Origin of the sequence: Propionivibrio sp. (assembly GCF_029255185.1) — a bacterium.
Classification (GTDB): Bacteria; Pseudomonadota; Gammaproteobacteria; order Burkholderiales; family Rhodocyclaceae; genus Propionivibrio.
The window spans coordinates 1-57,263 of sequence record NZ_JAPUVO010000119.1 but is presented as its reverse complement, the minus strand read 5'-3'; the positions used below and the strand labels follow the sequence as shown (position 1 = coordinate 57,263).

Sequence of the window (57,263 nt, the reverse complement as noted above, 5' to 3'; positions counted from 1 at the left end):
GTCATTCATGATGACCGCAGCGCCTTGCAGGCCGAAGTTCTGAACCGCGCCTTTCGCGGCGCCGAATTTCTCTACACCTTGCGGCTGGACAGCGGCGCCGAACTGCTCTCGCTCGTCCCTTCGCACCACAACCATGCCATCGGCGAACACATCGGCATCCGGCTCGACGTCGACCATGTCGTCGCCTTTCTCACGCCGACAAGCGCTACACCGCAGCAGATCAATATCCGGCGATGATTCCCTGGCTTGACAGCACCGATGCGTTTCCGCCGTTAGCACTCGCCCTCGGCGAACCAAACGGCCTGCTCTGCGCTGGCGGCGACCTTTCGCCGCAACGCATCGTACAAGCTTATCGGAATGGCATCTTTCCCTGGTATTCGCCAGGCGAACCCATCCTCTGGTGGAGCCCCGACCCGCGCATGGTGCTCGTTCCGGCCGAGTTGAAACTGTCGCGCTCGCTGCGCCGAACACTGCGCGCCGGCAGGTACCAGATCAGACTCGACAGCAGTTTCCCAACGGTCATCCGTGCCTGCGCCAGAACACGGCGCAAAGGCCAGGCGGGAACCTGGATCAGCACCGCAATGCAGGCCGCCTACTGCACATTGCATGAACTTGGCTTCGCCCACTCGGTCGAAACGTGGCTTGATGACAAACTGGTCGGCGGTCTTTATGGCCTGGCCATCGGCAAGATGTTTTACGGAGAATCGATGTTCTCGCATGTCACCGACGCCTCGAAGATCGCCCTCGCGCACCTGGCCTGCTTTCTCGAGACCCAGGGCTTCGGCCTAATCGACTGCCAGATGACAACGTCGCACCTGGCCTCGCTCGGCGCCCGCGAAATTCCGCGCAGCGAGTTCATTGCCCGACTGTACGAACTGACCACCATCCCGCCCGTTAGCGACCGCTGGGCGATCGATGGCGCCATCCGGAACTGGAGCTGAAATGTCACGCATGGGCGACTCCGAACTGCCCTTTTCGCTGTTGCAGTACTACAGCACGGCAGCCTATCCGTGCAGCTACCTGCCGGGTGAGCGGGCCATCTCGCAAGTCGCCACGCCGCCGCATCTGATCACCAGCGAAATTTACGGCGACCTGATGCGCCAAGGCTTTCGCCGCAGCGGCGTATTTACCTACCGCCCCAACTGCGAAGCCTGCCAGGCCTGCATACCAGTGCGTCTGCCAATCGCCCGCTTTGCGCCCAACCGTAGCCAGCGGCGCTGCCTGAAAAACCATGACGGCGTACAAGCCCGTGAACTGCCGCTTATATACTTCGCCGAACATTACCAGCTCTACCTGCGTTATCAGGAAGCGCGACACGCCGGCGGCGGCATGGATCAGGACGACCATGAACAATATGCCAACTTCCTACTGCAAAGCCGCGTCGACAGCCGGCTAATCGAATTTACCGAGAACGGCCTGCTGCGCATGGTGAGCATCATCGACATACTGAATGATGGCCTGTCCTCGGTTTACACCTTCTACGACCCCGATATCGATGGCGCCAGCCTGGGCACCTACAATATCCTTTGGCAGATCGCTCAATGCGCTGCCAACAGCCTGCCCTACCTGTACCTTGGCTACTGGATTCGCGACAGCCGGAAAATGGCCTACAAAGCCAACTTCCGGCCGATCGAAGGGCTGATCGACGGGCTATGGCGCGAGTTCGATGCTGCCGACCCCAGCATCGGAAAACGCTAGCCGTGGGTTTTCGTACCGATGGCTCCGTAGTTTCCGCCGTTTGCTGCACAAACTACGGATGCACAAATAGTGCCGACTCTGGGAGCATGTCATCCCAATAGGTAATCCTTGGTAACCCCTGAGGGTTTGTGAAAAAATCATTACTGTCTGATTCCCACGCTCGTCACCCCGGCGGAAGCCGGGGTCTAGCTCGTTTATCTGATTGTTTTATGGATATCAGAGGAAGGCACTGGATTCCGGCTTGCGCCGGAATGACGGCTTGGGAGGCGTTTATCCATTAATTCACAGCCTCTGAGCACAAAAAGGATCTTGGCATGAACGAAACGCACACGCCACCGCCTTCCGGCGGGCTCACCCTGCCCGGGGTGCATACCCGGGAAGCACTCGCCCGCTTTGCTGGAGATGAGGCACGTTACCGGCACTGGCTTGTCGAGTTCGTTACTCACGGGCCGACCGCCACCAGCCAGATTCGTGCGGCGATCAGCGCTGGCGCAACGGATACGGCAACCAAGCTAACCCATGCCTTCAAGGGGCGAAGCGGAATGCTAGGCATGGTCGAACTGCACTCAATCGCGCTGTCGCTAGAAATGGCTCTGAAAAGTGGAGAACCCACCAACCTCTGGCTTGAAGAGCTTGAGCGCACGGTCGACGAGATGAGCCGGGCGATTTCAGCGTCACTGGGGGAAAGCGGGCAATAGACCGCGACTGAATCATCTAACGTACATAACAGGAGGCAAGCAATGGATCAGTCTTTCACGGTATTTGTTGTCGACGATGACCCACTCGTTCTTGAAATCATTAGCACCACCCTCGAACCCGACTACCAGGTACAGACTTTTGCCAGCGCCGAAGACTGCCTGGCGCGGCTGGCAACGGAAAAACCCGACTTCTTTCTGCTCGATGTCAGCCTGCCCGGCATGGACGGCTACACCCTCTGTCGCCAAATCAAAGATGATTCCGCGCTGCGCCTGACGCCGGTAACTTTCCTCTCCGGCCACGACGGGATCGAGGATCGCGTGCAGGGCTACGAGGCCGGTGGCGCAGATTTCATCGTCAAGCCCTTCGAACCCGAAGAACTCTTGCGCAAGCTCATGGTGGCGCAAAACCTGATGCTCAATCAGCGCTCTCTGGCCGCCAGGCTTGAAGATGCCGAACTACTGTCCTCAATGGTCATAGCCAGCATGGACGAGACCGGCATTTTGCTCCAGTTCATGAGCAAGCTGATCGCCATGGACAGCGCCGAAGAGATCGCCATCGGCCTGCTCGAACTGATGCAACGCTTCAAGCTCGACGGTGTCGTGCAGACACGGCTTAGCAGCGCTACGCAAACACTTAGCGCAGCTGGACAAAATCTGCCACTTGAGGTCTCCATCATTGAACACCTTCGTGACCAGGGGCGCATTTTCGAGTTCCACAAGCGTAGCGTGCACAACTTCGAGCGCGTAACAGTAATGGTTAATAACCTGCCGAAGGACGATCCAGACTTTTGCGGACGCTTGCGTGATCACCTATCTGTTGCCGCACAGGGAGTCGACTCGCGACTAAAAGCGCTGCAGATGGAAGAGGACAACCGCCTCGCCCAGATGGGCATCCAGACCGCACTGAAAGACATTGGCGACACGCTCATGTCACTGCGCGAGGTGCAGCAGGGCAATACCACCGCCAGTTCCAAACTCATCGACGAGCTCCAGAAAACGCTATTAAACTCCTTCTACCGCCTTGGGCTGACCGACATTCAGGAAAAATTCTTGCAAGACCTGGTCGGCAATTTCATGGACCAGATGGTCAAGTTGCTCAATCGCGACAACGAAACGCAGGTGGTGCTGCAACGCCTGAACGACAATCTCGCTCAGTTGCGCAGCAACTAACCGTCAGCGAGCCTGCCCGAGATAATTACCCTGGATTACGCCAGCCTGCCGGTAAAGGATATCGAGCGTTACGCCCGCGTCGTACAGCCGGGAGCCTGGCTGATCGACAGCGAGAAGCCCCTGTCCACCCTGCTCGGCTCCTGCGTCGCCGTCTGCCTTTTCGATCCGCAATTGAAGATCGGCGGGATCAACCACTTCATGCTGCCCGACATGGGCCGCAGCAAACACGGCGACGTCGACTCCATGCTGTCCGGCGATTTCGCCATGGAGGCTCTGCTCAACGCCTTGCTGGGCAAGGGGGCAAAGAAGGCGCGCCTACAAGCTAAGGCGTTTGGCGGCGGCACCATCATCGATACCGACGCAGGCTCCCTGAGTATCGGTTTGCGTAACGCAAATTTCGCCAAAGATTGGCTTGTGCGCGAGGGCATCCCGCTGCGCTCCTCCGACTTCCTCGGCCCTTGGTCGCGAAAAATAATTTTTCTCCCTTTTAACGGTGAAGCCTTCTGCAAGCGCCTGGTGACCAATATGGTTAATGCCGAAGTAATTGCCCGTGAAGAGCGCGCCTACGCCGAAATGCTGTTGCAGAAACCGAAAGCTGCCGACCACAAGATCGAGCTCTTCTGATGATCAATGCCACCATTACCGACCAGGAATTCGGGCTGTTCCAGCGCCTGATCTACAAAATTGCCGGGATCAGTCTGAGCGACGCAAAAAAAATCCTGCTCGTCGGCCGTCTTACCCGACGACTGAAGCAGTACGAGCTATCGAGCTTTGGCGACTACTACCGGATGCTGGCCACCGGCAACTTTCCGGAAGAAATCCAGACCATGGTCGACCTGCTGACCACCAACGAGACCTACTTCTTCCGCGAGCCCAAGCATTTCGATTTCCTGCGCAACGAAATTCTTGCCACGCACACCAGCCCGTCGACCTTTCGCGTCTGGAGCGCGGCCAGTTCGAGCGGCGAAGAAGCCTATTCAATCGCCATGACATTGGCTGAGGCACTCCCCAACACCCCGTGGGAAATCGTCGGCTCGGACATCAGCAGCAAGGTCCTGGCCAAAGCCGCTGCCGGTCATTATTCGCTGGCGCGCACCGAAGGCATCCCGCCGGGACACATGCGCAAATACTGCCTGAAAGGCGTTCGCTCGAATTCCGGAACCTTTCTCATCACGCCGGAACTGCGCAAGAAAACCAGCTTCCACCAGATTAACCTGATGCATCCAGTCGACGCCGACATTGGCGAGTTCGAAGTCATCTTTCTGCGCAACGTGATGATCTACTTCGACGCACAGACCAAGACCCGGGTCGTGCACAACCTGCTACCCCGGCTACAGCCCGGCGGCCACCTGATCATCGGCCATTCCGAAACACTCAACGGCATCACCGACCACGTCACCGCCATCCGTCCGACGATCTACCGCAAACCATGAACCTCATGATTTCACCGCGAAGGCGCAAAGGCGCGAAGATCGCAAAGAAGAACGGATTTAGGGTCTTTTTATTTTCCACTTGTGGTGATAGGACTATCAATGGCGGCCAGCAAGGACAAGTCCTTGATTCCCTTTGCGGCACTCCGCGTCCTTTGCGGCTTTGCGGTGAATAAGAGAATCATCCAGAATGACCCACATACCACACACCACCGAAGCCGCTCACACCGTCGTCCTGCGGCCCGGTGACTTCCATTTCGGCAGTGGCCAGACGCGCATCTCGACCCTGCTTGGCTCCTGCGTGTCGATCACCCTCTGGCACCCGCGCCAACGCATCGGCGGCATGTGCCACTACATGATGACCGAACGCCCGCGCACGCCGGATAGCGCGCTCGATGGCCGTTACGCCAGCGAAGCCTTCGATCTTTTTCTGCAGCATGTCGAAGCGGCCGGAACACGCCCCAGCGAGTACCAGGCCAAGCTGTTCGGTGGCGCCAACATGTTCACGGGTGGCAAAGGCAAGGGCATGGACATCGGCGCCCGCAACATCGACTACGCGCACCGTCTTCTAGCCTCCCGGCATATCGCCCTGATCGCTGAACATGTGGCTGGCAGCGGGCGGCGCAAGCTGCACTTCGACCTCTGGAGCGGCGAGGTCTGGCTAGCTTTCCCGGAAGGCGCCGGCGCCAAAATCAGGAGCGGCCATGGTGGATAAAATCAAGGTGATGATCGTTGATGAATCGGCGGTGGTACGCCAGTTCGTCACCCAGGCGCTAGTTAGCGACCCCGGCATCGAAGTCATTGCCGCCACCTCCGACCCCATTCTCGCACTTGAGAAAATGCGTTTGATATGGCCGGATGTACTGATCATCGACATCGAAACACCGCGCATGGACGGCATCACCTTCCTCAAGAAAATCATGGCCGAGCACCCGACGCCGGTGGTCGTTTGTTCCTCGCTCGCCGAACAGGGCACGCAAGCGACCTTCAAAGCCCTGGCGGCTGGCGCCGTGGCGATCATCACCAAACCCAAGTTCGGTCTCAAAAGCTTTCTTGAAGACGCCTCCGGCGACATCGTGCAGGCCGTACTTAGCGCAGCAAAAGCCAACGTGCGCACCCTCGGCATGACCAGCAACCGCCCCAAACTGTCGGCCGACGCCGTACTCAGCGCCAACTACACCCCGGCGCTCAAACGCACCACTGACCAGGTCATCGCCATCGGCACCTCGACCGGCGGCACACATGCACTCGAAGCCGTCCTCACGCGCCTGCCGGCCACCAGCCTGGGGATAGTCATCGTCCAGCACATGCCGGCTGTATTCACCGCGATGTTCGCCGAACGCCTGCATACCCTCTCCCAGATCGAGGTACGTGAAGCTCAGAACGGTGACCAGGTGATACCCGGCCGTGCGCTCATCGCCCCCGGCGGAAAGCACATGATGCTCAGGCGCAACGGTACGCAGTACATCGTCGACGTCATCGACGGACCGCTGGTCAATCGTCACAAACCGTCGGTGGACGTCCTGTTCCGCTCGGTCGCCAAGTTCGCTGGCGCCAATGCGCTGGGCATTATCATGACCGGAATGGGTGATGACGGCGCACGCGGCCTCAAAGAAATGCATGACGCCGGGGCCCGGACCATCGCCCAGGACGAAGCCAGTTGTGTTGTTTTCGGCATGCCAAAGGAAGCCATCAAGCTGGGGGCCGTTGATTTGACCCTGCCCCTCGATCAGATCCCGGCGGCCATTGTCAGCCACGGCGCCAACCTCACCAAGGAAGTTCAATGATGGACGTTCGCTCAGCTCTCGACGCCATAGCGGCCGACGCCGCACGCGGCGACATCGTCTTCCCCACGCATACTGAAATCGCCTTGCGTGTGCAACGCATGCTTGACGATCCCGACTGTGCCATCGACGCGCTTGGCAAGCTGGTCTGCGCCGAACCGATCCTTGTCACACGTGTTCTTGCCATCGCCAATTCGGTCGCCTACAACCCCGGCGGCCGCGCCATCACCGAGCTTAAGAGCGCCATCGCGCGGCTCGGTTTCGCCACCCTGCGCGCGCTCGCCGCCGCCGTCATCGTGCGCCAGATGAAAGAAATGTCGAAAGTGGAAGAGCACCGTGCACTGGCCGCCAAGCTCTGGGAACACACCGCCAGCGTCGCCTCACTGGCACGCGTCATCGCCCGCCGCGTCACCCGGCAAAACCCGGATGCCGCCTTCTTCGCTGGCATCGTGCATGAAGTTGGCAGCTTCTACCTGATCGCCCGCGCCAGCACCTTTCCCGGCCTGCTGACCCGCGATCTCGAACTCTGGCACGGCGAAGGCGAAGCCAGTGTCGGGCGTGCCGTGCTACAGGCTCTGGAAGTGCCGACACACATTCTCGACGCCATGGAGACCCTGTGGTCAGGCTTCCTGGCTATGCCGCCATCCTCGCTCGGCGACACGCTATTGCTGGCCAACCAACTATCGCCAATCGAATCGCCAATCGACGCCCTGGCCGGGATGAGTCGCAAGGGAATGGACGTCGAACTGGACGTGCTGATCGACGACGAAACGCTGACCAGCATCCTTGCCGAATCGGCTGCGGAGGTCGCCTCGCTGAGCGCCGCATTGAAAGGCTAAGCTGGACCAAAATCGACTCCGTAGTTCCCGCAGTTTTATGCGGTTTCCACGGATGCACAAGGTAAAGGATTTTTGAGACCATGTACTTTGGGTAAAGGAAGAAGGGGTATCTGACCTTCGTCACATTGGAACATCGGCTGCGTACAACGCCGGGAATAGTCAAAAGAGGGGCACCATGAGCACGATCATGCTAGTTGATGATTCAGCCACAATCTTGTTGAGTATCTCTAGCATACTGAACAAGGCTGGCTACACAGTCGAAAGGGCCGCCAACTCGGAGGAGGCACTCAAAAAATTCAACGCCGGGGTCAAAATCAACCTGCTCATCACCGACCTCAACATGCCCGGAATGGACGGGATTGAGCTGATCAAAGAAGTACGCAAACTGCCGGACTACAAGTTTGTTCCGATTCTTTTCCTGACCACTGAATCGCAGCAATCGAGAAAGCTTGAGGCCAAGGCTGCCGGCGCCTCGGGCTGGATCGTCAAACCGGCGACTGCCGACGAGTTGCTCAACACCATCAAGCTGGTCATCAAGTAAGGCTGGCGCACGCCGCCAAGGCCAGCTCAATCGAGTTGCTTCAGTTTGCCCCAGAGAGTTCATCATGTCCACGACCCAACTCCTTTCACTCACCCAGGATTTGACTATCTACCACGCGCTTGAGCAAAAAAACAAATTGCTCGACGCCCTGGACAGCACCGATGACCTTGAACTTGACCTGCTCCAGGTCAACCAGATCGACACCGCCGGACTGCAACTGCTAATCCTGCTCAAAAAAGAGGCGCAACGCACCGGCAAGCGGCTTTCCATCGTCGCGCACAGCCAGTCGGTGCGCTCGGTGATCGACTTTTGCAAGCTCGCCGCAGAGCTCGGCGACCCGCTGGTCATCCCGGCAGCCGAAGCGTCCTGAGCGGAGAATGAACGGAGAGTGAACGGAGAAGCGCATGGACGAACTGACCAACGTATATGTTCAGGAAAGCCGCGAGCAGCTCGCCGAAATGGAAGCGCGCCTGTTGCGACTCGAACAGACCCCGGACGATCACGACAACATTAACGGCATTTTCCGCGCCGCACATACCATCAAGGGCGGCGCTGGGGTGGTCGAATGCCACTTCATCGTCACCTTCACGCACTTTGTTGAAAACCTGCTCGACTCACTGCGCAATTCCGAGATTGCCGTTAGCCCGCCGTTGACCACCCTGCTGCTTGAATGCTGCGACCACATGGGCAACCTGATCGGCGTACTCGCTGCGCAACAAGCCGAACCCGCCGCCGACCTGCTCGCGCGCGGCACGGCCCTGACCCTGCGCCTGAAAGAGATTCTCGACGCCGTGCAGCCCTCCACCACCGGCCAATCCGGCATTGCGCTACACGACGATTTGGTCGAAGTTGAAAGCTATGGCGGCGGCGTCGTCAACACCGACAGTTGGCACATCTCGGTGCGTTTCGGTCGCAACGTCCTGCGCGGTGGCATGGACCCGCTCTCCTTCATCCGCTACCTTGGCAGCCTGGGTGAAATCATCGGCATCGAGACCATCGCCGACGCCATACCGGCTGCCGCTGACATGGATCCCGAATCCTGCTACCTGGGTTTTGAGATCCGCCTCCAGACCAAGGCGACCAAAGCCGATATCGAAAACGTCTTCAATTTCGTCAGCGAAGAATGCGATCTGCGTATCCTGCCACCGCACAGTAATGTGGCCGACTACATTCGCCTGCTCAAGGAACTGCCGGAAGACCCGATGCGCATCGGCGAAATGCTGGTGCGCTGCGGCGCCTTGACACAGGGCGAAATCGACCAGGGGCTGCAGGCTCAGAAAACCGGTTCGGCGGCCACCGCCCGGGAATGCGATCAGCCGCCACTGGGCGAAATCCTGGTCGAGAGCAAGGTAGTACACAAGGAGATCGTCGACGCCGCCATCGTCAAGCAAACCCAGATCATCGAGAAAAAAGCGCACGAAGCGCAACTGGTTCGTGTCCATGCCGACAAGCTTGATGAACTCATCGACCTGGTCGGCGAACTGGTGATCGCCGGCGCCTCGGCCAATTTGCTGGCGCTCAAAAGTCGCCAGAGCGAACTCGTTGAAGCTACCTCGGTACTTTCACGCCTTGTTGAAAGCATCCGTGATTCGGCGCTGCAACTGCGCATGGTGCAGATCGGCGACACTTTCACGCGCTTTAATCGCGTCGTGCGCGACGTGGCCAAGGAACTGGGCAAGGAAATCGAGCTCTCGATCAGCGGCGCTGAAACCGAGCTCGACAAGACGGTTGTCGAAAAGATCGGCGACCCGCTCATGCACCTGGTACGCAATTCGCTCGATCACGGTATCGAATCGGCTGCTGTCCGCCTTGAGCGCGGCAAGCCGGCCTGCGGCCGCGTTTCGCTTAACGCCTACCACGACTCGGGAATTATCGTCATTCAGGTATCGGACGACGGTGGCGGGCTCAACCGCGAAAGAATCCGCGCCAAAGCGATTGAACGCGAACTAATCCAGCCCGGCGATACGCTCTCCGACAACGAATTGGTCAACCTTATTTTCGAACCCGGTTTCTCGACCGTCGAAAAAGTATCCAAGCTCTCTGGGCGCGGCGTCGGCATGGACGTTGTTCGGCGCAACATCTTGTCGCTGCGCGGCACCGTCGAAGTGAGCTCGGTCGAAGGCGAGGGATCGACCTTCACCATCCGCCTGCCGCTGACGTTGGCGATTATCGACGGCTTCCTGGTCGGCATCGAAAAGGCCTCTTACGTCATTCCGCTTGATTCGGTCGTCGAGTGCATTGAGCACAAAAATCTCACCGGTGACCGCAACTTCCTCAATCTGCGCGGTGAAGCGCTGCCTTTTGTCCGCCTGCGCGAATTGTTCGAGACGGAAGGTCAGGCACCAGCGCGCGAAAGCATTGTCGTCGTCCAGTTTTCCGGGCAGCGCGCCGGCATCGTGGTCGACCAGTTGATGGGCGAATTCCAGACCGTCATCAAACCGCTCGGTCGCATGTTCGCCCATTTGCGCGGCATCGGCGGTTCGACCATTCTTGGCAGCGGCGAAGTGGCGCTCATCCTTGATGTCGCGGCGCTGGTGAATATCGTCACCCGCTCTGAAGAGGAGCGTTTGCTGCCGCACCGGAACAACCCATCGTTTTCTGCACTCACCAGTAATTCACCAGCAGTCCAATCCGGGAGGTAAATCATGTTCAAGAATCTGAAAATCGGCGTCCGCCTAGGCATCGGCTTCGCCGTCACGCTCATCCTGATGATTGTGCTCGCCGCCATCAGCATTACCCGCGTCAGCGAGTTGCAAACCGAAATCTCTTCTCTGGTCAATGACAAGAACGTCAAGACCAAACTGGCCAACGACATTGTCGACGCAATCAACACGGTTGGCCGCGCTCACCGCAACATTCTGATTTATAAAAACGATGAGACAACGCGCGTTGAAAGTGATCGCCGTCTTGAAATGAGCAAGAGGGTAAACACAATCATGGAGTCCCTGAACAAACTCAGTTATGGCGACAAAGGCAAGGCCGCTCTCTCCGCGGTTGTTGAAGCACGCCATGCCTATGCTATTGTAATGGTCAAGTTTGAAGAACAAGTCAAGGCAAAACAGTGGGACGAGGCTGCCAAATATTTTGCTACCGAATACCGACCGCTTTTTAACGAGTATCTCAAACAGACCAACGCGTTCGCAGATTACCAGTTCGAACTTTCCGAAAAAGTGGGCGCCGAAGCTGAAAGCCTTGCTCAATCAACACGGACACTGGCTATCGGCTTAACCTTAGGGGCAGTGCTGATCACTTTGCTTCTCGCCTTCCTGATCGTCCGTTCGATAACCGGACCGACGGCCAAGCTGGTCGATGCTTTAAACAAAATGGCTGTTGGCGACCTCAACTTTAAACTGGACTTTCGCAGCAGGGATGAAGTCGGCCTGTTGGCCAAGGCCATCGAAGCCATTCAGGCGGCGATTCAGCGCATGGTCGCCGACGCCGACTCACTGTCCGCTGCTGCCGTCGAAGGCCGCCTGGCCACCCGTGCTGATGCCTCCAAGCACCAGGGCGATTTCCAGAAAGTTGTCACTGGGGTGAACAACACCCTGGATGCCGTGATCGGCCCGCTCAACGTCACCGCCAGGTATGTCGACGACATTTCAAAAGGCGTTATTCCACCCATCATCACCGACAGCTACAACGGTGACTTCAACATCATCAAGGGCAACCTCAACAACCTGGTCAAGATGATGAGCGACCTTCTGGCTCAGACCGACATCATCATCAAGGGTGCCGCCGACGGCGAGCTCGACAAGCGTGCCAACGCCGACATGTTTGTCGGCGGCTGGAACCAGCTCGTCACGGGCGTCAATGAAGCGATCACCAACATCGTCAATCCGATGAACGTCACCGCCGACTACGTCGACAAGGTCGCCAAGGGCATCATCCCGCCTGTCATCACCACCGAATACAAGGGTCAGTACAACATCATCAAAAATAACCTCAATAACATGGTCAAGATGATGAGCGACCTGCTTGCTCAGACCGACATTATCATCAAGGGTGCCGCCGACGGCGAACTCGACAAGCGCGCCAACGCCGACATGTTTGTCGGCGGTTGGAACCAGCTTGTCAAGGGTGTCAATGAAGCGATCACCAACATCGTCAATCCGATGAACGTCACCGCCGACTACGTCGACAAGGTCGCCAAGGGCATCATCCCGCCGGCCATCACCACCGAATACAAGGGCCAGTACAACATCATCAAGAACAACCTCAATAACATGGTCAAAATGATGAGCGACCTGCTTGCCCAGACCGACATTCTGATCAAAGGCGCTGCTGCGGGCGAACTTGAAAAGCGTGCCAATGCCGACCTCTTCGTCGGTGGTTGGAACCAGTTGGTGAATGGGGTCAATGACATTCTCAACAATGTCGTTCCACCGATTCAGGAGGTACAGCGCGTGTTGGCGGCAATGGAACATGGCGACATGACGCAGACCATCACCAAGGCCTATCAGGGTGACTTCGCCACCCTCAAGGACGCCATCAACAATACTATCGCCAAACTCAGCGAAACGATCACCCAGATCAACACCGCCGCCGACGCGCTGACCAATGCCGCAGCCCAGGTCTCGGCCACCGCACAGTCGCTCTCCCAGTCGTCATCCGAGCAAGCCGCCTCGGTCGAGGAAACCACCTCGTCGATGGAACAGATGACCGCCTCGATCTCGCAAAACACCGAGAATGCCAAAATAACCGACGGCATGGCGTCCAAATCCGCCAAGGAGGCCGCCGAGGGTGGTGACGCAGTGAGCAAGACGGTCGAAGATATGAAGAGCATCGCCGGCAAGATCGGCATCATCGACGACATCGCTTACCAGACCAACCTGCTGGCCTTGAATGCGGCGATTGAAGCAGCGCGTGCCGGCGATCACGGCAAGGGCTTCGCCGTCGTCGCCGCCGAAGTGCGAAAACTGGCTGAACGCTCACAAATTGCTGCCCAGGAAATCGGCAACCTCGCCAGCTCGTCGGTCAAACAGGCCGAACGTGCCGGGGCCTTGCTCACCGAAATGGTGCCGTCGATCCGCAAGACCTCCGACCTCGTCCAGGAAATCGCCTCAGCCAGCCAGGAACAAAGCTCCGGTGTCGCCCAGATCAACGGCGCCATGGGTCAGCTCAACCAAACCACGCAGCAGAATGCGTCGGCCTCCGAGGAACTCGCCGCCACTGCCGAAGAACTCGGTGCCCAGGCCAGCGAACTTCAACAGACCATGACCTTCTTTAAGCTCGATCATGGCGCGCGTACTACACGCAGCACACATAAGCCTGCGCCACCCGCCCGCAGCATGGCGGCGGGAAGTTCGCGGATGGGGACTGTGCAAATCCACGACGGTGACTTCGAGCGCTTTTAAGGAACCATCATGGGACAACTCGTGCACACCAAGGGAGAGGCCGTCGCCGTCAAGGTAGTCGAAGCGCCTTCCCAGTACCTGACCTTCGCACTCGGCGGCGAAATGTTCGCCGTCGGCATTCTCAACGTCAAGGAGATCATCGAATACGGCAATCTGACCGAGATTCCGATGATGCCGGACTTCATTCGTGGTGTCATCAACCTGCGCGGCAGCGTCGTACCGGTCATTGACCTCTCGGCACGCTTCGGCGGCAAGTCGGCCGAATTGGGCCGGCGGACCTGCATCGTTATCGTTGAGGTCACGGATGAGGAGATGCGTCACGACATCGGCATCATGGTCGATGCGGTTTCGGAGGTGCTCGACATTCCGGGCAGCGAGATCGAACCGCCGCCGACCTTCGGCGCCCGCATCCGCGCCGACTTCATCTTCGGCATGGGCAAGGTCGCCGGCAAGTTCGTCATCATTCTCAATATCAACATGGTCCTGTCAATTGAGGAAATCGCCCAGCTCACTGGAACGGAGGATGGCGTGGCTGCCGCAAATATTGCTACGTCATAAAGGTTGGCGAGTGAATTCACTTAAGCAACATATCCTTAGCCGGATCATGCCGGGAGCGTCGGCGAGCATTGCCCTGCTTTATGTTCTTCTGGCCACGATCCTGGTCATGGGCACTGACCTGCTGGCTCACAATTTTTCCCCTGACACAAGACATCTCATCGCGCTTATCCCGCAACTACTCTTTGTCTTTGTCTCTGGCGGACTGCTGTATCTCGTGCTAAACCGTAATTTGGTGACCTCCGTCAGTAACACCACCGCAAGCGAAAACTCTTCTGTCACCCCCTACAAAAACCGCTATCTACTCCTGGGCTTTCTTGCCCTCTCGCTCTGTGTACCACTACTCGGAACGATGTACGTCAGACTGCGCACTGCACAGATTGAACAGGAAACTTTCGCCAACCTGAATGCCATTGCCCGGCTGCAGGCAGATCAGATCGAGAACTGGCTGCACGAGCGCAAAGCTGATCTCGAAGTGATCATGAGCATAAGCGACTTACCGGAACAGGTTATGGCGCTGCAAAAGAGTGGGAATCCGAGGTTGCGCCAGATGCTTAGTAGTAATTTCTCCGCCATCCGCAGGGCCAATCACTACACGTCGGTGACCTTGCTCGACTCGCGCGGCGAAGTCGTTGTCAACTCTGGTGATCCATTACGCATCACCAGCGAAACAAAAGCGCTATTGGCCAAGGTTGCCGCTGGCGCCCGGATAGAACACGACGAACTGTCGATCGACAAGGAAGGCACAACAATCATCAGCTTTGTCGCCCCCCTGTTTCAGTCGGAGAAGGAAGTGCGTGTGCTGACCGGCTTTGTCGTGACCTGCGCCGACCTCAATCAGCAGGTCTTCCCCTATCTTGAGCAATGGCCAAGCCTCAGTCCGAGCGGAGAAACCCTGCTGGTGCAGAATAAGGACGACAATATCACCTACCTTAGCCCACGGCGCCACGCCGATAATTCGCCAGCCGGACAGCACAGCCCGCTAGCCCGTAACGACATTCCCGTAGTCCGCACGATGCTAGGCAATACGACCGGCGTCGTGTCCGGCATCGATTATCGCCAGGTTCAGGTGCTCGCCGCCCACCGAACGATCGCTGGAACCTCTTGGCATCTGCTCGCCAAAATCGACCGCGATGAAGTGCTAACGCCGATGAGGCGAAACCTGCTGTGGATCGGAGCCATCGTACTCGCCGCTATTCTGAGCATCATGGCTGCCCTACTCATGCTTTGGCGTCAGCGCGACCACACCAAATACCTATCCCTGCTGGCAGAAAAAGCTGAGGCCGACCAGTTGCTCAATAATTTTTTCACATTGCCTTTCGTCAGCATGATGATCGCCTCTCCAAAATCTCAACGATTACTCAGATTTAACGACCAGTGCTGTACGCTCACCGGCTACACGCGTGAAGAGTTGAGTGCCAAAACTTTTATGGATGTTACGTATCCCGATGACTACGAGCACAGTTTCGCTCAGCTCCTGAAGCTTAGTCGTGGCGAAACCGACAACGTTAGCTTTGAACAACGCCTGGTCCGCAAGAACGGCTCGGTCATTTTCATCATTGCCGACGTCAAGGGGGTGCGCCGGCCCAACGGTCATCTCGACTACCTGATCGGCACGGCACAGGACATCACGCCGCGCAAAATGCATGAAATGGCGCTCAATGTCGCCAACGTCCAACTCAAGAGCAAGCAGGACGAATTGACACGGCAGAACGAGGCCCTGCGCCAAGCCGAAGCCGCCCTGCGTAGCAGCGTCGCGCGCCACGAAGCCGTCACCCAGTCGTCCAACGACGCGCTGGTCAACGCTGATAGCACAGGAATCATCGTCGCCTGGAATCCAAGCGCTGAAAAGATTTTCGGTTATAGCAGCGCAGAGATTGTCGGCCAGCGGCTAGATAAATTGATTCCGCAACGCTACCGCCAGACCCATCGTACCGCTCTTAATTTCCTTTCGAACGATGGCGAGCTTCTGGCGAGCGGAAAAGTAGTCGAGCTCACCGCGTTGCGCAAAGACGGCAGCGAAATTGATATCGAACTTTCGCTGACCCGCTGGGAGGTTACTGATGGCATATTTTTCACCGCCACCCTGCGCGACATCACGCAACGCAAAAAAACCGAACAACACCTGCGGCTGCTATCGGAAGCGATCCGACAAAGCCCCGAGGCCGTCGTCATCACCGATCCGCAGGCGCGCATCGAGTTTGTCAATGAAGCTTTTGTTGCCCACACCGGTTACAGCCCGGAAGAGGCGATCGGGCAGAACCCGCGCTTCCTCAGTTCGGGCATGACACCGCCCGAGTCCTTCACGGCGATGTGGGCAGCACTTACGAATGGCGAACACTGGAAGGGAAAAATTTACAATCAGCGCAAGGACGGCAGCCAGTTCATCGAATTTTCAAATGTTGCCCCGATCCGACAGGCCGACGGTAGCATCTCGCACTATGTGGCGGTCCAGGAAGACATCACCGAGAAGACACGTCTAGGCAAAGAGCTCGACAACTACCGCTTCCATCTCGAAGACGTGGTCAAGGAGCGCACGGCGCAACTGGCCGAGGCCACCATCAAGGCGGAAGCCGCCAACATCGCCAAGAGTTCATTCCTGGCCAATATGAGCCATGAAATTCGCACACCGATGAATGCCATCGTCGGCCTGACGCACTTACTGCGTAACAGCGAGCCAACGTCCAAGCAACTCGACCGGTTGCTCAAGATCGATAGCGCCGCCGTTCATCTGCTCGGACTGATCAACAACATTCTCGACCTCTCAAAGATCGAGGCCAACAAGATGACGCTTGAGGAGACCGACTTCAGCCTCTCTTCCGTCTTTGATAGTGTGCGTTCGATGATCGCCAACCAGGCGAGTGAAAAACGCCTGCAGGTCATTCTGGAACTGGGCAGCACGCCGCTATGGTTACGCGGCGACCCGAGCCGCCTGCGTCAAGCGCTACTCAACTACGCCGGCAACGCCGTCAAATTCACCGAGCACGGAAAAATTACTCTGCGCGCCATTCTGCTTGCAGAAAATGACGAAGGGCTTCTCGTCCGCCTTGAGGCACAAGATAGCGGCGTTGGGATCGCCGCCGAGAAACTGCCCAGCCTGTTTCAAGCCTTCGAACAGGCTGACTCGTCGACCACACGAAAATACGGCGGCACCGGCCTGGGGCTAGCCATCACTCGCCGGCTGGCACAACTCATGGGCGGTGACGTCGGCGTCACCAGCGAATGCCAGCGTGGCAGCACTTTCTGGTTCACTGCCCGACTCAAGCGTGCTGTCGGCTTCATGCCGCAGGCGGACGTTCAGAATATAGGTCGCAATGATGATATCTTGCGGCGCAATTTCGCTGGCTCAAAAGTCCTGCTTGTTGATGATGTCGAGGTCAATCTCGAGGTCGCGCAGTTACTGCTGCATGGCGTCGGTCTGCAGGTGGATACCGCCCAGAACGGTCAGGAAGCCATCGAAAAAATACGTATCACCGCCTACGACCTGGTCCTGATGGACGTGCAAATGCCGGTAATGAACGGCCTTGAAGCGACTCAAGCGATCCGCCAGATGCCCGGCAGATCGGCGATACCCATTCTGGCGATGACGGCCAATGCCTTCGACGAAGACAAGCGCAACTGCCTGGCGGCTGGAATGAATGATTTCATCACCAAGCCGGTTGACCCGGATACGCTCTACGCCATCCTGTGCAAGTGGCTGCCGCGCACCGACAGCGCCGCAAGCCCCGCTCCTGCCGACACCGGAGAAAGCTCGCCGACGCAACACAATGCATTGAAACAGCGGCTGGCGACAGTGGCCGGCCTTGATTTTGAAAAAGGGCTAGGACGGCTACGCGGCAACGAAGATAAATACGCCCATGTCATTAGTCTATTTGTGCGCAACCATGAACGTGATGGAGAGAAAATTGCCGCTGCGCTGGCCGTCGGTGAAATGGACAGTGCCGAGCAACTGGCCCATTCACTAAAAGGCTCCACCGGCCTCATCGGTGCGACTCAGGTAGCCGAATTGACCACCGCGCTGCTCACCTCGATTCGCCACAAAAACGGGCGGGAAGTGATTGAACAGTGTTACACCACGCTGGCACCTCGATTGCAAGGGCTGATCGATGATCTGAAGACGATCCAGGTAGATAAGGATCGCTGCTAGACGGTGCAGCGGTTCGACAACAGTAACCCAATTACTGAGCGACGACGCTTCGCTTCGGCATGGCCTCGACAACGATGCGCACGAGCTCAGCGATCGAGCCAGCTTCCAGCTTGCGCATAATCAAATGACGATAGGTTTCGGCCGTGCGGACGCCAATCCCAAGCTCGTCGGCAATCACCTTGGTCAGCTTGCCTTCGAAGATGCCTTGCAGAACGTCTTTCTCGCGCGGCGTCAAAAGTGCCATGCGTTCGCCGATCTTGCGATTTCGTGCCAGCAGTTCCGAGCGCTCACGGTCGATACGAAGGCCATCTTGAATGCGCTCGATCAGATCCTGCGAAGAGAAGGGTTTCTGAAAAAAGTCGAGGGCGCCACCACGCATGGCACGCACCACTGAAAGCACCTCGGCGTAGGCCGAAATGAAAATGATCGGCAGGTTGACGCCGCGTCGGCGCAGTTCGTCCTGAAGTTCCAGACCGCTCAATTCGGGCATGCGCACATCGCTGACAATGCAGCCCTGGAGGCCGTCCAGATCCTGCTCGAGAAACTTAAGCGCACTGTTGAAAGCGACGTACGGCAGACTGACGGATTCTACAATATCACCAAGCAGGAACGTGACCACCGGATCATCATCAATCAGATAGACTGTTGGCACCGTTCGCCCGGATTGTTTTGTAGTCATCGACGTCAAGAAAATCATGAACGTCCGAAAGATAATACAAATTCGGGATTATTGCTAATTCCACAGTTCCACGCTTGATTCGAGATCCGAAGCATGGTCAAGGAAAACCCAGCAAGCCTTTCGGCGTCTGGGTTTTTGATCTGCGGTGATTTTTTGAAATGGTGGGTGCTGACGGGCTCGAACCGCCGACATCCAGCTTGTAAGGCTAGCGCTCTACCAACTGAGCTAAGCACCCGTGTCGCGAAACACGAAGCCCGCTAGCTTACAGCATCCTTGAGCCCTTTGCCAGGGCGAAACTTGGGCACTTTGGCCGCCTTGATCTTGATCGCGCTGCCTGTGCGTGGATTGCGACCGGTACGGGCAGCGCGTTTGCTAACATAAAAGGTTCCAAATCCGACCAGCGTTACCATCCCACCTTTTTTCAGTGAGGTCTTCACAGCGGCAATCGTTGCATCAAGCGCACGCCCGGCGGCAGCCTTGGACAGATCAGCAGACTTGGCGATTTGATCAATCATTTCAGATTTGTTCACGATGTCCCCTTAAATAGTGGAAGAACTGGAAGCACTGCAAGAACCTTATAACAAGGCTGAAAAGCTTGTGTCAAGGGGGTTCTGGAGAATTTTATGAGCTAAAGAAAAATAACGAATATGCCAAAAGACTTGCTCCCGGCATACTTCGATTTTGAATCAATGAGTAACGAGGGATTGTGCAGACACGTTCTCGGCTCCGGCAACGACGGGCGCCAGCTCTGGTTCCGGCAGTGCTTGTGGCAGACGTTCCAGCGCTAACTCAAACACCTGATCAATCCATTTGACCGGAATGATTTCCAGCTTGTTCTTGATGTTGTCCGGAATTTCGGCCAGGTCCCGGACATTTTCTTCGGGAATCAGCACGCGCCCCAGACCACCGCGAACCGCAGCCAGGAGTTTCTCCTTGAGCCCGCCAATCGGCAACACTTCACCGCGCAGGGTGATCTCACCGGTCATCGCCACATCGCAATACACCGGAATCCCGGTCAGCACAGAAACCAGCGCCGTGCAAATGCCGACACCGGCCGAAGGACCATCCTTGGGAATAGCGCCTTCGGGCAAATGGATGTGGATGTCGCTCTTCTGGTAGAAATCGTCGGCAATGCCCAATGAGCGGGAGCGTTTTCTGACCACCGACAGGGCGGCCTGAATCGACTCCTGCATCACCTCACCGAGCTTGCCGGTACAGATCGTTTTGCCCTTGCCAGGCAGCACGACCGATTCGATGGTCAGCAACTCGCCGCCCACTTCCGTCCACGCCAGACCAGTCACTTGTCCGACCTGATTTTCGCGCTCGGCCATGCCGAAGTTGTAACGACGAACACCTAGGAATTTGTCGAGATTGCGCGTGCTCACCGCCAGCTTGGTCTGGCTCTTCTTGAGCAACAAGGTCTTCACCACCTTGCGGCAGATCTTCGAAATATCGCGCTCAAGCGAACGCACGCCGGCTTCGCGTGTGTAGTAGCGGACGATGTCACGCAAGGCGCTCTCGGCGACGGTCAGTTCGGTCTTCTTCAGGCCGTTGCTTTTCATCTGTTTGGGCAGCAGATAACGACGGGCGATGTTGATCTTTTCGTCCTCGGTGTAGCCCGAGAGGCGAATCACTTCCATGCGATCAAGCAACGGCGCCGGGATGTTCATCGTATTGGCGGTGGCCACAAACATCACTTCCGAGAGGTCATATTCGACTTCAACGTAGTGATCGACAAAGGTCGAATTCTGCTCGGGGTCGAGCACCTCAAGCAGCGCCGAACTCGGATCGCCACGGAAGTCCTGCCCCATTTTGTCGACTTCATCGAGCAGGAAGAGCGGGTTCTTGACCCCAACCTTGGTCATGTTCTGTAGTATTTTTCCCGGCATCGAACCGATGTAGGTACGGCGATGGCCGCGAATCTCGGCTTCGTCGCGCACGCCGCCCAGGCTCATGCGAACGAACTTGCGGCCGGTGGCGCTGGCGATCGACTGGCCAAGCGAGGTCTTGCCAACACCAGGAGGCCCGACCAGACATAGGATGGGCGCCTTGAGCTTGTCTACACGCTGTTGCACGGCAAGATACTCGATGATGCGTTCCTTGACCTTCTCCAGCCCCCAGTGATCCCGGTCGAGAACCTTTCCCGCCTCGGCCAGATCCTTGCTGATGCGCGTTTTCTTGCGCCATGGCAGGTTGATCAGCGTTTCGATGAAATTGCGCACAACCGAGGCCTCCGCCGACATCGGCGACATCAGCTTGAGCTTCTTGAGTTCGGACTGCGCCTTGGCCAGCCCTTCCTTGCTCATGCCAGCGGCCTTGACCTTTTTCTCGAGCTCGTCAAAATCGGCACCGTCTTCGCCCTCACCAAGTTCTTTCTGGATCGCCTTGACTTGCTCGTTGAGATAATACTCACGCTGGCTCTTCTCCATCTGACGCTTGACGCGACCACGGATGCGCTTCTCGACCTGCAGGATATCGATTTCAGTTTCAAGCTGTGAAAGCAGGCGCTCGATACGCGGCCGAATCTCGAACATTTCGAGTACTTCCTGCTTCTGCTCAAGTTTGAGTGGCAGGTGTGCGGCGATGGTATCGGCCAGGCGACCGGCTTCTTCGATACCGGCAATCGAGGTCAGGATTTCCGGAGGAATTTTCTTGTTGAGCTTGACGTACTGGTCAAATTGCGAGATGACGGCGCGGCGCAGGCCTTCGACTTCGTGATCAACGCCGTCCTCTTCGGCGAGCGGTCGCGCGATGGCGACAAACATTTGCTCGCGCGATTCAATCGAATCGATGTAGGCACGCCGCGTTCCCTCGACCAGAACCTTGACGGTACCGTCAGGCAACTTCAGCATTTGCAGAATATTGGCCACGCAACCGATGCTATAGAGATCCTCGGCTTCGGGTTCGTCCTTGACGGCCAGCTTCTGCGCAATGAGCATAATGGACTTGCCGGCGGCCATGGCCACTTCAAGCGCCTTGATCGATTTTGGCCGCCCGACAAAGAGCGGAATCACCATGTGCGGGAAAACCACCACGTCGCGCAGGGGCAGCAGGGGCAGTTCAACAGACTCGGCAGAAAGGAGAAGATTGGTGGACATCAATTGTGCTCGATAGGAGTTGGATCAGCCTCGGAGGTTGGGGCATGAGGCCGTATTTCAAGCCGCACGCTGCGGCAACAGATCAGTTGGAACCGGAAACTTTTGGCTGATCAGCGTAGATCAAGATCGGCTTGACATCACTGCTGATCATGTTTTCGTCAATGACTACCTTTGAGACATTCTCCATCCCCGGAAGTTCGTACATGGTGTCGAGCAGAACGGATTCCAGAATCGAACGTAGGCCGCGCGCACCGGTCTTGCGCTCAAGCGCACGCCTGGCAATGGCGGTCATCGCTGCCGGACGGATTTCGAGTTCGACACCCTCCATCGAGAACAGCTTTTGATATTGTTTGACCAGGGCATTTTTCGGCTCAATGAGAATTTTCACCAGGGCCTCGCTGGATAGCTCCTCAAGGGTTGCAATCACCGGCAGACGGCCGATCAGTTCGGGAATCAGGCCGAACTTGATGAGGTCTTCAGGTTCGACCGTGCGCAACACTTCGCCGATGGCCTTCTTGTCTTCCTTGCTCTTGACTTCGGCGCCAAAGCCCATGCCACCGCGCTCTGAGCGATTGCGAATGACTTTTTCCAGGCCATCAAAAGCACCACCGCATAGAAAGAGAATATTGGTCGTATCGACCTGCACAAAGTCCTGATTCGGATGCTTGCGTCCGCCCTGCGGAGGAACCGAAGCCACGGTGCCTTCGATCAGTTTAAGCAGTGCCTGCTGCACGCCTTCACCTGAGACGTCGCGAGTGATCGAGGGGTTGTCGGACTTGCGTGAAATCTTGTCGATTTCATCAATATAAACGATACCCTGTTGCGCCTTCTCGGTATCGTAATCACATTTTTGCAGCAGTTTCTGGATGATGTTCTCGACATCCTCACCGACGTAGCCGGCTTCGGTCAACGTCGTTGCATCGGCCATCACGAAGGGCACATTGAGCATGCGCGCCAGTGTCTGGGCAAGCAGCGTCTTACCCGAACCGGTCGGCCCGATGAGCAGGATGTTACTTTTGGCCAGTTCGATGTCATCACTGAGCTGGCCGCGATGGCGCAGACGCTTGTAGTGGTTATAAACCGCCACCGACAGGATGCGCTTGGCCGTTTCCTGGCCAATCACGTACTGATCGAGCAATGCCGAAATCTCTTTTGGCGTCGGCAGGTCGCTCTTGGCGGCCTTGCCTCCCTGCTCGGCGGAGATCTCGTCGCGAACGATATCGTTGCACAACTCGATGCACTCGTCGCAGATAAACACGGACGGCCCGGCAATCAGCTTCTTCACTTCATGCTGGCTCTTGCCGCAGAACGAACAGTAGAGCAGTTTTTCGCTGCCGCTTTTCTTTTCAGCCATCTGCGCTTACCTCATGTCATGTGGCGATTGATTCAAACCGGATCAGGCTTTCGGCACAGCCGATTCGCGGCTGACCAATACCTTGTCGATCAAGCCGTAGTCTGCCGCTTCCTGAGCAGAAAGGAAATTATCACGATCGGTGTCGCGCTCAATACGCTCAATCGGCTGACCCGTGTGATGCGCCATGATCTCGTTGAGCTTGGCGCGCAGGGCCAGAATTTCCTTGGCATGGATGGCGATATCCGACGCCTGTCCCTGAAAACCACCCATCGGCTGGTGAATCATCACGCGCGAATTGGGCAGGGCAAAGCGCTTGCCCGTGGCGCCGGCGGTCAGGAGAAACGCGCCCATTGAACAGGCCTGCCCCATGCACAGTGTCGACACATCCGGCTTGATGAATTGCATGGTGTCATAAATCGACATTCCGGCCGACACTGAGCCGCCCGGCGAGTTGATGTAAAAATGGATGTCCTTGTCAGGATTCTCGGCCTCAAGGAAGAGCAGTTGCGCCACCACCAGATTGGCGGTTATGTCATTGACCGGCCCGACCAGGAAAATGACGCGCTCTTTGAGCAGGCGTGAATAAATGTCATAAGCCCGCTCGCCACGGCCGCTCTGCTCGATGACCATGGGCACCATGCCGAGCGCCTGCGGATTCCAGCGGCTTTCGGCTTCAAAACGATCAAGACTCATATTGTTCACTCCCTGTTCCGGTTTTGGGCTGTTCAAGACTTCTGCCCCATCAACTCGTCAAAAGCGACAGCTCTATCGACAACCTTGGCGGAAGATAGGGCCCAGGCAACAACATTATCCTCGATAGCCACGCCTTCGATTTCGGAAAGACGTTGCGGTTGGGCATAGTACCAGCGGATGAGCTCTTCAGGATGCTCGTAGCTCTGCGCCGTCTCATTGACAATGGTCTTGACCTGATCTGCCCTGGCATGCAGCTCGTACACCTTGACGAGCTCCGAGAGAATCAGGCCGAGGCTGACGCGACGCTTGGCCTGTTCGAAAAACCACTCACGTTGCATCGGAAAATCTTTCATCTTGCCACCACTTTGCTGCTCCATGTTCTGCCGAGCGACCTGCATCAAGCGCTGAATTTCCATCTCAACCAGTGCCTTCGGAACATCGATCGGATTAGCCTTGAGCAGCGCGTCCATGACCTGATCCTTGATCCTGCTCTGCAAGCGTTTTTTCACCTCACGCTTGAGGTTGGTCTCGATCTCGGCATTCATCTTGACGATGTCGCCGTCATCGACCCCGAGGGTCTTGGCAAAATCCGCATCAACCTCGGGCAGAATGGCCTCGCGCACTTCCTTGACGGTGATGTCGAAGGTGACGGCCTGGCCTGCCAGATCCTTGGATGAGTAATCCACCGGGAAAGTCATAGCGAAGGATTTGCTTTCGCCGGCCGTCAGGCCAAGCACGGCGTTTTCAAAGTCGGCCAGCATGGCGCCTTCACCGATGACGAAAGGATAATCATTGGCCTGACCGCCCTGGAACGCTTCGCCATTTTTCTTGCCAAGAAAATCAATCGTCACGCGATCACCCACGGCGGCGGCTCGATCAACCGGTTCGTAACGCACGCGCTGCTTGCGCAGCACAGCCAGGGTACTCTCCATTTCAGCGGTACCGACCTCAAGCACCGGCCGCTCGATTTCAACACCCGTGAGATCACCCAGTTTGATTTCGGGGTAAACCTCGAAAACGGCTGAAAACTCGATGTGCGTCGTGCTTTCGCTAGTCTTTGGCTCAATATTCGGGTGACCGGCAACGCGCAGTTGCCGAGCCTTGGCCGTTTCACCAAACGTTTTGTTAAGCGCCTCGTTCAGCGCATCGTGGCGCGCCTGCTGACCGTATTGCTGCTTGACCATGGTGATCGGCACCTTGCCCGGGCGAAAGCCAGGCATTTTCATGTTCTTGCCCATACGCTTCAAGCGCCGCTCGATGTCCTTGTCAAGATCGGCGATGGTCACCGCCAGATCCAGACGACGCTCAAGGGCGTTGGTCAGATGCGCAGCTTCGACAGGGGTGTTTGTGACCTTCGTTTCCATTATTACGCCATTCGGTTGATTAGTTAATGTGGTGCGAGAGAAGGGAGTCGAACCCCCACGCCTTGCGGCGCTGGAACCTAAATCCAGTGCGTCTACCAATTCCGCCACTCTCGCGCTCAATCGGTCATTTTACCCGAGATGACTCTATACTGTCAGCCGCTTGAACGCTTAAGCTTGGCAAACCTTGGCAAAAACCTCCACAGCCCGATTTGCGCAATGCCTGTAGACCATTACGAAAACTTCCCTGTCGCCTCGATCCTGCTGCCCGGAAGGCTACGCCGCCCGATCGAGGCCATCTACCGTTTTGCGCGCGGCGCTGACGATATTGCCGACGAAGGCCAGGCCAGCGATGCAGAGCGCCTGCAGGGGCTTGACACCTACCGCGCCGAACTTGACCGCATTGAACGCGGCGAACCTCCGGCCAGCGTGCCCTTTGCCGAACTTGCCGACGTCATCAGACACTGGCGCCTGCCGCTACAGCTCTTCCGCGACCTGCTCGACGCGTTTGCACAGGATATCGTCAAGAAGCGCTACGCCGATTACCCGGAACTGCTCGACTACTGCCGGCGCTCGGCCAACCCGATCGGTCGCCTGCTGGTCCACCTCGCAGGCCGCGCCAGCGATGAGAACCTGCGCCATTCAGACTGCATCTGCACGTCACTGCAGTTGATCAATTTCTGGCAGGACATCGCCATCGACTGGCAAAAGAATCGCATATACCTCCCGCAAATCGACCTGGCGCGCTTCGGCATCGACGAAGCGCAGTTGGATGACTTCCGCTGGAGTGCGCAATGGGCCGCCCTGCTCGATTTCCAGACCGACAGGACGCGCGCGCTGATGCTCGAAGGCGCCCCGCTGGTGCATCAACTGCCGGGGCGCATGGGCTGGGAAATCCGCCTGACGATCCAGGGTGGCCTGCGCATCCTCGAACAGATTCGCCGCGTGCGTGGCGACGTCTACCGCCACCGCCCGCTGCTGCGACCAGCGGATTGGCTGCGCATGGGCAGCCGGGCGCTGTTCATGTGAGAATATCTGCCTTTAGAAAAACCGCACCCAAATTCCGGAACTGCGAATGACTCCTGACGAGTACTGCCAACACAAGGCGGCCGATAGCGGCTCCAGCTTTTACTACAGCTTCCTGTTCCTGCCCGGCGACCGGCGGCGCGCAATCACTGCACTCTACGCCTTCTGCCGCGAGGTCGATGATGTGGTCGATGAATGCCAGGATGCGCAAATCGCCGCCACCAAGCTGGCGTGGTGGCGGCAGGAGCTGGGCAAGCTCTATGCCGGCCAGCCCGACCATCCCGTCACCCGGGCGCTCATGCCGGTGCTGACGCAATTCAATCTGCCGCAGGAGCAACTGCTCGAAATCATTGATGGCATGGAAATGGATTTGCAGCAGACGCGCTATCTCGATTTCAAGGCACTCTCGCTCTACTGCTACCGCGTCGCCAGCGTCGTCGGCCTGCTCGCCGCAGAAATTTTCGGTTATCAGGATCGAAAAACCCAGAAGTACGCGCACGACCTGGGAATGGCCTTCCAGCTCACCAATATCATTCGCGACGTCGGCGAAGACGCTCGCCGAGGGCGGGTCTACCTGCCGGTTGATGAACTGCAACGCTTCGCCGTCCCGGTATCCGATATCCTCAATGCCCGTCATAGCGACAACTTCCGTCGCCTGATGGAATTCCAGATCGAACGCGCCGAACACTACTACGCGCAGGCCATGAGCGAACTGCCGGCCATCGACCGCAAAGCGCAGCGCCCCGGCCTGGTCATGGCGGCGATCTACCGCACCCTGCTCGACGAGATCAAGCACGACGGCTGCCAGGTACTGAACCAGCGGACCTCGCTGACGCCGCTGCGCAAACTGTGGATCGCCTGGCGTACCTGGATCAAGGGTTGAACAAGCGCCTCAAAGTCGCCGTCGTCGGCGGTGGCTGGGCCGGACTCGCCGCCGCCGTTGAACTCGGCGCGAGTGGAGCGCAGGTGACCCTTTTTGAAGCGGCAAAACAGCTTGGCGGACGCGCGCGCAGCGTTAAGCTGCACGGCCAGCCGCACTTGCAAGCACTCGACAACGGTCAACACCTGCTGATTGGCGCTTATCGCGAAACCTTGCGTCTGATGACAACCGTCGGCGCCGACCCGACACGACTGCTCAAGCGGCTGGCGCTTGACCTGCGCTATCCCGGCACCGCTTTCCGCCTGCACCTGCCGCGCCTGCCAGTGCCACTGAATCTGGCCATCGGTCTCATTAGCGCACAGGGCGCTAGCCTGAGCGAAAAACTCGGCGCCGTCCGTTTCATGCGTTTCCTTCAGGGCTGCAACTATCGGCTCGACGCTGACTGCACGGTGACCGAACTACTCGACCGACATGTGCAGCATGGCAACCTGCGCCGCCACCTGTGGGAGCCGCTATGCCTTGCCGCACTCAACACCGCGCCCAAGCACGCCTCGGCGCAGATTTTCGTCAATGTGCTGCACGATAGCCTCGGCGACAGCCGCGCCGACACCGACCTGCTGGTGCCCACTGCCGATCTTGACCGCGTGTTCCCGCTGCCCGCAGCCGACTTCATTCGTGCACACCTGGGCGAAATCCGTCTGTCATCGCGCGTTAACCGCATCGAGCAGGACCTTCGCATCGAAGGTGAAAAATTCGACCGGGTCATTCTGGCGCTGGCCTCGCAACATGCGGCTCCCCTGCTTTTGCAACACGGCGAAACCGAAGCCATCGCCGCCCTGCTCGCCAACTACACCTTTGAGCCGATTGGCACCGTTTACGCGGCCTACCCGCCCGAACTTCGCCTACCCTTCCCGATGCTCGGACTCGGCGGCGATGGTACCGACGCGCTAGGGCAATGGGTTTTTGATCGCGGCCAACTCGGCGGCGCACCCGGGCTCATGAGCTTTGTCCTGAGCGCGCAAGGCGCCTGGGACGAACTCGACAGCGCTGTTCTGCTAGCCACGCTGCATGGCGAACTTGAGCAAGCGCTGGCCAGAAAACTGCCGCAAGCACTGTGGCACCAACTCATCCGCGAGCGCCGCGCGACGTTCTCCTGCCGTCCCGATTTGCCGCGCCCGACAGCCGCAACACCGCTAGCCGGCCTCTGGCTGGCTGGCGACTACACTTGCGCCAACTACCCGGCAACACTCGAAGGCGCCGTGCGCAGCGGCATTGCAGCGGCCCGGTGGGCGCTTCAAGACCGGCCGGAAAAACAATGAGCAAACCACACACCGAGGCTGGCATGGGGCGATTTTTCAGCGTCTCACACGTTTGCGCCGGCTTCATCGCAGTGCTGGTCGGTTACACCAGTTCGGCGGCGATTGTATTTCAAGCCGCCAGCGCGGCCGGCGCCAGTACGGCACACATCAGCTCCTGGCTACTGGCCCTGGGGTTGGGCATGGGCGCGACCTGCATTGGCCTGTCGCTGTATTTTCGCAGCCCGGTGCTGACCGCCTGGTCCACCCCGGGCGCGGCAATGCTTGCCACGGCACTGGCCGGCATCCCGATGAGCGAGGCGATCGGCGCCTTTCTCTTCGCCTCGGCACTGCTCACCCTGTGCGGCGTCACCGGCTGGGTCGAAGCGCTCATGAAACATGTTCCAAAAACGCTGGCCGCAGCAATGCTGGCCGGGATCCTGCTGCGCTTTGGCATGAACGTTTTTGTCGCCTTGCACACCCAGTTCGAACTGGTGGCCCTGATGCTGGCAATTTACTTCATTGGCCGGCGCTTCAATTCGCGCTATACAATTCCGCTTACTTTTCTCGGCGGGCTTGCGTGGACCGCCCAGGGCGGGCTGATTCACTACGCGGCGGTAACGCTGACCCTGGCGCAGCCGCTGTTCACCGCGCCGACCTTTACCCTGGCGACGGCCATCGGTGTCGGCATTCCGCTCTTCATCGTCACCATGGCCTCGCAGAATGTACCTGGAATCGCCGTCCTGCGCGCCAACGGCTACACAACGCCGGTCTCGCCGCTAATCGGCTGGACCGGATTCACCGGTTTTCTGCTGGCTCCCTTTGGCGGATTTTCCTTTAATCTGGCCGCCATCACGGCAGCCATCTGCATGAGCCCGGAAGCCGACCGCAACCCGGAACGCCGCTATCTTGCGGCGGTCTGGGCCGGAATTTTCTACCTCATTACCGGATTGCTCGGCGCCACCGTGGCCAGCGTGTTTACCGCCCTGCCCAAAGAACTGGTGGCGGCCATTGCCGGAATCGCACTGCTCGGAACCGTCGGCAACAGCCTCGGCGCAGCGCTTTCAGACAACCGGGAACGCGATGCAGCAGTGATCACCTTCCTGGTCACCGCCTCGGGCCTGACCCTGCTCGGCATCGGCAGCGCCTTCTGGGGTCTGCTGTTCGGCCTCGCCGCCTTGCAGGCCATTCCGCGCAAATAGGCCATAAGCATAAATTCGAACCACAACGACACAACGCGCACAACGAAAAAACCTTGGTACTGAGTGCCTTCACCCCCTCAACGTGAGAATGAATACGTCATTATTTGTCATTTTGATTACGGTTTCGTTGTGTTCGTTGTGGTTGACCGCTTTATCAACCAAGCTCCTCGATCCGCCCCGCGTGCATACGCAGTCGCCGGGCGCAGCGCGCGGCAATTTCATCGTCGTGTGTCACCAGAATCAGCGTCGTTCCGCTCTCGGCGTTAATGGCGAACATCAGCTCGATAATCTGATGGCCGGTGGCCGCATCAAGGTTTCCGGTTGGCTCGTCAGCCAGAACCAGCTTTGGTTTGGGCGCAAAAGCCCGAGCCAGGGCTACACGCTGCTGCTCGCCGCCCGAAAGGTGCTTGGGATAATGGCGCAGACGATGCGACAGCCCGACGCGCTCAAGCCAGAATTCGGCTTCGGCGCGGGCATTGGCGGTACCCGCGAGCTCCAGCGGCAACATCACATTCTCGATGGCGTTGAGCGCCGGCAGCAGTTGAAACGACTGGAAAACAAAACCGAGCAGTCGACCGCGCAACACGGCGCGCGCATCTTCGCCTAGCGACCCAAGCGTCTCGCCCGCCAGGGTCACTGAACCGCTGCTCGGCAAATCAAGGCCAGCGAGCAAACCGAGCAGGGTCGACTTGCCCGAACCGGAGGCGCCGACGATGGCGACGGTTTCGCCCGCCGCAACGACAAACGAATTCTCGTGCAGAATGGTCAACGGTTCGCCGCCGTTATCAACGCATTTGGTCAGCCCGCTGACCGTAACCACATTTGGGGTTTCCAAACTCATGCTTCGCTTTCCGTCGATTTCCTGCCTTCTACTGGTCGGACTGGCCTGCCTGGCGCCAACGGCACAGGCGGCCAGAACCATTCTCGTTTTCGGCGACTCGCTCTCGGCTGGCTACGGCATCCGCCAGGACCTGGCGTGGCCGGCACTGCTGGCCAAACGCCTGCAGCAAAAGCAACTCGATTATAACGTTGTCAATGCCAGCATCTCGGGAGAAACCACCAGCGGCGGCCGTGCACGCCTGGACGGCGCCCTGACCAGGCATGCGCCTGTCATCGTCATCATCGCGCTTGGCGCCAATGACGGTCTGCGCGGACTGCCGGTAACAACCGTGCGCGATAATCTCATGGCCATGACCATCGGCGCGCAACAGAAAAAAGCCAAGGTGCTGATCGTCGGCCAGCGCCTGCCACCCAATTACGGCGCTTACGCGGTGCAGTTCCACAAGGTCTTCGGCGAAGTGGCGAAGACCCGGAAAACAGCCCTGGTGGACTTTCTGCTCGAGGGCATAGCGGCACAAGCGCAACTTTTTCAGGCGGACAACCTGCACCCCACCGCCGAGGCACAGCCGCGTCTGCTCGACAATGTCTGGCAGGGGCTTGAACCCCTGTTAAAATGAGTCCCATGAGACATGGCGTCGCCAGCGTTGGGCAAATCGAAGACTATCACCTGTTCGAAGAAATAATCGATGTTCGCACTCCCGCCGAGTTTGCCGACGATCACATTCCCGGCGCGATAAACTGCCCTGTGCTCGACAACACGCAGCGCATCGAGGTCGGCACCCTCTACAATCAGGTTTCGCCCTTTGCCGCAAAAAAAATTGGCGCGGCCTATGTTTCCGAAAACATTGCCCGCCACCTGCGCGAAACCTTTCACGACCGGCCCAAAACCTGGCGACCGCTGATTGTTTGCTGGCGTGGTGGTCAACGCAGTGGAGCAATGACCTATGTCTTGCGGCGCATCGGCTGGGACGCCCAGCAACTGGAAGGCGGCTACAAGAGTTATCGCAAGCAGGTCATCGACAAGCTGGCCCGGTTACCGCATCTGCTGCACTTCAAAGTCGTCTGTGGCGCTACCGGCAGCGGCAAGAGCCGCCTACTGCACGCTCTGGCACAACGCTCCGAGCAAGTGCTCGATCTTGAGGAACTCGCCTGCCACAAGGGTTCGGTGCTCGGCGTACTGCCCGATTCGGCACAACCCTCGCAAAAAACCTTCGAATCCAATTTGCTTGCTGCCCTGCAAGGGCTTGACCCGACCCGCCCGGTATACGTCGAGGCCGAAAGCCGCAGGATAGGCAGCATTCAGTTGCCGGATGCACTGCTCGCACGCCTGCGTGAGGGGGAATGCATCAATATCGAGGCAAGGTTCGAGGCCCGCGTTGATTTCCTGCTCAGAGACTACGCTTACTTTCTGAATGCTCCTGACTGGTTCAACTCGCGACTTGACGTACTGCACACACTGCAAAGCCGTGAAACCATAAACCGCTGGCAAGGCTACGCAAAAATTGCGCAGTGGCGAACGCTGGTCATCGAGTTGCTCGAACTGCATTACGACCCGCTGTATCGTCGCTCACAGAATCGCAACTTCAATGGCTTTGGCAGCCCGGAGACCTTTACCACCAGTGATTTAAGCGCTGCCGGCATCGACCTTTTGGCGGCCCGAATTGCTGCCAAAATCGCCGCCAGCCCGACCACGGAAAGGACGCCATGAACACCTCCCAACTCCCCTTGATCGTCAGCGAGAATGCCCTGGGGCGCTATCAGCAGACAGTCAGCGTCGGCCGCCACCAGCTCACCGCCGATGAACCGGTGGCCGCTGGCGGCGATGACGCCGGCCTGTCGCCCTTCGACCTCCTGCTGGCTGGACTAGGCGCCTGCACCTCGATGACGCTGCGCATGTATGCCGAACGCAAGGGTCTGGACCTGACCCGCATCAGCGTTGCCTTGCGCCATGAAAAAATCGACGTTGAAGGTCAGGGTCAAATCGACCACATTGAGCGCATCATTACCCTGGACGGCGCGCTAAGCCTTGAGCAACGCCAGCGCCTGCTCGAAATTGCCAACAAATGTCCGGTTTATCGCACGCTCCATTCCGACATTCAGATCGACAGCCGCATTGCCGGGTGAAGCACTGATACGGGCGGACGGCTAAAAGAATCAGTCCCCTGAAGACACGCTTGTCATTTTGTGCTAGTTTGCCGCGAACTATTAATAAACCGCCACAGCCCCGTCAACAAGGTGAACATCGATGCTCGAACAACATTATCTACGGAGTCTTTTCGAACCCAAATCGGTTGCCGTAATCGGCGCCTCGGACCGTGAGGATTCGGTTGGTCACTTCCTGTTCAAGAACATCCTGAACTCGGGTTTCCAGGGGCGTCTCTATCCGATCAACCCGAAACACGAGACGGTTCAAGGCCAGCAGGCCTACAAGTCGATCGAGGAAATCGGCGCCCGCGTCGAACTGGCGGTCATCGCCACCCGTGCGCAAACGGTTCCCGACATCGTTGAACAATGTGGCCGTAGCGGCATTAAAAACATCATCATCATTACTGCCGGTTTTTCTGAAGCCGGCCATTCAGGTGCTGCGCTCGAACGAAAAACGCTGGAGATCGCCCGCAGCTACAACGTCCGTGTCCTCGGCCCCAACTGCCTGGGAATCATTCGCCCCGAACTTGGCCTCAACGCCACCTTCCTGCGCGCCAGTGCCAACGTTGGCAATCTGGCGCTGGTGTCGCAGTCGGGCGCCATCTGTTCGGCCGTTCTTGACTGGGCAAAAAGCAACGGCGTCGGCTTCTCCAGCGTCATCTCGCTGGGAAGCACCGCCGACGTCGACTTCGGCGAGATTCTCGACTATCTGGTCTATGACAACCGCACCCATTACATCCTGCTCTACATCGAAGGCATACGAAACTCGCGCCGCTTCATGAGCGCGCTGCGCTCGGCGGCCCGCATCAAACCGATCATCCTGCTCAAGGCTGGCCGCCACGCTGCGGGCTCGGCGGCAGTCAAGGTGCATTCGGGAATGATCGCTGGTTCCGACATCGTGTTCGATGCCGCCGTTCGCCGTTCTGGCGTCGTTCGCGTGCAAAATATCGGACAGTTGTTCTACGCCTCAAAAGCGCTGGCGTCCAAGTTCCGCCCACACGGCAAACGCCTGGCGATCATCACCAACGGTGGCGGCCCCGGCGCCATGGCAGCGGATCGAGCCGGCGACATGGAAATTCCACTGGCCGAGCTTTCGGCGGAAACCATGAAAACGCTCAACGCGACGATGCCATCAACCTGGTCGCGCAGCAATCCGGTGGACATCCGCGGCGACGCCACGCCCGCCCGCTATCGCGACGCAATTCTTGCCGTTGCCCAGGACGAGGGGGTCGATGGCATACTGGTCATGCTCTCGCCCCAGGCCATGACCAAGCCGTTAGAAGTTGCCCAGGTCGTTATCGAGATCAGCGAGCAGCCAGGCAAAGCCATTCTGGTCTGTTGGATGGGCGAGGATCAGGTTGCCGAAGGTCGGGCCGCGCTGGAGAGAGCCGGGATACCGGCGTTTCGCCGACCCGAAGCAGCGATCGAGCTTTACTACCATATCTCAACCTACTACCGAAACCAGAAGTTACTGCTGCAAACCCCCGAAGGAACTTCCAAGCGCACCCAGCAGGAAACCGAAGGGGCCAAGATGCTGATCGAGGCGGTCTTGCAAGAACACCGCAAAGTGCTTTCCGAAATGGAGTCAAAAGCGGTATTGCGCGCCTTCCGGATCCCGGTGGCGCAAACCATGGTGGCGCGCACGCCGACCGAATCCTTGTTGCTTGCCGAACAAATTGGTTTCCCGGTAGCCATGAAAGTCGATTCGCCGGACCTCATCCGAAAGACCGAAGCGGGCGGCGTACGCCTGAATATCACCAACGCACCGGCGGTTCGCAACGCCTATCACGACATCATTGAAACGGTTCAGAAAAAGCATCCGGGCGCACGCATCAACGGCGTCTCGATCGAGCCCTATCTGGCGCGTCCGAATGGCCGCGAACTAATGATCGGCGTGGTACGTGACCCGACCTTTGGCCCAATCATCACCTTCGGCGCTGGCGGCAGCGAAGTTGAAATTTTCAGTGACCGCGCCGTCGCCCTGCCGCCACTGAACCGCTTCCTGGCGCAGGATCTAATTCAGTCAACCCACGCCGCACAACTGCTTGGCGAATTCCGTCACATGCCGGCGATCAACATGGACGCGCTGGAAGAAGTGCTGCTGAATATCTCCGAGATGGTGTGTGAGCTACCCTGGCTACAGGAGCTCGACTTAAATCCCCTGATCGTCGACGAACACGGCGCCATCGCCGCCGACGCACGGATCATCATCGACTACGCAGCAACCACCGGCGACCGTTATTCACACATGGCCATCCACCCCTATCCGGTGCATCTGATCCAGGAATGGGAGCAGCCGGACGGACGCATCATCACCGTCCGCCCGATCCGCCCCGAAGACGCCGAAATGGAACAGGCATTTGTCAAGAACCTGTCCGACGAAAGCAAGTATTACAGGTTCATGGACACACTGCGCGAACTCACCCAGTCGATGCTGGTACGATTTACCCAAATCGATTATGACCGTGAAATGGCACTGGTCGCCACCCTGACCGGCGATGACGGTAAGGAATTGCAGATTGGTGTGGCGCGCTATGTCACCAACCCTGACGGCGAAACCGTCGAATTTGCCCTCGCCGTTGCCGACAACTGGCAAAAGCACGGTGTTGGCCGCAAGCTGATGAGCGCACTGATCGACAGTGCGCGCCAGAAAGGCTACCGGGCCGTGGTTGGCGACGTGCTTTCGCAAAACACCAAGATGTTCCGCTTGATGACTACCCTCGGCTTCACCATTCACCCGCACCACGAAGACCCGGCCGTCAAGCGCGTAGTCTGCCCGCTGCACGCGCAATAGTTCGATACACAGCGCAGGGTGACACGATAGGGGTAGAGAAGGACACCTTCGGTCGCTTGCGCCGGTGTGACGGTCGTTTGCGATGGGCGGAGGGATGTTTCAGCTATGCTTATGGCTTAAGGTAGTGCCATTAGGGTCTACCATCGAAATTATTGCGAATGACAGGCATAGAGGAAGGTAGCTTGCATGAAAGCCAGGAAAGTACTGCAGATTGTTTTTGCACTTGATTTTGCCGCCTGGGCGCATTCGACTCAGCGGCGCAAGGGCGGAGCACATGAACCCTACGTCAACCACCTGACCGAAGTGGCGCGGCTGGTGGCGCAGGCCACCGGCGGCAAGGACGAAAAGCTGATCATTGCCGCGCTGTTGCACGACGTGCTTGAGGACCAGTCGATGAACGTGAGTTACGTGATGCTGGTCGAGAATTTTGGCAAGCGTGTCGCCAGGATCGTGCGGGAAGTGACCGACGACAAATCGTTGCCGAAGGCCGAGCGCAAGCGCATGCAGGTGGTCCATGCGCCGCATCTGTCGCGGCGTGCGAAAATTCTCAAGATCGCCGACAAGGCCGCCAACCTCAATTCGATTCTGCAATCCCCGCCGCGCGACTGGTCGGCAACCCGTAAACGCGAGTACTTTGCCTGGGCCGCCGAAGTGGTTGGCGGCTGCCGTGGCGTTAACGACTGGATCGAGGCCGTGTTTGACGAGCGTCTGAGCCTTGGTCAGTTCTGATAAATACTGACACCGCGCGGCTACTTCCCGATGCTCTCGATGCGTTCAATGTGTTCGATCATCAGTAGTACTGTAGGTCGGGTTAGCGGTTTTTCGCGTAACCCGACGGTCGCCGAAACGTCGGGTTACGGCCTGACGGCCTAACCCGACACGTTCTTTGCCAAGATGGCCTGTTGACGCCGTTGTCGCATGCGTCGCTTTACACTGACTTCGGTCTTCGGTCGGCTTGCCGTCTCGTCCGAACTGCACGGCATATGGTTCTTGACGCCATAAACTAACTATGGTGCAGTAGACTCCATGAAAGCCAAAGAACTTTTTCGGATCAAGGAGTCGTACGGTGCTGGATTCGTCGAAATCGTGATCTGGCAAGTTCCGGAGCCGATTCCGCCTTCCGGGCATCCGTACAAGTATCGACTGGTCTATGTGCTCGAAGGCAAGCGGGTCGTCGGGTATGACAACGAACGCGGCAAGGGCGACCACAGGCATTTTGGCGATCGGGAAGAGGCTTACTCTTTTGTGAGTCCGCGGCAACTGATGGCGGACTTCATGGCCGATGTGAAAGGAGCTGGACTATGAGCGAACGCATTCTCAATGTGACGGTTGGCGGGGTGTTGGAATCCTCCATGAATCGGGCTGCGCAGACGATGGAGGCGCTGGAGCGAGGCGAGTCACCGACACCGTATTTCAGTATCGGGTTTTCCAATGTCGGGCAGATATTCGCGGTATTCACACCACGACGCTGGGAGTTGCTCGCGGCCCTACGCGAAAGTGGGCCGATGAGCATCGCCGAGCTGGCCCGACGCCTGAAGCGGGATTACAAGAATGTGCATGGCGATGTGGAACGGCTGTTTGAATGGCAGGTCGTTGAGAAGGACGAGAAAGGGCTTGTTTCTACCCCCTATTCGAAAATTGTCGTGGATGTGCGTTTACCACAAGGCCATGCGGCGTAGCTTGAGAGCAATAACAGGCATGGAGGAAGGTAGCTTGCATGAAAGCGACGAAAGTACTGCAGATTGTTTTTGCACTTGATTTTGCCGCCGGGGCGCATTCGACTCAGCGGCGCAAGGGCGGAGCACATGAACCCTACGTCAACCACCTGACCGAAGTGGCGCGGCTGGTCGGCAACCCGTAAACGCGAGTACTTTGCCTGGGTCGCCGAAGTGGTTGGCGGCTGCCGTGGCGTTAACGACTGGATCGAGGCCGTGTTTGACGAGCGCCTGAGCCTTGGTCAGTTCTGATAAATACTGGCACCGCGCGGCTACTTCCCGATGGTCTCGATGCGTTCAATGTGTTCGATCATCAGTTGTGGTGTCTGCACGCCGTTGTAGTCGTTGATCGCCAGCCGGTAGGCGGCGCGGATGGTACCGCCGGGGGCAGTGCTGAAGTTGAACTGGATCGCTTCGAGGCGCTCATCGCCTTTGCGCAGGCGCAGCTTGAGGTGCTTCTCCTTCAGTATCCGCTGGCTTTCGACGACAAATTCATCCGCGAAGATTGGCGCTGGGAAGCCCTGGCCCCAGACCTCGTTTTCCAGCAGATGAACGGTGTTGATCGAGAGATAGCCGGATTCCAGCCGGCCGTCGGTTTCCAGCGTGCGCGTGAGGTCGGCCGGCGACAGCAACTCGTCGGCGATCTCTCTGAACAGTTCGCGAAAGCGCGGGAAGTCAGCCTCCATCATCGATGCACCGGCAGCCATGGCGTGGCCACCAAAGCGCAGCAGCAAGCCGGGCGCGCGTTTGGAAACGAGGTCGAGTACGTCGCGCAAATGCAGGCCGGGGATCGAGCGGCCGGAGCCCTTGACTTGCCCACTCTCGCCGCGCGCGAAGGCGAACACCGGGCGATGCAACTTGTCCTTGATGCGTGAAGCGAGGATGCCGATCACGCCCTGATGCCAATCTGGGTCGAACAACGCGACGCCGGCGCCGTCGGGCGTTTCCAGTGTTTCGAGATGGATTAGCGCCTGCTCCTGCATTCCCGATTCGATGTCTTTGCGTTCGCGGTTGAGCGCATCGAGTTGCTGCGCGATATTCAGGGCGCGCGCCTCGTCGTCGGTGATCAGGCTTTCGATGCCGAGCGACATATCGGCAAGCCGGCCGGCGGCATTCAGGCGCGGGCCGACGATGAAGCCCAGATCAAGGCTGGTAGCCTTGGCCGGATCGCGTCCGGCAGCACGGAAGATGGCGCGCAGGCCGGGCGTTAGCTTGCCCTCGCGCATACGTTTGAGGCCCTGATTGACCAGGATGCGGTTGTTGTGGTCGAGCTGAACGACATCGGCGACCGTGCCCAGGGCAACCAGGTCGAGCAACGCACCGAGATTCGGTTCCTTGAGCGAGTCATTGAACCAGCCGCGCTCGCGCAGTTCAGCGCGCAGGGCAAGCATGACGTAGAACATGACGCCGACACCGGCCATGCACTTGCTCGGAAAGGCGCAACCGGGCTGATTCGGATTGACGATGCAGTCGGCTGCGGGCAGTTCGTCTGCGGGCAGGTGGTGGTCGGTGATCAGCGTGGCGATAGAGAGTTCGTTGGCGCGGGCGACGCCTTCAAGGCTGGCAATGCCGTTGTCGACGGTGACGATGAGGTCGGGAGTCAGGGTCGCGGCGAGATCGACAATTTCCGGCGTCAAGCCGTAGCCGTAGGTAAAGCGATTGGGCACCAGGTAGTCGACCGTCGCGCCGGAGTTTCCGGCCATCGCGCGCAGCGCACGAATACCGACCGCGCAGGCGGTCGCGCCGTCGCAGTCGTAATCGGCGACGATCAGGATTCTGGCCTGCGCCTCAATGGCGTCGGCAAGTAAAATGGCTGCGGCGCTGTTATTGGTCAGCAGTGCGGGCGGCAGCAAGGATTTAAGTTCGTAGTCAAGTTCGCTGCGCGTCGTGATGCCGCGCGCGGCGTAAAGACGCGCAAGCAGCGGATGCAGCCCCTGCTGCGTGAGTTGCCATTCAATGCGCGGCGGGACGGGGCGGGTTTTGAGATGGGTCATGGACGTCCCTTAAGCATTGAAACCTCTTTCGACGTGCCCCGCAGGAAATACCCTTGGGGTGCAGAGATCGCAGAGGCGCAAAGGGCGTAGAGAAAAATACGACACTTACCCATAAGGTGAATGGTCCGCTTTCCAGAAATCTCTGCGTTCTCTTGGTTTTCTCTGCACACTCTGCGTTGAATGTGGTTCGACAAGGGCTGTTGAAAGCGGTTTGCAATGGTCATTCTTTCGCCAATTTCTGCGCCAGCGTGGTCAGCGGCTGCGGGCGGCGCCACAGTTTCCATTGGTCGCTGCGCCGGATGTCCCAGACCAGCACGCCGTAGGCGGTCGAAGCTTCGAGGCGCAGTTGGCTGATCCTGCCACTGGTCAGCGCCGCGCGCAGCGGGGCGAACCAGTGGCCTTCGAGGCTGCTCAGGGCGCTGCGGTAGGCATTGCCGTTTTCATACTGCACCGGCCCGAGCAAATCGTCGAGAACGACGAGATGGTTGCTGGCGGGCGCCGCATGGTCAAACAGCGTTGCTGCATCGACCGGCAGCGGATGGGTCGGCACGCCAGCGGCGCGCGCGAGTCCGAGCGCCAGCGGATTGGTGCTCCACACCCCATCGAAATCGCTTTCCCGGCGTGGTGGCAATGTTCCGGCGCCCCACAGCCACAAGCTATTGATGGCCAAGCGGCCTTCGCTCTCGCGTTGCTCGTTAATGGTGTGGGCATGCAGCAGCATCTGGGCTTCGTTGAGCAGGGTGCGCAACCGCCTGGCTGGAGCCGTTTCGGGTAGCAGGCTGTCGATGCGGCGACCGGCAACGGCAGACAGCGGCGGCGTCTGGAAACCATGCGCCAGGGTGCTGTCGGCCAGTTGCAGATACCAGCGCCCGGCGGCAGTCACGTGGAATCGGCCAACGTCGGCCAACTGGCAGTTAAGTTCCCCGGCAAGGACTTGTGCTTCCTCCGGGGTGATTCCGAAGCTGCCGCTATCAGCAAGAATCAAACCTTCCTGATGGTAGCGCAGATGCACCGGGTCACTGCATAACCAGCAGTGATTGCCGACCTCGATCTTTGTATTCGATTCGCCGAGCAGACGAAAGGCGGCATAGGGCGCGCCCTCCGGCTGGCCAAAGGCATCGGCGAGCGTGGCTTCAAACGACTGTGCCGGGCGGCTGGTACGCGGACTGCGCACCAGCAGCGTACCCAGCGCCGGACAGTCAAGACCATCAAGGGTACCATCGTCGGGTTCGGGCCAGATCAGTTCGGGGACGAGGAGGGTGAGCTGCATGGCTATCGAGGCACGGTAAAAAACCGGAAACCGCTTTCAACGCAGAGGGCGCAGAGAAAAACCTGAATGTCGTTCAAAGTCGCCATGGTACACTCATTCCTAGAAATTTCTTTGCTTCTCTCCGCGATCTCTGCGTCTCTGCGCTCTCTGCGTTGAAAGCGGTTTCCTTTTCCTAGTAGCTAACCACCGCAAAAAAACTGCCACTGATGGCCCTACCCTACGAACTGCTGATCGGCCTGCGTTATACGCGGGCCAAACGGCGCAATCATTTTATTTCTTTCATTTCGATGATCTCGATGCTCGGCATTGCGCTGGGCGTTGCCGCGCTGATCGTCGTTCTATCGGTGATGAACGGTTTCCAGACCGAACTGCGCGGGCGCATTCTGGCCGTCGTTTCGCACATCCAGATCAGTGGCGCCAGCGGAGAAATGACCGACTGGCCGCATGTCGCCGCGCAGTCGGTCGCGGAACCGGGAGTGCTTGCCGCGGCGCCCTTTGTTCAGGCACAAGGCATGCTGTCCTTCGGGCAATCGGTGCGTGGCGCGATGGTGCGTGGCATCCTGCCCGATTTCGAAGGCAAGGTCGTCGATTTTGGCACACACATGAAAGAGGGCCGCCTCGATGCACTGATGCCGGATTCGTTCAACATTGTCCTGGGCAGCGAACTGGCGCATGCACTCGGGGTTTTTGTCGGCGACAAGGTGACGGTCATCGCGCCGCAGGGCGTCGTTACACCAGCCGGCGTCATTCCACGCCTGAAAACCTTCACTGTCAGCGGGCTGTTCGAAGTCGGCATGTTCGAATACGACAGCGGGCTGGCGCTGATCCGTATGGAAGACGCGCAGCGCCTCTACCGCATGGATGATCGTGTCTCCGGCGTTCGCCTCAAACTTAACGATCTGTTCCAGGCGCCGGCCATTGCCCGGCAACTGGCCAACCGTCTGGATACAGCAGCCTACATCAGCGACTGGACTCGGAGCCACGCCAACTTTTTCAGAGCCGTGCAGATCGAGAAGAACATGATGTTCATCATCCTCTCACTGATCGTTGCGGTGGCCGCCTTCAACATCGTGTCGACGCTGGTCATGGCAGTCACCGACAAACAGGCCGACATCGCCATCCTGCGCACGCTGGGCGCCAGCCCTGGCAGCATCATGGCCATTTTCATGGTGCAGGGCGCGCTGATCGGTTTTATCGGCTTAGGGCTGGGCATTGCCGGTGGCGTCACGCTGGCGCTCAATGTCGATGTGGTGGTGCCCTGCATCGAGCGCCTGCTCGGAACGCAGTTCATGTCCAAGGAGGTCTATTACATCTCCAACCTGCCGTCCGAATTACAGTGGAAAGACGTTAGCACCATCACCGGGGTGTCCTTCGTGCTGTCGCTGGTGGCGACGCTTTATCCGAGCTGGCGTGCCGCGCGCGTCAATCCGGCGGAGGCCTTGCGTTATGAATAAGGCTGTGGTGCTGGCCTGTCAGGGGCTCAAGAAAATTTACCGGCAGGGAACCGGCGAGGGCGCTGAAGTGCCCGTGCTGATTGGCGTTGATCTGGAAATCGTGGCTGGCGAGCGGGTCGCCGTGGTCGGTGCGTCCGGTTCGGGCAAGAGCACTCTGCTGCATCTGCTCGGCGGGCTGGACTCGGCCAGCGCCGGAAAAATCCAGTTGATGGGTCGCGATCTTTCCGCGATCAGCGACGCCGAGCGCGGCGTCATGCGCAACCGCCATCTCGGTTTCGTCTATCAGTTCCACCATCTGCTGGCTGAATTCACGGCGCTTGAGAACGTCGCCATGCCGCTGCTCATCCGTCGCCTGCCCAAAGCCGAGGCCCAAGAGCGCGCGGCAGCCGTGCTCACCGAAGTCGGCCTGTCACACCGGCTTGAGCACACGCCATCCGAGCTTTCCGGCGGCGAGCGACAAAGGGCGGCGATTGCCCGTGCGCTGGTCACCGCGCCGGCTTGCGTCCTGGCCGACGAACCGACCGGCAATCTCGACCGGCAAACCGCCGAGGGCGTGTTTGAACTAATGCTGGCGCTCAACCGCTCGCGGCAAACGAGTTTCGTGATCGTCACCCACGACCCCGGGCTTGCCGGACGCGCGGATCGGATATTGACGCTGCGTGATGGCAGTTTTCTCGGCAGCGCCGGCTGAAACAAGGATTAGCAAGGCACTTCAAATTCAAGTGCGTTTTTTTCCGGCCCCAGCGCATAGACCAGCACCGCCATCAGAGATAAGCACCAGACAATGAGTGCGCCTGATGGAAGATCAAAGAGCAGGGATAGCATCAGTCCAATTGCATAACCGCAAAGCCCCGTCAGATAGGCCAGCGGCAAACGTCTTCTTCTTGCATGGTTGCGTACGCCCAGACTCGTGATAATCAGGCTGGCAAAGACAAGGTATACGCCAACCAGTTGCACCGATGCCGTCACTGCCAGGGCGAACGCCAGATAAAACCCGAGCCTGCTGATGCGTTTCCTGAACAGCGATAGTGCGGCAATGATCGTCAGCGTGCCGACTGCCGGCATCAGCAATTGCGCGTAGCTTACCCATAAAATCTGGCCGGACAGCAAGTCACGCAGGTGCTCGCCCCCATGGGGATTATGGGCCAGCAAGAGCAGGCCACCGGTGGCTGCCAGCACAAAGACGACACCAATTTGCGCCTCCTGCACCTCGGGCCAGCGCTTCTCGGTCCAGGTCAAAAACAGTGCACCCAGGGCTGCGGCCAAGCCGGCGGCGACCTGAACCTGCCAACCGTGCGGCTCAAGATCCATCAGGCCAGCGGCGATGACGCCCAGGGCTGCGATCTGGGCAATGGCCAAATCGATGAAAACGATCCCGCGCTTGAGTACCTGGGCACCCAGCGGAACATGGGTCGCCAGGACCAGGAGTCCGGCCAGGAAGGCGGGGGCGATGATTGTCAGATCAAGCGAGTCAAAATTCATTTGGCCGCCTCCAGCAGGCGTTGCACGGTGTCGTCGAAAAAGCTGAACAGATCCTTGGCCTGGTCGTTTCCGCCAACCGTAAAGGGCAAGGCTAGCGCCGGAATATGGGCGCGTTCAGACAGCCACTGCGACGCGCGTTCATCCTGGTAGGCGGCGCGCAAGACCATTTTCGCCGGCTGCCTTTGCAACTGGGCCAGCAACTGCGTCAAATGGGCGGCGCTCGGTTCGACTCCGGGTTTAGGTTCCAGCGTGCCGACCTGCCGCATGCCAAGCCACTGCAAGACATATTCCATGTTCTTGTGGTGCTCGATAACAGGGACATTCTTCAAACTCGCCGCCTGCTGCTCCCACTTGCTCATTGCCGCATTCCAGCGCACAGAGAAATCCTTGTAGCGCGCCTCGTAATAGCCTGCATTGGCCGGGTCAATGCCGCTTAAACGCTTGCTCAGCGCTGCCGCAACCTGTGCAATGTTGTGCGGATTTTGCTGGATATGCGGATTGCCTGCGGCATGAACGTCGCCGTCGTTACGGTCGACATGGGAAGGAATGTCCAGACGCTGGACGAAGCTTCCGGCCTCGAAGTTGCCGGCTTGCCCTGGCGCAATTTTTGGATTGCCCGATTGCTGCAAGAGTACGGGCAGCCAGCCCACTTCGAGTTCAAGCCCGGTACAGACCAGGAAATCGGCATTGCGCGTCCTGGCAATCAGGCTCGGTCGAGCTTCGATCCGATGCGGGTCCTGCAGGGCGGTGGTGGCGCTCGATACCTTAACCTTGTCGCCGCCAAGTTCGCTGGTCAGCGCAGCCCATTCAGGTTCACAGGCCATGACGTTAAGCAACGCATGGGATGGCATTGAGACCAGTGCAAAAAGCAGACCGATCAGAGGCAAAGAAGGTTTTTTCATGGGGTTCTCCTAGAACGAGTGGGCGCCATGCGCGCCAAGGCTCATGATGTATTGCAGGAAAATTTGTTTGTCCGTAACTTCCGGGCGTGATTTATCTTGGGCAAGTTGCAGGCGGAAGCGGCTGAATTCCGATGGCGAATAATCAAATATCATGCTGCTGCGTGTAGGCTGATAAGGCGACAAACGCTGGAAGTCGATGGTGCCTAAGGCGCTGCCTTCGAAGCCAAATTTCGGGGCGCCCGAATTCAGGCGGTCATAGCGCAGACCAAAGCGCCACGCGGGAAGGAATTGGTACACGCCCTGCATATACCAGCCCGATTGCGCGCTCGAAAAAGGTAGTGATGCGCTCCCGAGCGATTGGGCCAGGCTGTCGTAAACGAGCGTGCCATCCTCCTTGCGCCAGAAATATTCGCCTTGCAGCTTGAAGTTCGTATGCGTGGCATTGCCAGAGGGCGCCCATTTGTAAACGCCATCAACGATCCACAGCCTTGATTTCCCGTCAAACGAATTGCTTACTTCGCTGGCGGTATGGTCCAGGTCGCTGTACGAACGGTTGGCGGCACCGGTTCGCAAATACGCTAGCCCGGCTCGCCAGCTACTGCTCTCACCGAGGTCGTCACCGACATGGCCAAACAAGCTGGCTGAACCAACACCGTTCTTGTTACGGTCGTTTCCGGGAAACGCAGCGCCATTGCCGGCCTCCATGCCAACTTCGAAAAACCGCTCGGTTGGCGCCAACCACTTCAATTGCAATCCATCCGGCTTGTATTGGTCACCGAACATGGCCTGGTAGACGAGCGGGGCATCGACGAAATCCCATGTGTGGGCATGCTGGCCATTAAGGTAGCCGACGGACGAAAGAAAACGTCCGCCCTTAAGATTGACGCCGTTGACCAGGCCTATGCTGTCAAAGAACGCTTCCTCAACGCTGACCTGATTCTCCGGGGAAAGCGAAAACGTGAGCTTGCCGGAAAAACGAGGGTCAACGTTCGCGCTTAGTGTCAATTCCGACTCTCCGAGATTGAAGCTACGTTTTCCGGGGCCGATTTCGTTGCCGCCGGGAACGAACCCCTGAATACGGTAATTCCCGGGATCTTGCGACAGCCTGGCATAGGTTCCGCCAAGGATGAGTGCGATATCAGGATTAAATCCGTTGCCCGACCTCGTTGCCGATGGGGGTGCAGCAGCAGTTTGCGGCAGCGCTGCCTTTGCTTCCGACGCTTGCAAGCGCTGCTCAAGAGCCTCAATGCGCGCCTCGTAACTCTCCTTCATTTGTCTGATCTCGGCGCGAATCTGCGCGAGTGTTTGATCATCGGCGGCAACTGCGTGCAGCGGGGCATTCAGCGCAGCCGCCAGCGCTGTCGCTATGACAGAGTGTTTTAACATGGGGTCCGTTCCAGTAATGACGACGCAAAACCGTGCGGCAGTAGTCCGCACGGTGCTTAAATCAGGTCGTTCTGGCGATGTACGGAGGGGCGCGACTATAAAAAGGAAGGAGAGTGGCCGGGATGACGCCTGCAATGACGTGCGCAACGTTTCTTACGCAGTCTGCCAGGCCACCATGGAAAACAAACAACGGACTGGCGAGCGCCGAAGCTAGAGATGAGAAAGCCAGGCACTGCTCACAGGACGCCTCACCGGGCAGCTTGTGTTCGTGTGACTCCTGGTGAGGCGAAGCGTCGAGGTGTGTGATGGCGTGCGCCATCCCCCACTGCTGAGAGGCCAGCAGGGAAATGGCGAGTGCTGCACGAAGGATGAGCGAACGAATTTTCACAGACACGGATTATACGGCCAAGCTCACTTGCTCGTGCGGACCGGTGCCGCCTCTCAGCCCACCCCCAGCGCCAGCGCCACCCGATAGGTAATGAACGAGGCGGCATAGGCCAAGGCAAACAGATAGCCAGCCATGATCAGCGGCATCGTCCAACTGCCGGTCTCGCGCTTGACGGTGGCCAGCGTCGACAGGCATTGCGGCGCGAAAACATACCAGACGAGTAGCGACAGCGCGGTGGCCAGGCTCCAGCTCTGCGCGATCAACGGCGCCAGAGCCTGTGCCGTATCGCTGCCGGTTGCCGAAAGCGCATAGACGGTACCGAGCGCGCTGACCGCCACTTCGCGCGCCGCCATGCCGGGCACCAGTGCAATGCTGATTTGCCAGTTGAAGCCGATCGGCTCGAAAACCCGCGCCAGCGCCTGCCCCAGCATGCCGGCCAGGCTGTACTCAATGGCCGCGCCGGTAGCGCCATCCGGCGCTGCCGGGAAGCTCGCCAGAAACCACAGGAGAATGGTCAGAATGAGGATGATGCCACCAACCCGCTTCATGAAAATCATCACCTTTTGCCAGATGCCGATGGCGATATTGCGCACCGTTGGCAGATGATAACTGGGCAGTTCCATCATCAGCGGGCGGACCTGCCGTCCGGCGGCGGTAAAGCGCTTGAGTAGCCAGGCCACGGCCAGCGCGCCAATGACACCCGCCAGGTAGAGCACCAGCAAGACCAGCCCCTGCAATTCGAACGCCCCCCACACCAGGCGCTGCGGAATGAAAGCGCCGATTAGCAGAGCATACACCGGCAGCCGGGCCGAACAGGTCATCAACGGCGCGATCATGATCGTCACCAGACGGTCACGCGGATTGGCGATGCTGCGTGCGGCCATGATTCCGGGAATGGCGCAGGCAAAGCTGGACAACAAAGGGATGAATGAACGTCCACTGAGGCCGACACTGCCCATCAGCCGATCAAGCAGAAAAGCGGCGCGCGGCAGGTAACCGGACTCCTCCAGAAAAAGAATGAAAAAGTAGAGAATGACGATCTGCGGCAGGAACACCAGCACCCCGCCAACACCGGCAATCAGGCCGTCGACGATCAAGCTCCTGAGCCAAGTCTCGGGCATCACTACACCGACGACCTCGCTCAAGCTGGCGGTTGCTGTCTTGATGAGAGTCATCGGCATTTCGGCCCAGGCAAATACCGCCTGAAAGACCAGGAACAGCACCACGGCCAGCACTATCGGCCCGATCACCGGGTGCAATACGACGCCATCGATGCGATCACTCGGCGTGTGCGGGATAACGTCATCCAGGCCAAGGCGTTGCAGGATGCGGCGCACGACAAGGTGATCGGACTCTGTGGGCATACCTTGCGCAGGAGGCGTGAGCGCCATGGAACACCAGATCGCCGGATCGTCGAATAACGCGAGTAACGGTTCAGCGCCCGAACTCTGGATGGCGACGGTACTGACAACCGGCATGCCCAGCTCAACGGCCAGCGCTTCGGGTACGACCTTGATGCCACGCCTTTCAGCCAGATCCGCCATGTTGAGCGCCACAATACAAGGCAGGCCCAGGCGTTTGACGGCCATTGCCAGACGCAGATTACGCCGCAGGTTGGTGGCATCGACCACACAGACAATCAGATCCGGCCGCTTTTCACCAGACGCGCGACCAAAGAGCACGTCACAGGTCACGCGCTCATCCGGCGAGCGGGGATAGAGGCTGTAAGCGCCCGGCAGATCGAGCACGCGCAAGAATTTTCCACCCGGCGTGGTGAGCCGCCCTTCCTTGCGTTCGACGGTCACGCCGGCGTAGTTGGCGACCTTCTGCCGACTGCCGGTGAGCAGATTGAAGAGCGCGGTCTTGCCACAGTTCGGATTGCCGACCAGAGCCAGCAATGGCCCACTCGGGTGGAGATGGATGACGGCCTGATTCATGCCTTGCACCCCTCAACATTGGGCTGCGCCACCGACGCCACCCGCACACAGGCGGCCTCGGCCCGGCGCAAGGCAAAGGTCGATTGACCGATACGGACAACCAGAGGATCACCGCCAGGCAGCCCACGCGCCATCAACATGACGTATTCGCCGTCAATGAAACCGATTTCTTCAAGCCAGCGCGCCCATTCGGGTGATGTTGGCGGAGCCTGAACATCATGTACGGTCAACGCGTGGCCAATCGCGGCCAGATCGAGTGTTGCGCCTGAGATTCCATTTTTTGTGGCTGACACCTTCGTCTCCTGAGTCGAGCTTGCCTTCCCTTTTACCGGAATCGCCAGGTAATGCCGGCATTGGCTGTATTGGTCGTTGTGCGCGGGCTGTCGTTGTCGGACGAGCGCAGGATTCCGATCGCAAAATCAAGATCCTTGCCCGGCGAATAGATCGCGCCAAGCTCGACAAAATTCGAGCGCAATGTGCTGCCTGCGGCACGCGCGGATTCCACCCCGAGGTCCACGGCCAGCTTCCATTGCTCACTGACATCCCATACCGGTGCAAGCGAAAAACGCGATGTTGTGCTGTCAGGATTACTCAAGCCATCGCGGAAACGGTCGCGGCCAAGGCCGGCATTGACATGGAGTGCGCCAAACGGACGCGTCTGGGTAAGAATGAAGGTCAGCTTGCCCGAGGTCTTGCCGGTGCCCAGCCCGGAATTTTCACGCTCAGCACTGACCGGGAAAACAATTTCCGGCTTGACCGCCAGACTGCTCCCGCTTGCTTCGTTTTCATAGAAGCGCCATTTGGCTCCAAAAGAGGGATTACCACCGCCGCTGGCGTTGCCATCGGCGGTATTCGAACGAACCCGGGCGTAGCTGAACCCGGCAAACACATCGAGCGACTCGGTCAGGCCACGCGTATAAACAAGCGGCAAGATGTACAAACGCTCGATGTTGCCAGCCGTTTTTGCACGATCTTCGTTGTACGAAAATTCGAGCTGGTTGCCACCGCTACCCTGCGTGCCAGTATCGTCGGTAATCAGGGGTTGGAAGGCAAAGGCCGAAAATGAAAGTCCGGCCAGCGTCATTGATGCCGCTTGGAGAGCAAAGCGCTTGGCCGATCCTAAAAAAACAGTAAGCATGGCAAAAATCCAGGAATAAAAGCTGGTCTTATTGGGAATGATTCGCATCATACATGAGAATTATTCCCAACTACAATAACTTTTCTTGTTCGACAAAACACCAGGCATTAGCCAGTATGAGTTTTGTGCAGCTCGGGTTTAATTTATCTGATCGCACGTTCATTCAGGTGCTGCGCTTCAAACCCACACCCATTCGCAAGAGCCGCAGCAGCACTGCGGCGAAGACGGTATACTTCGACACTCTGCAGATTCCCAGTCGCCTGACCGATAATAAACGCAATAATGACAAATAGTACACCTACAAACCCTGTAACGAATCACACACAGCCCGGCCTTGCTGCCTTACCGCTGCCCGCGGCATGGCTTGATACGGTCCAGGCGCAGCTCGCCGGGGATGAAAAAATTCTCGCCTGGCTGGAAATTGACCTTGACACCCGGCTGCATTTTTCTTCAGGCCTGATCGTGCTGACCAATCAGCGACTGCTGGCCCAATCAGTCGACGATGCCAACTGGCAAACGCATGTGTTTCGCCATGGGCTTACGCTGACCCGGCGTGACCATTCAGGGGTGGGCAGTCTCGAACTCTGTGCCGGGAATTCACGACTGGCGATCTGGCGCTACACCCTTGGCGCAGACATCGCCGCCGGGCGACTGATCGAGCACTTCACGCGGCAACTCGCCTTCTGCCTCACCGGAGAACTCCCGCCGCCGCCGACCCAGGCGCTGTGCCCAAATTGCGAAACGCCGTTGCTTGCCGGACAGGAAGAATGCCCGGTGTGCAGCAAGGAGATCTACGCGCCGCCCTCAACCTGGACCCTGTTCCGGCTCTGGCGCTTTGCTTACCCTTACCGCTGGCGCCTGCTGGCCGGCTTCCTGCTGTCACTAGGATCAACCGCGGCAACGCTGGTGCCGCCCTACCTGACAATGCCGATGATGGACAAGGTGCTGATCCCCTACCAGAACGGCAAACCGATCGACACCGCGCTGGTCACCCTCTACCTCTCCGGGCTGTTCGGTGCAGCCTTGCTGGCCTGGGTGCTCGGCTGGGCACGCACCTACATTCTGGCGCTGGTTTCCGAACGCATCGGAGCCGACCTGCGCACCACCACCTATGAGCACCTGCTCAAACTCTCGCAGGAATACTTCGGCGGCAAGCGCACCGGCGATTTGATGGCGCGCATCGGTTCGGAAACCGACCGCATCAACATTTTTATCTCGTTGCATTTCCTCGATTTCGTCACCGACGTGCTGATGATCGTCATGACAACGAGCATTCTGGTTTCGATCAATCCCCATCTGGCGCTGGTCACCCTGTTGCCGCTGCCGATCATTGCCTGGCTGATTCATGTGGTGCGCGAGAAGCTGCGTACCGGCTTTGAGCGCGTCGACCGCATCTGGGCCGAAGTCACCAATGTGCTGGCCGACACCATCCCCGGCATCCGCGTGGTCAAGGCCTTCGCTCAGGAGAATCGCGAGGCGGCGCGCTTCCGGGCGGCCAATGTGCATAATCTTGAGGTCAATGACAAGGTCAACAAGGTCTGGTCGCTGTTCACGCCGACGGTAACGCTGCTTACCGAAGTCGGCTTGCTCATCGTCTGGGGTTTCGGCATTTGGCAGATTTCCAGGAACGACATTACGGTCGGTGTCCTGACCGCCTTCCTGGCCTACATCGGTCGCTTTTATCTGCGCCTCGACTCGATGAGCCGTATTGTCTCGGTAACGCAGAAAGCGGCCGCTGGCGCGAAACGGATTTTTGACGTTCTCGACCACGTGTCCAGCGTTCCCGAGCCGGTTAACCCGGTCCATCTGGCCAATGTCAGCGGCCGCATCGAGCTGCGTGGCGTCGGTTTCCGCTATGGCACGCGCAGCGTCACGCGCGATATCAGCATCATGATCGAGCCAGGGGAGATGATCGGCCTGGTCGGTCACAGCGGCTCGGGCAAGAGCACCATGGTCAACCTGATCTGTCGCTTCTATGACGTGACCGAGGGCGCGATTCTGATCGACGGCGTCGACATCCGTTCGCTGCCGGTCGCCGAATACCGCCAGCACATCGGACTGGTGTTGCAGGAGCCTTTCCTGTTTTTTGGAACGATTGCCGAAAACATTGCCTATGGCAAACCCGACGCTAGCCGCGAAGAAATTGTCGCCGCTGCGCGTGCCGCCCATGCCCATGAATTCATTCTGCGTCTGGCTCAGGGTTATGACTCACTGGTTGGCGAACGCGGCCAGGCACTCTCTGGTGGTGAGCGCCAGCGCATCTCCATTGCTCGAGCGTTACTCATCGACCCGAAGATCCTGATTCTCGACGAAGCCACCTCTTCGGTGGATACGACGACCGAAAAAGAAATCCAGAAAGCGCTCGACAACCTGGTGCGCGGTCGCACCACCATCGCCATCGCCCACCGCCTGTCGACGCTGCGCGATGCCAACCGCCTGGTGGTTCTTGATCGCGGCAGCGTTGTCGAAGTCGGCAGCCACGATGAACTGATGGCGCGCGAAGGCCACTACTACCAGCTTTATCAGGCGCAGGCACGTAACGTCGATGTCGAGGATGAAGTGCGCCGCGCCGAAATCGACACCATGATCGGGGGAGTTCGGGATTGATCACCACACCACACTATCAGTTGCGACGTGACGCCTTGGGCCGTTTGTCATTCGCCGGCGATGACGGTGAAATCCATGAAGGCGTGGTTCCGGTGCGTGCTTTTCCAATCGCTTCTCCAGATCAGGGCATTGCCCTGGTCGATCCGCATGGCCACGAACTGGCCTGGATTGACCGCCTGAGCGACCTGCCAGAGGCCTTGCGCACGCTGATCGAAGATGAACTCGCCAGCCGCGAGTTCATGCCCGTGATCAGCCAGATCCTCAACGTGTCGAGCTTTGCCACGCCGTGCATCTGGCAGATCAAGACCAATCATGGCGACACCCGACTGCTCCTCAAGGGCGAAGAGGACATCCGCCGTTTGACCTCGCCCGCCTTGTTGATTGCAGACAGTAACGGCATTAACTACCTGATCCGCGACCGTTATGCTCTTGACAAGCAGAGTCGAAAAATTCTCGATCGTTTCCTGTAAATGCCACGGACGAAACAAATGAAAACGAAAGACATCAAGTTTCTGGAAATCCGCTATCTGCGCGGACCGAACATCTGGACGTACCGCCCGGTTATTGAAGCCGTTGTGGACATCGGAGAATTGGAAGATTTTCCGTCGAACACCCTGCCTGGCTTTATAGACCGCCTGCAAGGCTTTCTGCCCTCACTGATCGAGCACCGCTGCAGCTACGGAGAGCGCGGCGGTTTTGTGCGCCGGCTCGAAGAAGGCACCTGGTCAGGGCATATCCTTGAACACGTCTCGCTTGAACTGCAAAACCTTGCCGGCATGCCTGGCGGTTTTGGCAAAGCGCGCCAGACCTCGCTGCCCGGCGTCTATAAAGTCGTCATCCGCGCCTGGCATGAAGAGGTCAGCCGCGCCTGCCTGGAGGCCGGTCGCGAACTGCTGATGGCGGCCATTGAGGACGCTCCCTTCGATGTCGCAGCGACGGTCGGGCGCCTGCGCGACATGGCTGAACGCAAGCTGCTCGGGCCCTCCACCAGCTGCATCGTCGAAGCGGCAACGGCCAAGGGACGCCGCATTCCGGCGATTCGCATGCTGGCCAACGGCAACCTCGTGCAACTCGGTTACGGTGTCCGCAGCCGGCGCATCTGGACAGCGGAAACCGATCGCACCAGCGCCATTGCCGAAACCATCTCGCGTGACAAGGACCTGACCAAGACACTGCTTCAGTTCTGCGGCGTACCCGTGCCCGAAGGCCGCATGGTCAATGGCCCGACTGACGCCTGGGAGGCCGCAGAAGAAATCGGCGTTCCGGTGGTCGTCAAACCCTACGATGGCAATCACGGGCGCGGCGTATATGCCAACCTGATGACGCAGAGTGAAGTTGAAGCCGCTTACGCGGCCGCTCTCAACGAGGGTAGCGGCGTTATCGTCGAGCGCTTCGTGCGCGGTTCAGAACACCGCCTGCTGGTCGTCGGCGGCAAGCTGGTCGCCGCTGCGCGCGGCGAAATGGCGGCCGTTATCGGCGACGGAAAATCAACACTTAATGAACTGATCGACAGTCAGATCAACTGCGATCCGCGCCGTGGCGACGCCGAAGAATTCCCCTTGGACCTGATCAACCTCAGCAACAGTCGGGTGGCACTGAACGAAGTCGCACGCCAGGGATTTACGCCCGACTCGGTACCGGCGGAGGGGCGCGAAGTACTGATTGATCGCACCGGCAACCACTCCTGCGACATTACCGAACTGGTCCATCCGAGCGTCGTCGACACCGTTTCGCTGGCGGCGCGCGTGGTCGGCCTCGATATCGCCGGTGTCGATCTGGTTTGTGAAGATATCTCACGCCCACTCGACGAACAGCGCGGAGCCATCGTTGAAGTCAACGCCGGCCCCGGCCTGCTGATGCACCTTAAGCCGGCCAACGGCGAAGCGCGTCCAGTCGGTCGCGCCATCGTCGAGCACCTGTTCCCGAATGGCGATGACGGGCGCATCCCGATCGTTGGCGTCACCGGCAGTTTCGGCAAGACCATGGTCTGTCGCCTCATCGCCCGGCTGCTGACGCTCTCCGGAAAATACACCGGAATGGCCTGCAGCGACGGCCTCTACCTCGATCGCCGACAGGCCCAGAAAGGCGATTGCGCGACTTGGACAGCGGCCAACCGGATTCTGATGAACCGCGCCATTGAGGCCGCCGTCTTCGAGAACGGCAGCGATGCCATCCTCAGCGAAGGGTTGGCTTACGACCGCTGCCAGGTCGGCGTCATCACCAACGTCGACGTCGCACAGCACACCGGTCGCTACTACATCGAAACACCGGAACAGGTGTTCAACGTGCTGCGCACCCAGATCGACCTGGTTCTGCCCAAGGGCACGGCGGTACTCAATGCCCGGGAAGCCATGCTGGTCAAGATGGCACCGCTATGCGATGGCGAAATCATCTACTTCGCGCTCGATCCGGAACTGCCTGCCGTCAGTGCGCATCGCCAACTGGGCAAGCGCGCCGTAATCGTTCGCGACGGGGCCATCGTGCTCGCCAGCGGCCTGGACGAGACTGCGCTCGCCAGACTAAACGACATTCCGCTAACCGAGGGTGGTCAGCTAGTGCCCCAGGTCGAGAATATACTTGCCGCCGTTGGTAGTGCCTGGGCACTCGGCATCTCGCCCGATGTCATGCGTACCGGAATCGAAACCTTCTTCGTTGAATAGCCACTAGGTGTCGCAACAAAACAAAAGGAAAACGTCTATGGAAGTATCACGTATCCGGGCATTGCGCGGTCCCAATCTGTGGAGTCGGCATACCGCAATCGAGGCCATCATCGCCTGCAACGAAAGCGAATGCACCATCGGCAACATCGCCGGTTTTGAGGCCCGCTTGCGCGAACGCTTTCCGGAAATCGCCTTGCTCCAGCCGACGGCGAGCAATGACGTGGTGTCGATGGCCCATGCCATTGAATACGCCGCGCTCGGACTGCAAGCGCAGGCCGGTTGTCCGGTGACCTTCAGCCGCACGGCACAGACCCTCGAACCTGGCCTCTACCAGGTGGTCGTGGAATACAGCGAGGAGGCGGTTGGCCGGCTCGCCTTTGAACTGGCGCAGGAACTCTGCCAGGCCGCCGTCGGCGACCAGCCTTTCGATATCGCCGGCGCCCTCTCCCGGCTGCGCGAACTCGACGAAGACGTTCGCCTCGGGCCGAGCACCGGATCCATCGTCTATGCCGCCGTCGCCCGCAAGATACCGTACCGCCGACTGACCGAAGGCAGCATGGTGCAATTTGGCTGGGGCAGCAAACAACGTCGCATCCAGGCCGCCGAAACCGACCGCACCAGCGCCGTGGCCGAATCCATCGCCCAGGACAAGGAACTGACCAAGACCTTGCTGCACGCCGCTGGGGTCCCGGTGCCTTGTGGTCGTCCGGTGGACGATGCCGCCGACGCCTGGGCTGCCGCGCTCGAAATTGGCGGCGCCGTGGTCGTCAAGCCACAGGATGGCAACCAGGGCAAAGGCGTGGCGGTCAATCTGACCACCCGGGAACAGGTCGAAGCCGCCTATGCCGTCGCCTTCAAAATCAGCGACGAAGTTCTGGTCGAGCGCTACCTGCCTGGTCAGGACTATCGTCTGCTGGTGGTTGGCAACAAGCTGATCGCCGCCGCCCGCCGTGAACCGCCGATGGTGGTTGGCGATGGCGCGCACAGCGTCCGCCAACTCGTCGACCAGGTCAACAGCGACCCGCGGCGCGGCGTTGGCCATGCCACCTCGCTGACCAAAATCCGTTTTGATGACATTGCGCTAGCCCGCCTGGCGGAAGATGGCCTGACTGCTGACTCGATTCCGGCCAGGGGAATGCGCGTCATCCTGCGCAATAACGCCAATCTATCGACCGGCGGTACGGCCACCGACGTCACTGACGATGTACATCCGGATTTCGCGGCACGCGCCGTTGCCGCCGCGCAGATGGTCGGGCTGGACATCGCTGGCGTCGACATTGTGTGCAACAACGTCCTGCGCCCGCTCGAGGAGCAAGGCGGCGGCATCGTCGAGTTGAATGCCGCGCCGGGTCTGCGCATGCACCTGCAACCCTCTTACGGCAAAGGCCGCGCGGTTGGTGAAGCGATTATCGCCAATATGTTTGACGCCGGAGACGATGCGCGAATCCCGCTGGTTGCCGTTGCCGGAACCAACGGTAAAACGACGACCGTGCGCCTGATTGCCAGTATTCTCGGCAGCAGCGGCCTGCGCGTCGGCATGACCACCACCGACGGCGTCTATGTCGCGAACAAGCGTATCGACACGGGCGATTGCAGCGGACCGAAAAGCGCCAAGAATGTGCTGTTCCACCCCGATGTTGACGCGGCGGTTCTGGAAACCGCGCGCGGTGGCGTACTGCGCGAAGGGCTTGGTTTCGACCGCTGTGATGTGGCGGTGGTCACCAATATCGGCAGCGGCGACCACCTTGGCCTGTCGTACATCAGCACGGTCGAAGACCTCTCGGTCGTCAAGCGGGTGATCGTCCAGAACGTCAAACCGGACACCGGCGTCGCCGTGCTCAACGCCGCCGATCCGATGGTCGCCCGCATGGCCGAGTCCTGCCCCGGCAAGGTCATCTTCTTTGCCTGCGACCGCAATCATCCGGTGATGGCCATGCACCGCGCGCGCGGCAAACGCATCATCTACCTCGACGACGATGCGATCGTCGCCTCTGAAGGGGGCTTCACGCAACGTATCGCGCTGGCACAGGTCCCGGTCACCGCCAATGGCGCCATAGGCTTCCAGGTCGAAAATGCGATGGCCGCTACCGGCGCCGGCTGGGCGCTCGGCCTCAACTGGGACATCATCCGCAGCGGTCTGGCCAGCTTTGTGAATGATGTGGCGTCCGCGCCAGGACGCTTCAACCTCTTCAGCTATCGCGGCGCAACGCTGATTGCCGATTACGGCCACAATCCTGACGCCATTGCGGCGCTGGTCAAGGCCATCGATAACATGCCATCAACGCCGCAGAGCCGCCGATCGGTGGTCATCAGCGGCGCTGGCGACCGGCGCGACGAGGACATCCGCCAGCAGACCGAAATTCTCGGCGACGCCTTTGACCAGGTCCTGCTCTATCAGGACCAATGTCAGCGCGGCCGCGCTGACGGCGAGGTGCTGGCCCTGCTTCAACTGGGGCTGAAAAATGCGCGGCGAGCCAAAGATATCAAGGAAATACACGGCGAATTCCTGGCCATCGACACGGCGCTCGCGGGACTTCAGGAAGGCGATCTGTGCCTGATTCTCATCGATCAGGTCGAAGAGGCACTGGCGCATATCGCCAAGCGTGTGGCTGAAACGCAAAGCTAGTCTTACTGTGTTAAGTTATCTCAAATCCTGCCGATAAGGAGGTATTCCATGTTGGCAGGAGGAAGTAATGGGAAACGAGGCCGAGTTTGAGCGCTATCTTGAGCATCTGTGCGAGGTGTTG

General features: G+C 58.8%; 52 protein-coding genes and 2 tRNA genes (1 of these 54 running past the window's edge). 35 read left to right on the top strand and 19 right to left on the bottom strand.

All coding sequences use genetic code 11. The features are described 5' to 3' along the window. The 5 genes from Q1J43_RS11160 to Q1J43_RS11140 form a co-directional block, all read left to right on the top strand. A protein-coding gene (locus Q1J43_RS11160; protein WP_301102574.1) for an ABC transporter ATP-binding protein crosses the window boundary here: on the top strand, positions 1-237 show its 3' end. 864 nt of this gene lie to the left of the window's left edge; 237 of the gene's 1,101 nt are visible here — the last part of the coding sequence; its start codon lies off the left edge, out of view; the stop codon is at positions 235-237. Next, complete coding sequence (gene aat / locus Q1J43_RS11155) at positions 234-941, top strand: leucyl/phenylalanyl-tRNA--protein transferase (protein WP_301102573.1); 708 nt, start codon at positions 234-236, stop codon at positions 939-941. Before Q1J43_RS11160 ends, aat begins: the two co-directional genes overlap by 4 nt. 1 nt (position 942) lies before the next feature. Continuing rightward, complete coding sequence (locus tag Q1J43_RS11150) at positions 943-1,698, top strand: arginyltransferase (protein WP_301102572.1); 756 nt, start codon at positions 943-945, stop codon at positions 1,696-1,698. A gap of 314 nt (positions 1,699-2,012) precedes the next feature. Beyond that, complete coding sequence (locus tag Q1J43_RS11145) at positions 2,013-2,396, top strand: Hpt domain-containing protein (protein ID WP_301102571.1); 384 nt, start codon at positions 2,013-2,015, stop codon at positions 2,394-2,396. Between the two features lie 42 nt (positions 2,397-2,438). Continuing rightward, positions 2,439-3,566 carry a response regulator gene (locus Q1J43_RS11140; RefSeq protein ID WP_301102570.1) on the top strand — a complete coding sequence of 376 codons (1,128 nt, stop codon included), beginning with the start codon at positions 2,439-2,441 and terminating at the stop codon, positions 3,564-3,566. A gap of 3 nt (positions 3,567-3,569) precedes the next feature. Here the strand turns inward: Q1J43_RS11140 and Q1J43_RS11135 are convergent, their stop codons facing one another. Next, the gene (locus Q1J43_RS11135; RefSeq protein WP_301102569.1) at positions 3,570-3,794 is read right to left on the bottom strand and encodes a hypothetical protein; all 225 of its coding nucleotides are present in this window, start codon (positions 3,792-3,794) and stop codon (positions 3,570-3,572) included. Between Q1J43_RS11135 and Q1J43_RS11130 the strand changes: the two genes are divergently transcribed. From Q1J43_RS11130 to Q1J43_RS11080, 11 genes are all read left to right on the top strand, one after another. Continuing rightward, complete coding sequence (locus tag Q1J43_RS11130) at positions 3,777-4,190, top strand: hypothetical protein (protein WP_301102568.1); 414 nt, start codon at positions 3,777-3,779, stop codon at positions 4,188-4,190. The two genes, Q1J43_RS11135 and Q1J43_RS11130, sit on opposite strands and share 18 nt — an antisense overlap. Beyond that, a complete protein-coding gene (locus Q1J43_RS11125) occupies positions 4,190-4,999 on the top strand; it encodes a protein-glutamate O-methyltransferase CheR (RefSeq protein ID WP_301102567.1) in 810 nt (269 codons plus the stop codon). Before Q1J43_RS11130 ends, Q1J43_RS11125 begins: the two co-directional genes overlap by 1 nt. A 187-nt stretch (positions 5,000-5,186) precedes the next feature. Beyond that, a complete protein-coding gene (locus Q1J43_RS11120) occupies positions 5,187-5,711 on the top strand; it encodes a chemotaxis protein CheD (protein ID WP_301102566.1) in 525 nt (174 codons plus the stop codon). Continuing rightward, positions 5,701-6,783, top strand: coding sequence for a chemotaxis response regulator protein-glutamate methylesterase (locus Q1J43_RS11115; protein WP_301102565.1), 1,083 nt, complete (start codon positions 5,701-5,703; stop codon positions 6,781-6,783). The genes Q1J43_RS11120 and Q1J43_RS11115 overlap by 11 nt, the downstream gene beginning before the upstream one ends. After that, positions 6,780-7,619: an HDOD domain-containing protein gene (locus tag Q1J43_RS11110; RefSeq protein WP_301102564.1), complete on the top strand. Its 840-nt coding sequence runs from the start codon at positions 6,780-6,782 to the stop codon at positions 7,617-7,619. Before Q1J43_RS11115 ends, Q1J43_RS11110 begins: the two co-directional genes overlap by 4 nt. 175 nt (positions 7,620-7,794) lie before the next feature. Continuing rightward, a complete protein-coding gene (locus Q1J43_RS11105) occupies positions 7,795-8,160 on the top strand; it encodes a response regulator (protein WP_301102563.1) in 366 nt (121 codons plus the stop codon). A 64-nt stretch (positions 8,161-8,224) separates the two neighbouring features. Further along, the gene (locus tag Q1J43_RS11100) at positions 8,225-8,530 is read left to right on the top strand and encodes an STAS domain-containing protein (RefSeq protein WP_301102562.1); all 306 of its coding nucleotides are present in this window, start codon (positions 8,225-8,227) and stop codon (positions 8,528-8,530) included. A gap of 34 nt (positions 8,531-8,564) precedes the next feature. Then, positions 8,565-10,802, top strand: coding sequence for a chemotaxis protein CheA (locus Q1J43_RS11095; RefSeq protein ID WP_301102561.1), 2,238 nt, complete (start codon positions 8,565-8,567; stop codon positions 10,800-10,802). A 3-nt stretch (positions 10,803-10,805) separates the two neighbouring features. Next, entirely contained in the window at positions 10,806-13,514 is a 2,709-nt protein-coding gene (locus Q1J43_RS11090; protein WP_301102560.1) for a methyl-accepting chemotaxis protein, read from the top strand. Positions 13,515-13,523: 9 nt separating this feature from the next. Then, complete coding sequence (locus Q1J43_RS11085) at positions 13,524-14,072, top strand: chemotaxis protein CheW (protein ID WP_301102559.1); 549 nt, start codon at positions 13,524-13,526, stop codon at positions 14,070-14,072. 10 nt (positions 14,073-14,082) lie between these two features. Then, on the top strand, positions 14,083-18,216 hold the full coding sequence (locus Q1J43_RS11080) for a PAS domain S-box protein (RefSeq protein ID WP_301102558.1): 4,134 nt from the start codon (positions 14,083-14,085) through the stop codon (positions 18,214-18,216). Between the two features lie 31 nt (positions 18,217-18,247). On the opposite strand, the gene Q1J43_RS11075 is transcribed toward Q1J43_RS11080, so the two are convergent. The 8 genes from Q1J43_RS11075 to Q1J43_RS11040 form a co-directional block, all read right to left on the bottom strand. Further along, positions 18,248-18,895, bottom strand: a complete 648-nt coding sequence (locus Q1J43_RS11075) for a response regulator (RefSeq protein WP_301102557.1) — start codon at positions 18,893-18,895, stop codon at positions 18,248-18,250. 159 nt (positions 18,896-19,054) lie between these two features. After that, positions 19,055-19,130 (bottom strand) — tRNA-Val (locus tag Q1J43_RS11070). Between the two features lie 22 nt (positions 19,131-19,152). Then, a complete protein-coding gene (locus Q1J43_RS11065; RefSeq protein ID WP_301102556.1) occupies positions 19,153-19,425 on the bottom strand; it encodes an HU family DNA-binding protein in 273 nt (90 codons plus the stop codon). 156 nt (positions 19,426-19,581) lie between these two features. After that, positions 19,582-21,993: an endopeptidase La gene (lon, locus tag Q1J43_RS11060; protein WP_301102555.1), complete on the bottom strand. Its 2,412-nt coding sequence runs from the start codon at positions 21,991-21,993 to the stop codon at positions 19,582-19,584. 82 nt (positions 21,994-22,075) lie between these two features. Beyond that, on the bottom strand, positions 22,076-23,347 hold the full coding sequence (gene clpX / locus Q1J43_RS11055) for an ATP-dependent Clp protease ATP-binding subunit ClpX (protein WP_301102554.1): 1,272 nt from the start codon (positions 23,345-23,347) through the stop codon (positions 22,076-22,078). 42 nt (positions 23,348-23,389) lie between these two features. Then, positions 23,390-24,040: an ATP-dependent Clp endopeptidase proteolytic subunit ClpP gene (gene clpP / locus Q1J43_RS11050; protein ID WP_301102553.1), complete on the bottom strand. Its 651-nt coding sequence runs from the start codon at positions 24,038-24,040 to the stop codon at positions 23,390-23,392. 32 nt (positions 24,041-24,072) lie between these two features. Beyond that, complete coding sequence (gene tig / locus Q1J43_RS11045) at positions 24,073-25,404, bottom strand: trigger factor (RefSeq protein WP_301102552.1); 1,332 nt, start codon at positions 25,402-25,404, stop codon at positions 24,073-24,075. 29 nt (positions 25,405-25,433) lie between these two features. Continuing rightward, positions 25,434-25,518: transfer RNA gene (locus Q1J43_RS11040), tRNA-Leu, on the bottom strand. A 102-nt stretch (positions 25,519-25,620) separates the two neighbouring features. Here Q1J43_RS11040 and hpnC point away from each other — a divergent pair. From hpnC to Q1J43_RS11020, 4 genes are read left to right on the top strand one after another with little or no spacing between them, the layout of a single operon-like run. Beyond that, complete coding sequence (hpnC, locus tag Q1J43_RS11035) at positions 25,621-26,430, top strand: squalene synthase HpnC (protein WP_301102551.1); 810 nt, start codon at positions 25,621-25,623, stop codon at positions 26,428-26,430. A 46-nt stretch (positions 26,431-26,476) separates the two neighbouring features. Beyond that, positions 26,477-27,310, top strand: coding sequence for a presqualene diphosphate synthase HpnD (gene hpnD / locus Q1J43_RS11030; protein ID WP_301102550.1), 834 nt, complete (start codon positions 26,477-26,479; stop codon positions 27,308-27,310). Further along, positions 27,307-28,626, top strand: coding sequence for a hydroxysqualene dehydroxylase HpnE (gene hpnE / locus Q1J43_RS11025; RefSeq protein ID WP_301102549.1), 1,320 nt, complete (start codon positions 27,307-27,309; stop codon positions 28,624-28,626). The genes hpnD and hpnE overlap by 4 nt, the downstream gene beginning before the upstream one ends. After that, a complete protein-coding gene (locus Q1J43_RS11020) occupies positions 28,623-29,804 on the top strand; it encodes a benzoate/H(+) symporter BenE family transporter (protein ID WP_301102548.1) in 1,182 nt (393 codons plus the stop codon). Before hpnE ends, Q1J43_RS11020 begins: the two co-directional genes overlap by 4 nt. A gap of 154 nt (positions 29,805-29,958) precedes the next feature. On the opposite strand, the gene Q1J43_RS11015 is transcribed toward Q1J43_RS11020, so the two are convergent. Beyond that, positions 29,959-30,645, bottom strand: coding sequence for an ATP-binding cassette domain-containing protein (locus Q1J43_RS11015; protein ID WP_301102547.1), 687 nt, complete (start codon positions 30,643-30,645; stop codon positions 29,959-29,961). On the opposite strand from Q1J43_RS11015, the gene Q1J43_RS11010 reads away from it, so the two are divergent. From Q1J43_RS11010 to Q1J43_RS10975, 8 genes are all read left to right on the top strand, one after another. After that, positions 30,644-31,261, top strand: coding sequence for an arylesterase (locus Q1J43_RS11010; RefSeq protein WP_301102546.1), 618 nt, complete (start codon positions 30,644-30,646; stop codon positions 31,259-31,261). The genes Q1J43_RS11015 and Q1J43_RS11010 overlap by 2 nt on opposite strands. Positions 31,262-31,266: 5 nt before the next feature. Further along, positions 31,267-32,352, top strand: coding sequence for a tRNA 2-selenouridine(34) synthase MnmH (gene mnmH, locus Q1J43_RS11005; protein WP_301102545.1), 1,086 nt, complete (start codon positions 31,267-31,269; stop codon positions 32,350-32,352). Continuing rightward, entirely contained in the window at positions 32,349-32,768 is a 420-nt protein-coding gene (locus Q1J43_RS11000) for an OsmC family protein (protein ID WP_301102544.1), read from the top strand. Before mnmH ends, Q1J43_RS11000 begins: the two co-directional genes overlap by 4 nt. A 121-nt stretch (positions 32,769-32,889) precedes the next feature. Further along, positions 32,890-35,583 carry a bifunctional acetate--CoA ligase family protein/GNAT family N-acetyltransferase gene (locus Q1J43_RS10995; RefSeq protein WP_301102543.1) on the top strand — a complete coding sequence of 898 codons (2,694 nt, stop codon included), beginning with the start codon at positions 32,890-32,892 and terminating at the stop codon, positions 35,581-35,583. Between the two features lie 186 nt (positions 35,584-35,769). Then, positions 35,770-36,312 (top strand): HD domain-containing protein, encoded by a 543-nt coding sequence (locus Q1J43_RS10990; protein WP_301102542.1) that lies wholly within the window; start codon positions 35,770-35,772, stop codon positions 36,310-36,312. A gap of 297 nt (positions 36,313-36,609) precedes the next feature. Further along, a complete protein-coding gene (locus Q1J43_RS10985) occupies positions 36,610-36,888 on the top strand; it encodes a DUF6516 family protein (RefSeq protein WP_301102541.1) in 279 nt (92 codons plus the stop codon). Further along, positions 36,885-37,262, top strand: coding sequence for a hypothetical protein (locus tag Q1J43_RS10980; RefSeq protein WP_301102540.1), 378 nt, complete (start codon positions 36,885-36,887; stop codon positions 37,260-37,262). Before Q1J43_RS10985 ends, Q1J43_RS10980 begins: the two co-directional genes overlap by 4 nt. A gap of 38 nt (positions 37,263-37,300) precedes the next feature. Then, a complete protein-coding gene (locus Q1J43_RS10975; RefSeq protein ID WP_301102539.1) occupies positions 37,301-37,444 on the top strand; it encodes a hypothetical protein in 144 nt (47 codons plus the stop codon). 126 nt (positions 37,445-37,570) lie between these two features. Here Q1J43_RS10975 and recJ read toward each other — a convergent pair whose 3' ends face one another. Next, positions 37,571-39,292, bottom strand: coding sequence for a single-stranded-DNA-specific exonuclease RecJ (recJ, locus tag Q1J43_RS10970; protein ID WP_301102538.1), 1,722 nt, complete (start codon positions 39,290-39,292; stop codon positions 37,571-37,573). A gap of 220 nt (positions 39,293-39,512) precedes the next feature. Next, positions 39,513-40,562, bottom strand: a complete 1,050-nt coding sequence (locus Q1J43_RS10965; protein ID WP_301102537.1) for a hypothetical protein — start codon at positions 40,560-40,562, stop codon at positions 39,513-39,515. Positions 40,563-40,768: 206 nt separating this feature from the next. On the opposite strand from Q1J43_RS10965, the gene Q1J43_RS10960 reads away from it, so the two are divergent. Together Q1J43_RS10960 and lolD are read left to right on the top strand one after the other, a co-directional pair. Further along, complete coding sequence (locus tag Q1J43_RS10960) at positions 40,769-42,016, top strand: lipoprotein-releasing ABC transporter permease subunit (RefSeq protein WP_301102536.1); 1,248 nt, start codon at positions 40,769-40,771, stop codon at positions 42,014-42,016. Continuing rightward, positions 42,009-42,707: a lipoprotein-releasing ABC transporter ATP-binding protein LolD gene (gene lolD / locus Q1J43_RS10955; RefSeq protein ID WP_301102535.1), complete on the top strand. Its 699-nt coding sequence runs from the start codon at positions 42,009-42,011 to the stop codon at positions 42,705-42,707. The genes Q1J43_RS10960 and lolD overlap by 8 nt, the downstream gene beginning before the upstream one ends. 8 nt (positions 42,708-42,715) lie before the next feature. On the opposite strand, the gene Q1J43_RS10950 is transcribed toward lolD, so the two are convergent. From Q1J43_RS10950 to Q1J43_RS10920, 7 genes are all read right to left on the bottom strand, one after another. Further along, complete coding sequence (locus tag Q1J43_RS10950; RefSeq protein WP_301102534.1) at positions 42,716-43,498, bottom strand: metal ABC transporter permease; 783 nt, start codon at positions 43,496-43,498, stop codon at positions 42,716-42,718. Beyond that, complete coding sequence (locus Q1J43_RS10945) at positions 43,495-44,400, bottom strand: zinc ABC transporter substrate-binding protein (protein ID WP_301102533.1); 906 nt, start codon at positions 44,398-44,400, stop codon at positions 43,495-43,497. Before Q1J43_RS10945 ends, Q1J43_RS10950 begins: the two co-directional genes overlap by 4 nt. Before the next feature lie 9 nt (positions 44,401-44,409). Beyond that, the gene (locus tag Q1J43_RS10940) at positions 44,410-45,786 is read right to left on the bottom strand and encodes a hypothetical protein (protein ID WP_301102532.1); all 1,377 of its coding nucleotides are present in this window, start codon (positions 45,784-45,786) and stop codon (positions 44,410-44,412) included. Between the two features lie 61 nt (positions 45,787-45,847). Beyond that, a complete protein-coding gene (locus Q1J43_RS10935; protein WP_301102531.1) occupies positions 45,848-46,180 on the bottom strand; it encodes a hypothetical protein in 333 nt (110 codons plus the stop codon). 47 nt (positions 46,181-46,227) lie between these two features. Beyond that, on the bottom strand, positions 46,228-48,111 hold the full coding sequence (locus Q1J43_RS10930; RefSeq protein ID WP_301102530.1) for a ferrous iron transporter B: 1,884 nt from the start codon (positions 48,109-48,111) through the stop codon (positions 46,228-46,230). Continuing rightward, on the bottom strand, positions 48,108-48,404 hold the full coding sequence (locus Q1J43_RS10925) for a FeoA family protein (protein WP_301102529.1): 297 nt from the start codon (positions 48,402-48,404) through the stop codon (positions 48,108-48,110). The genes Q1J43_RS10930 and Q1J43_RS10925 overlap by 4 nt, the downstream gene beginning before the upstream one ends. 32 nt (positions 48,405-48,436) lie before the next feature. Further along, positions 48,437-49,249: a transporter gene (locus tag Q1J43_RS10920; RefSeq protein ID WP_301102528.1), complete on the bottom strand. Its 813-nt coding sequence runs from the start codon at positions 49,247-49,249 to the stop codon at positions 48,437-48,439. 53 nt (positions 49,250-49,302) lie between these two features. On the opposite strand from Q1J43_RS10920, the gene Q1J43_RS10915 reads away from it, so the two are divergent. The 5 genes from Q1J43_RS10915 to cphA (Q1J43_RS10895) are packed head-to-tail and all read left to right on the top strand — an operon-like array spanning position 49,303 to position 57,142. Further along, on the top strand, positions 49,303-49,542 hold the full coding sequence (locus Q1J43_RS10915; RefSeq protein WP_301102527.1) for a hypothetical protein: 240 nt from the start codon (positions 49,303-49,305) through the stop codon (positions 49,540-49,542). After that, positions 49,532-51,856, top strand: a complete 2,325-nt coding sequence (locus tag Q1J43_RS10910) for an ABC transporter ATP-binding protein (protein ID WP_301102526.1) — start codon at positions 49,532-49,534, stop codon at positions 51,854-51,856. Before Q1J43_RS10915 ends, Q1J43_RS10910 begins: the two co-directional genes overlap by 11 nt. Continuing rightward, complete coding sequence (locus Q1J43_RS10905; protein WP_301102525.1) at positions 51,853-52,326, top strand: DUF1854 domain-containing protein; 474 nt, start codon at positions 51,853-51,855, stop codon at positions 52,324-52,326. Before Q1J43_RS10910 ends, Q1J43_RS10905 begins: the two co-directional genes overlap by 4 nt. 18 nt (positions 52,327-52,344) lie before the next feature. Beyond that, positions 52,345-54,516, top strand: a complete 2,172-nt coding sequence (gene cphA / locus Q1J43_RS10900) for a cyanophycin synthetase (RefSeq protein WP_301102524.1) — start codon at positions 52,345-52,347, stop codon at positions 54,514-54,516. 37 nt (positions 54,517-54,553) lie between these two features. Beyond that, on the top strand, positions 54,554-57,142 hold the full coding sequence (gene cphA / locus Q1J43_RS10895; protein WP_301102523.1) for a cyanophycin synthetase: 2,589 nt from the start codon (positions 54,554-54,556) through the stop codon (positions 57,140-57,142). Positions 57,143-57,263 lie beyond the last annotated feature (121 nt).

What these genes read in the sequence shown, in the direction of transcription:
- Q1J43_RS11150 (WP_301102572.1), top strand. Translation starts at nt 943, where the DNA reads ATGTCACGCATGGGCGACTCCGAACTGCCCTTTTCGCTGTTGCAGTAC.
- Q1J43_RS10950 (WP_301102534.1), bottom strand. Translation starts at nt 43,498, where the DNA reads ATGAATTTTGACTCGCTTGATCTGACAATCATCGCCCCCGCCTTCCTG.
- Q1J43_RS10945 (WP_301102533.1), bottom strand. Translation starts at nt 44,400, where the DNA reads ATGAAAAAACCTTCTTTGCCTCTGATCGGTCTGCTTTTTGCACTGGTC.
- Q1J43_RS11075 (WP_301102557.1), bottom strand. Translation starts at nt 18,895, where the DNA reads ATGACTACAAAACAATCCGGGCGAACGGTGCCAACAGTCTATCTGATT.
- Q1J43_RS11125 (WP_301102567.1), top strand. Translation starts at nt 4,190, where the DNA reads ATGATCAATGCCACCATTACCGACCAGGAATTCGGGCTGTTCCAGCGC.
- Q1J43_RS11145 (WP_301102571.1), top strand. Translation starts at nt 2,013, where the DNA reads ATGAACGAAACGCACACGCCACCGCCTTCCGGCGGGCTCACCCTGCCC.
- Q1J43_RS11095 (WP_301102561.1), top strand. Translation starts at nt 8,565, where the DNA reads ATGGACGAACTGACCAACGTATATGTTCAGGAAAGCCGCGAGCAGCTC.
- cphA (WP_301102524.1), top strand. Translation starts at nt 52,345, where the DNA reads ATGAAAACGAAAGACATCAAGTTTCTGGAAATCCGCTATCTGCGCGGA.
- Q1J43_RS10985 (WP_301102541.1), top strand. Translation starts at nt 36,610, where the DNA reads ATGAAAGCCAAAGAACTTTTTCGGATCAAGGAGTCGTACGGTGCTGGA.
- Q1J43_RS10975 (WP_301102539.1), top strand. Translation starts at nt 37,301, where the DNA reads ATGAAAGCGACGAAAGTACTGCAGATTGTTTTTGCACTTGATTTTGCC.
- lolD (WP_301102535.1), top strand. Translation starts at nt 42,009, where the DNA reads ATGAATAAGGCTGTGGTGCTGGCCTGTCAGGGGCTCAAGAAAATTTAC.
- clpX (WP_301102554.1), bottom strand. Translation starts at nt 23,347, where the DNA reads ATGGCTGAAAAGAAAAGCGGCAGCGAAAAACTGCTCTACTGTTCGTTC.
- Q1J43_RS11115 (WP_301102565.1), top strand. Translation starts at nt 5,701, where the DNA reads ATGGTGGATAAAATCAAGGTGATGATCGTTGATGAATCGGCGGTGGTA.
- lon (WP_301102555.1), bottom strand. Translation starts at nt 21,993, where the DNA reads ATGTCCACCAATCTTCTCCTTTCTGCCGAGTCTGTTGAACTGCCCCTG.
- Q1J43_RS11085 (WP_301102559.1), top strand. Translation starts at nt 13,524, where the DNA reads ATGGGACAACTCGTGCACACCAAGGGAGAGGCCGTCGCCGTCAAGGTA.
- Q1J43_RS10965 (WP_301102537.1), bottom strand. Translation starts at nt 40,562, where the DNA reads ATGCAGCTCACCCTCCTCGTCCCCGAACTGATCTGGCCCGAACCCGAC.
- Q1J43_RS10915 (WP_301102527.1), top strand. Translation starts at nt 49,303, where the DNA reads ATGAGAATTATTCCCAACTACAATAACTTTTCTTGTTCGACAAAACAC.
- Q1J43_RS11140 (WP_301102570.1), top strand. Translation starts at nt 2,439, where the DNA reads ATGGATCAGTCTTTCACGGTATTTGTTGTCGACGATGACCCACTCGTT.
- Q1J43_RS10995 (WP_301102543.1), top strand. Translation starts at nt 32,890, where the DNA reads ATGCTCGAACAACATTATCTACGGAGTCTTTTCGAACCCAAATCGGTT.
- Q1J43_RS11010 (WP_301102546.1), top strand. Translation starts at nt 30,644, where the DNA reads ATGCTTCGCTTTCCGTCGATTTCCTGCCTTCTACTGGTCGGACTGGCC.
- mnmH (WP_301102545.1), top strand. Translation starts at nt 31,267, where the DNA reads ATGAGACATGGCGTCGCCAGCGTTGGGCAAATCGAAGACTATCACCTG.
- Q1J43_RS10990 (WP_301102542.1), top strand. Translation starts at nt 35,770, where the DNA reads ATGAAAGCCAGGAAAGTACTGCAGATTGTTTTTGCACTTGATTTTGCC.
- Q1J43_RS11110 (WP_301102564.1), top strand. Translation starts at nt 6,780, where the DNA reads ATGATGGACGTTCGCTCAGCTCTCGACGCCATAGCGGCCGACGCCGCA.
- Q1J43_RS10960 (WP_301102536.1), top strand. Translation starts at nt 40,769, where the DNA reads ATGGCCCTACCCTACGAACTGCTGATCGGCCTGCGTTATACGCGGGCC.
- Q1J43_RS11100 (WP_301102562.1), top strand. Translation starts at nt 8,225, where the DNA reads ATGTCCACGACCCAACTCCTTTCACTCACCCAGGATTTGACTATCTAC.
- Q1J43_RS10980 (WP_301102540.1), top strand. Translation starts at nt 36,885, where the DNA reads ATGAGCGAACGCATTCTCAATGTGACGGTTGGCGGGGTGTTGGAATCC.
- Q1J43_RS10940 (WP_301102532.1), bottom strand. Translation starts at nt 45,786, where the DNA reads ATGTTAAAACACTCTGTCATAGCGACAGCGCTGGCGGCTGCGCTGAAT.
- Q1J43_RS10910 (WP_301102526.1), top strand. Translation starts at nt 49,532, where the DNA reads ATGACAAATAGTACACCTACAAACCCTGTAACGAATCACACACAGCCC.
- hpnD (WP_301102550.1), top strand. Translation starts at nt 26,477, where the DNA reads ATGACTCCTGACGAGTACTGCCAACACAAGGCGGCCGATAGCGGCTCC.
- Q1J43_RS11090 (WP_301102560.1), top strand. Translation starts at nt 10,806, where the DNA reads ATGTTCAAGAATCTGAAAATCGGCGTCCGCCTAGGCATCGGCTTCGCC.
- Q1J43_RS11015 (WP_301102547.1), bottom strand. Translation starts at nt 30,645, where the DNA reads ATGAGTTTGGAAACCCCAAATGTGGTTACGGTCAGCGGGCTGACCAAA.
- cphA (WP_301102523.1), top strand. Translation starts at nt 54,554, where the DNA reads ATGGAAGTATCACGTATCCGGGCATTGCGCGGTCCCAATCTGTGGAGT.
- Q1J43_RS11120 (WP_301102566.1), top strand. Translation starts at nt 5,187, where the DNA reads ATGACCCACATACCACACACCACCGAAGCCGCTCACACCGTCGTCCTG.
- Q1J43_RS11130 (WP_301102568.1), top strand. Translation starts at nt 3,777, where the DNA reads ATGGGCCGCAGCAAACACGGCGACGTCGACTCCATGCTGTCCGGCGAT.
- Q1J43_RS10930 (WP_301102530.1), bottom strand. Translation starts at nt 48,111, where the DNA reads ATGAATCAGGCCGTCATCCATCTCCACCCGAGTGGGCCATTGCTGGCT.
- Q1J43_RS11000 (WP_301102544.1), top strand. Translation starts at nt 32,349, where the DNA reads ATGAACACCTCCCAACTCCCCTTGATCGTCAGCGAGAATGCCCTGGGG.
- aat (WP_301102573.1), top strand. Translation starts at nt 234, where the DNA reads ATGATTCCCTGGCTTGACAGCACCGATGCGTTTCCGCCGTTAGCACTC.
- Q1J43_RS11105 (WP_301102563.1), top strand. Translation starts at nt 7,795, where the DNA reads ATGAGCACGATCATGCTAGTTGATGATTCAGCCACAATCTTGTTGAGT.
- Q1J43_RS11020 (WP_301102548.1), top strand. Translation starts at nt 28,623, where the DNA reads ATGAGCAAACCACACACCGAGGCTGGCATGGGGCGATTTTTCAGCGTC.
- tig (WP_301102552.1), bottom strand. Translation starts at nt 25,404, where the DNA reads ATGGAAACGAAGGTCACAAACACCCCTGTCGAAGCTGCGCATCTGACC.
- Q1J43_RS10920 (WP_301102528.1), bottom strand. Translation starts at nt 49,249, where the DNA reads ATGCTTACTGTTTTTTTAGGATCGGCCAAGCGCTTTGCTCTCCAAGCG.
- clpP (WP_301102553.1), bottom strand. Translation starts at nt 24,040, where the DNA reads ATGAGTCTTGATCGTTTTGAAGCCGAAAGCCGCTGGAATCCGCAGGCG.
- hpnC (WP_301102551.1), top strand. Translation starts at nt 25,621, where the DNA reads ATGCCTGTAGACCATTACGAAAACTTCCCTGTCGCCTCGATCCTGCTG.
- recJ (WP_301102538.1), bottom strand. Translation starts at nt 39,292, where the DNA reads ATGACCCATCTCAAAACCCGCCCCGTCCCGCCGCGCATTGAATGGCAA.